The sequence below is a fragment of the Pseudomonas sp. 21615526 genome (assembly GCF_013386245.1).
GTDB lineage: Bacteria > Pseudomonadota > Gammaproteobacteria > Pseudomonadales > Pseudomonadaceae > Aquipseudomonas.
Genome location: NZ_JACAOM010000018.1, coordinates 55,756 through 104,341, shown reverse-complemented (window position 1 = coordinate 104,341; position 48,586 = coordinate 55,756). Strand labels below are relative to the sequence as shown.

Sequence of the window (48,586 nt, the reverse complement as noted above, 5' to 3'; positions counted from 1 at the left end):
GCCCGCTCCCACACTGGATCCTCGCTGTTTGTCAGACCGCCGCAAACCGCTTGTCGAGGTAATCGATGATCACCTTGGAGTCGTACATCCAGGTGGTCTGGCCGTTCTCTTCGATGCGCAGGCATGGCACCTTGATCTTGCCGCCTTGCTCCAGCAGGGTCTGGCGGTCTTGCTCGTTGTTCTTCGCATCCTTCAAGGCCACCGGCACGTTCAGGCGGTGCAGGGTGCGGCGGGTCTTCACGCAGAACGGGCAGGCGTGGAATTGATACAGGGTCAGGTCCTTGGCCGCTGCGTTCACCTGCGCCTGTTGTTCGGCAGGGCGCTGCTTTTTGCGCGGACGAGTCAGGAAGTCGCCGGCGATGATGACGTGGCCGAGGCCCACTCGAAGTGCTTTGACGAACATGGCTGAAACCTCTTGCCCTAGACTTAAGGGGGCGCAGCTTACCTGATTTTTCACAGGCGAAAAAAAACCGGCGATGAACGCCGGTTTTTCCAGGTGCCGCGTATTACTTGATCAGGCTGAGAAACTCGCTGCGGGTCGCCGCGTTTTCGCGGAACTCACCCAGCATCACCGACGTGATCATCGACGAATTCTGCTTCTCCACACCGCGCATCATCATGCACATGTGCTTGGCCTCGATCACCACTGCAACGCCCAGGGCGCCGGTGACCTGCTGGACCGCATCGGCGATCTGGCGGCTGAGGTTTTCCTGGATCTGCAGGCGGCGGGCATACATATCGACGATACGCGCGACCTTCGACAGGCCCAGCACTTTGCCGCTCGGGATATACGCGACGTGAGCCTTGCCGATGAACGGCAGCAGGTGGTGTTCGCACAGCGAGTACAACTCGATGTCCTTGACCAGCACCATTTCGCTGTTGTCAGAGCTGAACAAGGCACCGTTGGTGACTTCTTCGAGGGTCTGTTCATAACCGCGGCAGAGATACTGCATGGCCTTGGCGGCACGTTTTGGCGTGTCGAGCAGGCCCTCGCGGGAAACGTCCTCGCCGAGCTGGCCGAGGATCGCGGTGTAATTCTGTTCCAGGGACATGAAACTACCTAGTGGGATTTTCGCAAAGGGCAAGGGTACGGCGGCCAACACATCGCTGCAAGCCTGACGATGGCACTTGTTACTCGTCGCGGCCTTCCATCATGGTGCGCTTGAGCATCACATACACCGCGCCAGCGCCGCCGTGACGTGGCTGGCACGACGTAAAACCCAGCACCTGGGAGTGCTGGCGCAACCAGGTGTTGACGTGGCTTTTGATCATCGGTCGCTTGCCGTCCAGGCGCACGGCCTTGCCGTGGGTGACGCGCACGCAGCGGATTTCGAATTTGGTGGCTTCGGCGAGGAACGCCCAGAGGGTTTCGCGGGCTTTTTCGACGGTCATGCCGTGCAGGTCGAGGCTGCCCTCGAACGGGATCTGGCCGACCTTGAGCTTGCGCATCTGGCTTTCCTGCACGCCGTCGCGGGCCCACATCAACTCGTCTTCGGGACCTACATCGATAACGAATTGATCCGACAGGCCGTCCACGGTGGTGGCGTCCGTGCGCACGGTCGCGGCCTGGCGCAGCTTGGCGATCTGGGCGCGATCGGTCTTGGGTTTGCCGGTGTCGGCGCGATCATGCTTGATCGGCTTGACGCCGCGCAGCTCGTTCTTGAATAGGGAAAAATCGTCGTCTTGCATGTCAGCCTCCGCGAAGGGCGGGCAGTTTACCTAATCGCGGCGGCTTGATGCGCAACAAACGCTATCTGTACGCCATCAGTCGTGCTTTTTCATCAGGTGCGAAGCGATGTTCAGTGACAGCGGTTGGCGCATGCGCCGACGGCAACGGCGCCACAGCCATACGCCGAACCACAGCACCAGCAGGCCGATGACCAAGAGTATTGCAGAACCGCCAGGGCTGGCATTCAGCTCGCCCAGGGCCGGTGAGTGTCCAACCAAACCAGCGCCGCCAGCAATTGCCAGTAGTACGCCACCTATCGCCAACAGCGCGGCAAAGCCGGCGCCGATGCGCAGACGCCAGTTGCTCGGGCCCTTGGGGCGCAAGCGACGAGCATCAAAACCATCGGATATCTTCATTCCGACCTTTCCTCCAGGGTATCGGCCCTTCGACCGGAAGATACACAGGTTGTTCCGGGTACAGAGGCAATTGCAGCAAATGACAGGTATTTGCGGATGAGCGGGCGGCTACCCGCTCATCGAAGGTCGATCAGATCAGATCTTTGGTCAAGGCGAGGGTGGCGAAGTTGTCAGCCATGATGGCCATTTCAGTCTGCTGCACGTGGTCGGCGCTGAGGATGCCGCCCTTGTAAGGCAGGTCGCGGGTGGCGCAGGCGTCTTCCACCAGGGTGCAGCGAAAGCCCAGGTTTTTTGCCGCACGCACCGTGGTGCTGACGCTGGAGTGGCTCATGAAGCCGCAGACGATCAGGTCCAGGGAACCGAGGTCTTGCAGGTGTTTCTCCAGGCCGGTGCCGTGGAAGGCGCTGGGCAGCAGCTTGCCGATGATGGTTTCGTCGGCCTGTGGCTCAAGGCCAGGAATGAACTCACCGCGCTCGCCCTGAGGGTCAAACAACCCGCCGACAGTGCCCAGGTGGCGCACATGCACGATCGGGCGCCCGGCGTTGCGCGCGGCAGCCGCCAGTTGCTTGATATTTTCGACAGCAGCGTCCATGCCCGAGAGGGCGAGGGGACCACTGAGGTATTCCTTCTGGGCGTCGATGATCACGAGGGTCGCATGGTTCAGGTTCGCCGCTGCGTAACCACGACCGCTGAGTTGAAACATCGTCTTTGGAACGGACATTCTGGGGCTCCTGTGAGTGGGGCTTTTGTGACATTGTCCTCTGGCTGAGCGCTTCTGTGAATCGCTACCATCGTAAGGTACGCCGTTGTTGGCGTGCAGCGATGTCAATAGGGCACTACGTTTAGGCAAAAACCACGTTTAAGATGAAATCCGACGTGCGGCAAAGGGTTTTTTCGTACATCGTCGGTACAGCTTAAGACTGTTAGAATCGCCGGTCGTTTTTTCCAGGAGCTTGCCCCCGTGATCACTTCCCGCCTGCGCACCTTGCGCGACCACATCCGATGGGCCGTCAGCCGTTTCCATGGGGAAGACCTGTTTTTCGGCCATGGCACCGACAATGCCTGGGACGAAGCCCGGCAACTGGTGCTCGGCGCCTTGCACCTGCCATGGGAAATTGCCGACAGTTACCTGGATTGCAACCTGGAAGAAGAGGAAATCTCCCACGTGCAACGGTTGCTGCACCGCCGTATCCACGAGCGTGTGCCGACCGCTTACCTGTTGAAGGAAGCCTGGTTCTGCGGCATGTCGTTTATCGTTGATGAGCGTGTATTGATTCCCCGCTCACCGATTGGCGAACTGATCGAAAACCGCTTCGAACCGTGGCTGGGCACACCGCCGGCACGCATTCTGGACCTGTGCACCGGTTCCGGTTGCATCGGTATTGCCTGCGCCTACGAGTTCCAGGACGCCGAAGTGGTACTGGGCGACCTGTCCTTCGAAGCGCTGGAGGTGGCCAACCAGAACATCGAGCGCCATGGCGTCGATGAGCGCGTGTATACCGTTCAGGGCGACGGCTTTGATGGTTTGCCGGGCCAGCGTTTTGACCTGATCGTGTCCAACCCGCCGTATGTCGACGCCGAAGACTTTGCCGACATGCCGGATGAATACCAACACGAGCCGGAGCTGGGCCTGGCCTGCGGTGACGACGGCTTGAACCTGGTTCGGCGGATGCTGGCCGAGGCGGCAGATCACTTGACCGAGAAGGGCCTGTTGATTGTCGAGGTGGGCAACAGCCAGGTTCACGTCGAGGCGTTGTACCCCGAAGTGGACTTCGCCTGGCTGGAGTTCCAGCGCGGCGGGCATGGCGTGTTCATGTTGACGGCCGAGCAGTGCCGGGCGCATCAGGCGGTGTTTGCCGCCAGGGTTTAACCGCTTCCAAGTGGGTAACGCGGTCAGTGTGGGAGCGGGCTTGCTCGCGAATGCGGTGGCTCAGTCAAGATATCCGGTGACTGACACACCGCATTCGCGAGCAAGCCCGGTCCCACATTTTGATCCGGTTTCAATTGATAAACCGGATTACCGATGCGTCGCAATCCAGATCAACAACCCCGCCTGAAACACGGTAAACGCCACCAGGCACGTAATCGTGAAGCGCAACCCGCTGTCTTCGCGCTTGAACTTGATGACTTTTTCCTCTTCCTTGCGCAGTTTCACTTCCTGTTCCGCCAGGTTCTGCTCGGCCTGTTGCAGCATCTGCGCCGCTTCCAGAATCTCCACGAACTGCAGCTTTTCGGTGTTCCAGCTGTCCAGCACATCGCTGACCTTGCCCGGCTGCACGTTGCCCTTCAAATGCTGGACATCGGCGTACGCAACATCAAAGCCCTGGATACGCAGGAAGTGATCCCGACGCAGGCGCGTGGCTTCGTTGAGGGCGTCCTTGTTGGCCAGGTCGACGCCGTCGACGCGGTAGTGCGACCACTTCTTTTTCGCCCAGGCGGCGCCCTGGGCTACCAGGAAACGGCCGATGCCGCGGTTAGCCGGCTCGATCTCCAGGCTGTTGCCCGGGCCAAAGTGCACCCGATGGGTCGCGTGATCGACCCAGATATCCAAATGGTTCTGTTCCCGGCGCACCCGCTGGCCCGGTAACTGAATGACCATGCGCAGCAGGCTGTGGTCCTTGTTGTTGCGTTCGGCCCAGCCAAACTGCACAAAGCGCAGGGGCCGCACGCCCGTGGCACGGTCGGTGGCCAAAGGGGCCAGGCGCAGCATCTTGAAATGTTCGGCCTGCACCTCCGCCCACGGTAACGCGGCCGATGCGGCGGCCTCGGTGTCAGCCGTGGTGTCGGCGGTAGGTTCGGGTGTTGCTTCGGTGTTCGTCATTCGGCGCGATCCTGTCCAAGCTCTGCGGGCCGACAGGCTTTTGCTGTCGACCCTTGGCTTATCGGCCGTTTTGCTCAGGACTGGAGGGCAATACTCGCTTAACTGGCGCGAAGTCCGTCGATAAAGCGAACCAGGCGGGTGCCCAGTTCAGCCGCCAGCGGCAACTGCGGGTCGTTATAGGACTCCAGTTGCTGCTTCACGTTGTTGGGCACGATGCGCATCACGTGGTTCATGCCTTCGATCACCGTCAGCTCGGCGTCGGGCTTGGCCTTCTGCAATTGTTGCGCATCGGCCACGCCGACCTGCAGGTCATTGGTGCCCTGGACGATCAGCGCCGGCATGGTCAATTTGGCAAAGGCCGCCGAAGGGTCGGCGCGGAACAGGCTGATCAGATAGGGCTGCACGCTGGGGCGGAAAATGCCCTCAAGGGGGGTGGGCACATCGGCGTCCACCTGGCCGGCCTTGAGGTGATCGAGAATCTGGTTGCTGCGCAGTAACAGCGCTGGAGGCATATGGTCGGCCAGTTGCTGGCGGATCACCTGGTCCACCGGGCGCGCACTGCCCGACAGGGAAATCACCCCGGCCGGGTTGAGCTGCGGGGCGGCGAGGGCAGCCACCAGTGCACCTTCGCTGTGGCCCAGCACAATCAGCGGGCCCATACGTGGGTCGGCCTTGAGCAACTTGCCCCAGGCCACGGCGTCGGACACGTAGGCATCCAGGGTCAGGTTGCGTTCATCGGGGGTGGCGGCAAGGCTGGCGGCCACGCCGCGCTTGTCGTAGCGCACGCTGGCGATGTTGTGCCTGGCCAGCACCCAGGCCAGGCGCTTGAGGCTGTCGTTGCGTGCGCCGTCGGCGCTGTTGCCGTTGCGGTCGGTGGGCCCGGAGCCGGCGATGATCAGCACCACCGGCACCGGCTTGTCGGATTTGGGCAACAACAGCGAACCAAACAGCTCGCCACTGCCGGTGTCCAGGCTGATGGGCCGTTGCAGCACGACAGGGGAGGCGGCGAAGCCAAGGCTGGAAAACAGAGTGAGGGTCAAAAGCAGAACTCGCAGCATCATCGCGCCATCATGAGGAAGGTGCCGGTTGGACCAACGTCTACCGGTAAGGTTTCGAGGATGAACTAGTCGGTTAGCCTGCGTATACTGGCCGCCTTAAGTTATTACGGTTGACTTGATTCAACTGATTTCACGGAGCGCCCTGCATGTCCGGCAATACCTACGGCAAGCTGTTCACTGTTACCACCGCGGGCGAAAGCCATGGCCCGGCGTTGGTCGCCATTGTCGACGGCTGCCCGCCGGGCCTCGAGTTGTCCCTGGAAGACCTGCAGCGTGACCTCGACCGCCGCAAGCCCGGCACCAGCCGCCACACCACCCAGCGCCAGGAAGCCGACGAAGTCGAAATCCTCTCGGGCGTGTTCGAGGGCCGCACCACCGGCTGCGCCATCGGCCTGCTGATTCGCAACACCGACCAGAAGTCCAAGGACTACTCGGCGATCAAGGACCTGTTCCGCCCGGCCCACGCCGACTACACCTACCACCACAAATACGGCGAGCGCGACTACCGTGGCGGTGGCCGCAGCTCGGCGCGCGAAACCGCGATGCGCGTGGCGGCCGGGGCGATTGCGAAGAAGTTCCTGGCGACCCAGGGCATCGTGATCCGCGGCTACATGAGCCAGTTGGGCCCGATCGAAATCCCGTTCAAGACCTGGGACAGCGTCGAAGACAACGCCTTTTTCTGCCCAGACCCGGACAAAGTGTCGGAACTGGAAGCCTATATGGACCAGTTGCGCCGCGACCAGGATTCCGTCGGCGCCAAGATCACCGTGGTTGCCGAAGGCGTGATGCCGGGCCTGGGCGAGCCGATCTTCGACCGCCTCGATGCCGAACTGGCCCACGCGCTGATGAGCATCAACGCGGTCAAGGGCGTGGAAATCGGCGCCGGGTTCGATTGTGTGGCCCAGCGTGGCACCGAGCACCGTGACGAGCTGACCCCGGAAGGTTTCCTCAGCAACAACGCCGGCGGCATTCTCGGCGGCATTTCCTCCGGCCAGCCGATCGTTGCGCACCTGGCCCTCAAGCCGACGTCCAGCATCACCACGCCAGGCCGTTCGATCGATGTGCACGGCAACCCGGTGGACGTGATCACCAAGGGCCGTCACGACCCTTGCGTCGGCATCCGCGCCACGCCGATTGCCGAAGCGATGATGGCCATCGTGTTGATGGACCACCTGCTGCGCCATCGTGGGCAAAACGCCGACGTAAAAGTCAGTACTCCGGTATTGGGCCAGCTGTGACCGTGTGTGGCGAGCGAGCTTGCTCGCGCTGGGCTGCGCAGCGGCCCCAAAGCCTGCAACCCGGTAGGACCTGGAGAACTGCGGCGCTTCTAGTGGGGGAGCTTCTCGCCCCAGCGCGAGCAGGCTCGCTCGCCACAAGTCACTTATGCTGACGCAAGCCCTTCCATACTGGCGACTCTCCAGCTTCTACCTGTTCTATTTCGCCCTGCTGGGGGCGACGGCGCCGTTCCTGGCGTTGTACTTCGATCACCTTGGGTTCTCCAGCGCGCGCATCGGCGAGCTGGTGGCCATCCCCATGCTGATGCGCTGCGTGGCACCCAACCTGTGGGGCTGGCTGGGGGACTACACCGGCCGGCGCCTGGCCATCGTGCGCTTTGGCGCGGTGTGCACCCTGGTGAGTTTCTCGTTGATCTTTGTCAGCAAGACTTACGCCTGGCTGGCGCTGGTGATGGCCTTGCACGCGTTCTTCTGGCACGCGGTCCTGCCGCAGTTTGAAGTCATCACCCTCGCGCACCTGCAAGGCCAGACCTCGCGCTACAGCCAGGTGCGGTTGTGGGGCTCCATCGGTTTTATCCTCACCGTGGTGATCATGGGCCGCTTGTTCGACTGGCTGAGCCTGGATATCTACCCGGTGGTGGTCGTGGTGATCATGGCCGGCATCATCGGCGCGAGCCTCTGGGTGCCGAATGCGCAGCCGCCGGCCCAGGGCAACCGCCTGGCCGGTGACGGCTTTTTGCGGCAACTGCGCAGCCCCGGCGTCCTCGCGTTTTATGCCTGCGTGGCGCTGATGCAAATGAGCCACGGCCCGTACTACACCTTCCTCACCCTGCACCTTGAACACCTCGGTTACAGCCGTGGCGTGATCGGCATGTTGTGGGCGCTGGGCGTGGTGGCGGAAGTCTTGATGTTCCTGGCCATGAGCCGGATTCTCACGCGCTTTTCGGTACGCCGGGTATTGATGGCGAGTTTCCTGCTGGCCGCACTGCGCTGGTTGCTGCTGGGCTCGTTTGCCGAATTCTTCTGGGTGCTGTTGCTGGCGCAGGTGATGCACGCGGCGACCTTCGGCAGCTTCCACGCGGCGGCCATCCAGTTCGTGCAACGCAGCTTTGGTGCTCGCCAGCAAGGGCAGGGCCAGGCACTGTATGCGGCACTGGCCGGTACCGGCGGTGCGCTGGGCGCACTCTATTCAGGTTACAGCTGGAACCTGCTGGGGCCGACCCTGACCTTCAGCATTGCCAGCATCGCGGCCCTGGCCGCCGCCCTAATCATTGGCATTCGATTGCAAGAGGAGCGGCCATGAGCGGCTCCCGTGACAGAGGAAGAGTTTGATGAGCTATCTCGCGGTTTACCACGTCTGCACCCCCGACACCCCGAACAAGGTCCTGACTCACCAGGACGATATCGCCTCGACCCTGGCCGAGCTGGGTGTGGGGTTCGATCGCTGGCAGGCGGCTACCCGACTTGAGCCCGGGGCCAGCGAGGTTGAGATTATCGCCGCCTACCAGGCGCCCATCGACAAGCTGATGACCGAGCGCGGCTACACCACCGTTGATGTGCTCCGCGTCAGCAACGATCACCCGCAGAAAGCCCAATTGCGCGCCGAGCGACTCGACGAACACCGCATGGCCCAAGACCACGTGCGTTTTTTCGTAGCGGGTCGTGGGCTGTTTACCTTGCACATCGAAGATTATGTGTACGCGGTGTTCTGCGAGAAAAACGACCTGATCTTGGTGCCGAGCGGCATCCCGCACTGGTTTGATATGGGGGAGAACCCGCACTTTGTGGCGATCCGCCTGTTCAGTGACCCTGAAGGGCTGGCGGTCATGCTGACCGGCGACGCGATCGCCGAGGGTTTTCCCCGGCTTGATGACTAAGTTCGTCCGGCAATGCCTCCTGAACAGGGGGCATTTTTTTAACTTCAATTCCTTCAGGTTGGAAATCGCTGTAGGAATAAACTTGAAAGTTTGTGGGTAACAGCTGTTTATCGTTGACCTTACTTGTTACTTCCACTCTTTGTGTAACTCTCTCTGGTCTCAATATTTATTCGCCTGTCAATAGGAGTAATCCGACTTCGGGCGTTACAAGACCTATATGAAGAGAGAGGCCTGCATGAGCGGTTCGGAGCCACAGGAACAACCGTCCACGCAAACGGACAGCGCGCCGGTTGCCAACCGCAAGGCGCGTGCGATGTTGTCGGGTAAACCCTTGACCCCAAAGGAACGGGAAATCCTGCATTGGGCGGTCGAGGGCAAGACGGTGTGGGAAATCAGCAGGATTCGCTCCATCTCCCAGGCCACGGTGAAGTTTCACCTGCGCAACATCTACGGCAAGTTGCAGGTGACTAACCGGGTCCAGGCCGTGAACGAGGCAGTGAAACAGGGATTGTGCAAATAAAAAAAGGCCGTGGTGCGCAACGGCACCACGACCTGTTCGGGTCCTGCATGACGGTCAAGCCGAATGGTAGGTCGGCAGGGCAAAGCGGTTCTGGCTTTGCAGCATCGAAATCTGTGGCAGGTCGCTGGCTTGTTCAGCCAGGTCGCGGCGAATGGCGCTGATGACCCACGTCAGTTGGTCGGCCGTGTGCAGTTGCTGATAAGAGATCGAACGTTTGATCTGCTTGCCTTCGCTGTTACGCAAGGTCAGCAGGATGCCGCCATCAGGACGCGCCTGGGTGGTGACGTCGAAATTGGAGAACACAGAAGAAAATTTATCTTGGATCAGGCTCATGTCTATCAGCTCCGTTAGCTCATGTTTTGCAGCGTGGAGTGATAGGTGCAGTGATTGTGCCAGTACTGACTATCTTAAAAAATCCTTATAAATCAAATGTTTATAAAATTTTAAGAATTTCAGTTTCGTGCAATTTGCATGAATGGCCATCGTGCATCCTGCATTTTGCGGGGTTTTGCCAAGTGTTTCACCGCTGGCACGCAAGGCACGTCTTCCATAGTGACCACCTGGCGGTGCGCTAAATTCCTTTTCCTTTCGGGATACAAAACTTTTCAAATCCTGCGTGTACAGCCGAAGAACGGCTGGCGTATTTTCCTGCAAGGCATTCGGCGCGGGTCTTACAGTGCGATGGGTGCCTTGAGGGTCATACGAACAATAAGAAAAAGGACGTTCCCGCCATGAACCACCCGCCAAGTGACATGATCACCTGGGGCATGATGCTGCGTAAGGTGCCCACCATTGTCCGTGCGCTGCCGCGCCTGGTGCGCGGAATCCGCGTTGCCAACATCACCGATCCCGACCAGCCGTGCGGCCTGGGCTGGACCTTTGAACAAGCCACCCAACGCAACCCCGACGGCGCCGCGCTGCTGTATGGCGACACGGTGCTGAGCTACCGCCAGGCCAACCAGCAGGCCAACCGCATGGCTCACTACCTGCAGCAGCAGGGGATCGGCAAGGGCGACGTGGTGGCGTTGTTTATCGAGAACCGCCCCGAGTTGTTGCTCAGCGTACTGGCCGTGGCCAAGGTGGGCGGCATTTGCGCGATGCTCAATACCTCGCAAACCCAGTCGGCGCTGGTACATAGCCTCAACCTGGTGGCACCGGCGGCCATCGTGGTGGGAGCCGAGTTGGTAGGGGCCTACGAGGCCGTGCGCAGCCAGGTGGCCATCGAGGCGGATAAAACCTGGTTTATTGCCGATCAGCAGCACAGCCATGTGCCGCCGGATTACGTCGACCTGATGGCTGCCAGCGCCGACTGCCCGGTGGAAAACCCCGCCAGCACCCAGCAGATTTTTTTCAACGACCCTTGCTTCTATATCTACACCTCCGGCACCACCGGCTTGCCCAAGGCCGGCATTTTCAAGCATGGCCGCTGGATGAAGTCCTCGGCCAGTTTCGGCACCATCGCCCTGGATATGGGGCCCGAGGATGTCGTCTATTGCACCTTGCCGCTGTATCACGCCACTGGCCTGTGCGTGTGCTGGGGTTCGGCGATTGCCGGGGCGTCGGGGTTCGCGATTCGCCGCAAGTTCAGCGCCAGCCAGTTCTGGGACGATGTGCGCAAATTCAATGCGACCACCCTGGGTTATGTCGGCGAGCTGTGCCGCTACCTGATCGACCAGCCTGCCCACGGGCGCGACCTGGATAACCGGGTGACGAAGATGATCGGCAACGGCCTGCGCCCTGGGGTTTGGGCTGAGTTCAAGCAGCGCTTTGGCGTTGATCATATCTGCGAGCTGTACGCCGCCAGTGACGGCAACATCGGCTTCACCAATGTGCTGAACTTCGACAACACCATCGGCTTTTCCCTGATGCACTGGGCACTGGTGGACTACGCCCATGACAGCTGTGAGCCGATTCGCGGCGCCGACGGTTTCATGCGCGAAGTGCCCAAGGGGGGCCAGGGGCTGCTGCTGGCCAGGATCGATGACAAGGCACCGTTCGACGGCTACACCGACCCCGAGAAGAACCGCAAGGTGGTGCTCAGCGACGTGTTCGAGAAGGGCGACCGGTATTTCAACACCGGCGACCTGTTGCGCAATATCGGCTTCGGCCACGCCCAATTCGTTGACCGGCTGGGGGACACCTACCGCTGGAAAGGTGAAAACGTCTCCACCACCGAAGTCGAGAACATCTTCCTGCAGCACCCGCAGATTTCCGAAGTGGTGGCCTACGGCGTGGAGATTGAAAACACCAACGGCCGCGCGGGCATGGCGGCCATTACGCCTGCCGAATCCCTGGCTTCCCTGGACATGCGCGAGTTGCTGACCTTCGCCCACGGGCAATTGCCCGCGTATGCGGTGCCGTTGTTCCTGCGGATCAAGGTGAAGATGGAAACCACGGGCACCTTCAAATACCAGAAGGTGAAACTCAAGGAGGAAGCGTTCGACCCGGGCAAGGCCGGTGATGATCCGATCTTTGCCTGGTTGCCTGGGTCGGACAGTTATGTGCCGGTCACCGGGCAACTGTTGGCGGATATCCAGGCGGGCAAGTTCCGTTATTGATTCTGCCTATCGCCGCTTTTGGGAAAAAAGGCATGACAGTGGGGAACTCCATCGCGAGACTGGGCGCCTTATGAAACACCAGACAAGGAGCCCCACATGTCAGACCAAGCCAAACAAATGACCGAAGACGAAGCCGCCGAATTTGCCGAGCAGGTGTTCGACGTGGCGCGCAAGGGCGATGCCGCGATGCTGGCGGCGTTGCTGGCCAAGGGCTTGCCGCCGAACCTGCGCAACCACAATGGCGATACGCTGTTGATGCTGTCGGCCTACCATGGCCATGTGGACGCGGTGAAAGTGCTGCTGGAATTCAAGGCCGACCCCCAGATTGCCAACGACAAGAACCAGCTGCCGATTGCCGGCGCGGCGTTCAAGGGCAACCTGCCGGTGGTCAAGGCATTGATCGAAGGCGGAGCGTTGGTCGAAGGCGCATCCTCTGATGGTCGCACCGCCTTGATGATGGCGGCGATGTTCAACCGTACCGAAATGGTGGACTACCTGATCAGCCAGGGCGCCAATCCCAAGGCCACCGATGCCCAGGGCGTGACCGCGCTGGCAGCGGCCCAGACCATGGGGGCGGTGGATACGGCGGCGCAGTTGCAAAAACTGGTGTAGGCTTTGCGCCCTCAAAATCAGCCCCGCCACAGGACCACCCCATGAAAACCGCACTCGTCGAACTCATCAGCAAAATCAGCTCCGGCTGCATGAGCGAACCCGAGATCGCCAAGGTGGCTGACGAAGCGGCCCAGGCCTACGCCGATCCCGACGCTTTCCTGGTCGCCAACCCCGACATCAACTACGACGACACTTTCCCGATTCCCCTGGGTGAGTGGATCGTCGTCGGCAGCCTGCCTGACACCGTGCTGTTCCAGGCCGACACCTACCTGGACCTGTTCGCCCAGATCGTCGCCTCCTTTGGCCCCGGCGTGGCGTTCAACCTCAAGCCCAAGCAACTGGCCAAGACCGAAGCCCTGACCGCGCTGAACCGCATCCAGATCCAGATGAGTGCCCTCAACCCGGAGAACGGCGGCTACGTGCTGATGAACTTCAGCCAGTTGCTGGACGACGAGATCCAGGCTGTGCTGGTCTACGGCGACGACGTGCCACGGGTGCTGGAGTTGTGTGCTGAAACCGGCATAAAGGGCGAACCATCGCTGGAAGCCCTGCGGGTTGCGGTACACGTCTGAAATAAAACGGAACCCCTGGCCACGGCTGACTATCCTAAGCAGGCAAGCCCTCACTTAGGAGCGACACCATGGGTTCCACTTTTAATGGTCTGATCGGGTTGATCATCCTCGCGCTGGATATCTGGGCGATCATCAACGTGTTCAAAAGCGGCGCGAGTACCGGCGCCAAAGTGTTGTGGATCCTGTTGATCCTGCTGCTGCCGGTACTGGGCTTGATCATCTGGGCGATCGCCGGGCCGCGCGGTAACGTGCGGATCTGATCCAAACAACGCTATCCAGAGCGGGCACAGTAAGTGTGGGAGCGGGCTTGCTCGCGAATACGGTGTAACAGTCACCTGATGTATCGACTGATTTACCGTATTCGCGAGCAAGCCCGCTCCCACATCTGTTTCCGTACGCCCGTTATTGTGTTTCGAGATATTCGCTGCACAGAATTTTCACATTCCATCCAAGACAATTCGCCGGCTATTTTTCCTGTCGGATGCTCTAAGACGAGTCTCAAACACTGGCCGGATTGAGTAATCAATGGCGTTGCCGGCGTTGATCGGGCACCATTTGCGCCATTGCGTTCACCGTCTACCCCAGCCTGCCTGGGCGAGGGCGGGGCGCCGCTGTATTCATTCGCAACTTAAACTTCCAATGGGTCCTAAAACGACATGGCAAACCCGGACGCCCTGAATCAGCAGCGAGCTTCTAATCGCTTGCTGCAACCGACCGTCAAATCCCATCTGGCGTACACGCTGCTTTGTGCCTTGATCATGATGGTGATGTTCTCCCTGCTGCGCCTGGCGCTGCTGGTCTACAACCGCGAGATGATCCTCGACACACCGGCCTCGACTTTCCTTGAAGCGTTCGCCAACGGCCTGCGCCTGGATATCCGCCTGGTGATGTACGTGCTGGTGCCGCTGCTGCTGGCGTTGTTCAGCGTACGGGCCATGGCGGCGCGCGGGTTCTTCCGCTTGTGGCTGACGGTCGCGTCCAGTATCGCGCTGTTCCTGGGCCTGATGGAAATGGACTTCTACCGCGAGTTCCACCAGCGCCTCAACGGCCTGGTCTTCCAGTACGTGAAGGAAGACCCGAAAACCGTGATGAGCATGCTCTGGTACGGTTTCCCGGTGGTGCGCTACCTGCTGGCCTGGGCCGTGGGTACGCTGATCCTGAGCATCGCCTTCAAAGGCGCCGACCGTGCAACGCGCCCACGCGGCCCGTTCAGCGGTGGCAGCATCGGCACTCGCCAGGTAGCGCCGTGGTACACGCGCATCGCGGTGTTCGTGGTCTGCCTGCTGGTCGCCGTGGTCGCCATCCGTGGCACCCTGCGCCAGGGCCCGCCACTGCGTTGGGGCGACGTGTACACCACCGACTCGAACTTCGCCAACCAGTTGGGCCTCAACGGTACCTTGTCGCTGATTGCGGCGGCGAAATCGCGCTTCTCCGAGGAGCGTTCGAACATCTGGAAAGCCACCCTGGAGCAGCCGCTGGCCACCCAGACCGTGCGCGACATGCTGGTATTGCCGACCGAGAAACTGGTCGACACCGACACCGCCGCGGTACGCCGTGACTTCACGCCGCCGGCCGAGAAGACCCTGCCGATCAAGAACGTCGTGGTTATCCTGATGGAAAGCTTCGCCGGTCACTCGGTGGGCGCCCTGGGCCGCCCGGGCAACATCACGCCGTACTTCGACAAACTGTCCAAGGAAGGCCTGCTGTTCGACCGCTTCTTCTCCAACGGCACCCACACCCACCAGGGTATGTTCGCCACCATGGCCTGCTTCCCGAACCTGCCGGGTTTCGAATACCTGATGCAGACCCCGGAAGGCAGCCACAAGCTGTCGGGCCTGCCGCAGTTGCTCAGCCATCGCGATTTCGATGACGTGTACGTCTACAACGGCGACTTCGCCTGGGATAACCAGTCGGGCTTCTTCAGCAACCAGGGCATGACCAACTTCATCGGGCGTAATGACTTCGTCAACCCGGTGTTCTCGGACCCGACCTGGGGCGTGTCCGACCAGGACATGTTCAACCGTGGCCTGGAAGAGTTGAAGGCCCGTGAAGGCGGCAAGCCGTTCTATGCGCTGCTGCAAACCCTGTCCAACCACACGCCGTACGCGTTGCCGACGCCATTGCCGGTCGAGAAGGTCACCGACCGTGGCAGCCTCAACGAGCATTTGACGGCCATGCGCTACTCCGACTGGGCCTTGGGCCAGTTCTTTGAAAAGGCCCGCAAGGAGCCGTACTTCAAGGAAACCCTGTTCGTGATCGTGGGCGACCACGGCTTCGGCAACGAGCAGCAGATCACCGAGATGGACCTGGGCCGCTTCAACGTGCCGATGCTGATGATCGCACCGGGCATGCAGGAGAAGTTCGGCGAGCGTGACCACACCGTGGGCACCCAGATCGACATCGTGCCGACCATTATGGGCCGCCTGGGCGGTGACACCCTGCACCAGTGCTGGGGCCGTGACCTGCTCAACCTGCCGGAAGGTGACAAGGGCTTTGGCGTGATCAAGCCGTCGGGCAGCGACCAGACCGTCGCCTTGCTCACCGGTGACCGCGTGCTGGTACTGCCCAAGGAAATGCCGCCGAAGTTGTGGGAATACGAACTGGGCGCCAACCCGACCGGGAAAGTGATTCCAGAGTCGCCGGACGAGGCTGCGTTGAAGCAGAAGCTCGAATCGTTCCTGCAGACCGCTACCAAGAGCCTGCTGGACAACACCGCCGGTGTAGTGGACGGCAAGCCGGACTAAATACCCGCGCATAAAAAAAGAGGCCTTTCAAGGCCTCTTTTTTTTGCACGCTGGAACGCGTTATATCTTGCCGAGCAACAACAGAATCAACAGCACTACCAACACAGTACCGAGAATACCCGATGGCCCGTAACCCCAATTGCGTGAGTGAGGGAACACTGGAAGACCGCCGACCAGCAGGAGGATCAGAATAATGATAAGAATGAGGCTCATGTTTTGTTTTCCTTATTGTCTTCTGAAAAGACCTGGTATTTAACGGATAGGCCCGACAACTGATACGGACGCCTTAATAACTCCGACCCATGTGTTTGGCAGAAAATTCCGTGTTTTTTTAAAGCTTTTCGCTAACTTGCTTATTTCCTTTAACCCCGTTGCAAATAACTGTCCTTAGTTCAAATAAATGGAACTTGGCGGGTTTCCCGCTATCCGACCCGGCCCACGGTTTGCCTGGGGCATTCAGCAGTCTGATGGTGCGTGGGTGCGGGAAAAACCTTCGCTACACTGCGGCTCACTTCTTCCGTGAACCACAAGGCTACTTTCCTATGCAAAATCGCATGATGATCACCGGCGCCGGTTCTGGCCTGGGTCGCGAAATCGCTCTGCGCTGGGCCCGCGAGGGTTGGCAACTGGCCTTGTCGGACGTCAGCGAAGCGGGCCTGCAAGAAACCCTCAAGCTTGTACGCCAGGCCGGTGGTGACGGCTTCACCCAGCGTTGCGACGTGCGCGACTACAGCCAGCTCACCGCGTTCGCACAGGCCTGTGAGGTAAAGCTCGGTGGCATCGACGTGATCGTCAACAACGCCGGTGTCGCATCGGGCGGGTTCTTCAGCGAACTGTCCCTGGAAGACTGGGACTGGCAGATCGCGATCAACCTGATGGGCGTGGTCAAGGGCTGCAAAGCCTTCCTACCGCTGCTGGAAAAGAGCAAGGGCCGCATCATCAACATCGCGTCCATGGCCGCCCTGATGCAGGGCCCGGCCATGAGCAACTACAACGTGGCCAAGGCCGGGGTGGTGGCGCTCTCGGAGAGCCTGCTGGTGGAACTCAAGCAACAGGAAGTCGGCGTGCATGTGGTGTGCCCATCCTTCTTCCAGACGAACCTGCTGGACTCGTTCCGCGGGCCGACGCCGGCGATGAAAGCCCAGGTGGGCAAGCTGCTGGAAAGCTCGCCGATCACCGCCGCAGAAATCGCCGACTACATCTACCAGCAAGTGGCGCAAGGGCAATTCATGATCCTGCCCCACGAGCAGGGGCGCATGGCCTGGGCACTGAAACAGAAGAATCCGCAACTGCTGTATGACGAGATGACCGTGATGGCGGACAAGATGCGGGCGAAAGCTCAGTCGCAGGCGGTAAAAGGTTGAATTTCAGGTGAGCACCTGATGTGGCGAGGGCTTGTTGTGGCGAGGGAGCTTGCTCCCGCTGGGGTGCGAAGCAGCCCCAAAACCAGCCGCCCAAGTCTTCCTGAAAGAATGCATTGACCTTATTGGGGGCTGCTTCGCACCCCAGCGGGAGCAAGCTCCCTCGCCACAGAGAGCGCCTGCAAATTTGAACATATCGTTTGGTTCTTGGGTGTAATTCGAGATTGTTCACTGCCTGTCTGTAGGGTAATTTACCCTGATGTGTAAGGCATGCCTGTTTAACCTGAAGGCCATTGATGGTGCCAGGCAGGGAGCGCATGGTCGGGGTTCGGTAACTTAAAAAGGACGAACCCCATGCTGGTATTAAGCCGCGCGGTAGGTGAAATAATTTCGGTGGGTGGCCAGATCACCTTGCGCATTCTGGAAGTGAACGGCACCCAAGTGAAGCTGGGTGTGGAAGCGCCGGTGGGGGTCAATGTGCACCGGGCGGAGGTCTATCAGAAGATCCTCAGTCGCCACGGGCAGCAGGCCAACACCCATCCAGTGCCTGTGCCCAATCCTTGAGTCTCAGTCGAACAGGTGCTTGGGCACATCGTGCTTGAGCATCAACTGGCACTGCTCGCTCTCGGGGTCGAAAACAATCAGCGCCTGGCCCTTGGTCAGCGCCTGGCGTACCCGCAGCACCCGGGTTTCCAGAGGTGTGTCGTCACCATTGTCGGTGCCGTCGCGGGTCACGAAGTCTTCGATGAGGCGTGTCAGGGTGTCGACTTCAAGTGCATCGTAGGGAATCAGCATACAAGCCTCGGCTAGGGAATCCCGGCGATGCTACTGCGCCGGGATCCGAGTTGCCAGTCTCAGGTTTTTTGGCCCACCAGGCTGTCCACCGACGGCACGCGGGTATCACTCTCCATTTGTGTGTCGTGTTCGATCTGGTGACTGAACCGGTCGAGGGAGCCCTTGGCCGGCTGTGCATCGCTGGCGAACACCGGCGGGCTGAGGATGTACGCGCCCAGCAGGCGACTCAGCGCGGCGAGGCTGTCGATGTGCGTGCGCTCATAACCATGGGTGGCATCGCAACCGAATGCCAGCAGTGCGGTGCGAATGTCGTGGCCGGCGGTCACCGCCGAATGCGCGTCGCTGAAGTAGTAGCGAAACAGGTCGCGACGCACCGGTAGCTCATTTTCCGCCGCCAGGCGCAGCAGGTGGCGGGACAGGTGATAGTCATACGGCCCGCCGGAATCCTGCATCGCCACACTCACCGCGTGCTCGCTGGAGTGCTGCTCGTGGGCCACCGGCGCAATGTCGATGCCGACGAACTCACTCACATCCCACGGCAATGCCGCCGCCGCACCACTGCCGGTTTCTTCGGTGATGGTGAACAGCGGATGGCAGTCGATCAGCAGCGGCTGGCCGCTGTCGACAATCGCCTTGAGCGCCGCCAGCAGCGCGGCAACCCCGGCTTTATCGTCCAGGTGGCGGGCGCTGATATGCCCGCTCTCGGTGAACTCCGGCAGCGGGTCGAAGGCGACGAAATCGCCGACGCTGATACCCAGGGAGTCACAGTCGGCGCGGGTGGCGCAGTAGGCATCCAGGCGCAGTTCGATGTGGTCCCAACTGATGGGCATTTCATCCACGGCCGTATTGAACGCGTGACCGGAGGCCATCAACGGCAGCACGCTGCCACGGATCACGCCGTTATCGGTGAACAGGCTGACGCGGCTGCCTTCGGCAAAACGGCTGGACCAGCAGCCGACCGGCGCGAGGGTCAGGCGGCCATTGTCCTTGATCGCCCGCACGGCGGCGCCGATGGTGTCCAGGTGCGCGGAAACGGCGCGGTCAGGGCTGTTTTTCTGGCCCTTGAGGGTGGCGCGGATGGTGCCGCGCCGGGTCATTTCAAACGGAATACCCAGTTCTTCAAGGCGCTCGGCAACGTAGCGCACGATGGTGTCGGTAAACCCGGTGGGGCTGGGAATGGCGAGCATTTCCAGCAGCACTTTTTGCAGGTAAGCGAGATCCGGTTCGGGGATGGTTCGGGTCATAAAGACTCCTGATGAGTTGAGGATGATCGTTCCCACGCTCTGCGTGGGAATGCCTCATGGGACGCTCTGCGTCCTCTCTTGTGACGCGGAGCGTCACGGGCTGCGTTCCCACGCAGAGCGTGGGAACGATCATTCACGCCGTCGGTTGGCTATGCGGGAACAACAGGTCCACGAACTTTTCAGCCGTCGGCTGCGGTTCATGGTTGGCCAGCCCGGCCCGTTCGTTGGCTTCGATAAACACGTAGTCCGGTTGGTCGGCGGCCGGCACCATCAGGTCCAGGCCCACCATGGGAATGTCGAGGGCACGGGCGGCGCGCACGGCGGCGTCCACCAGGGTCGGGTGGAGGATGGCGGTGACGTCTTCCAGGCAACCGCCGGTGTGCAGGTTGGCGGTACGCCGCACCGCCAGGCGTTCGCCACGGGGCAGGATGCTGTTGTAGTCGTAGCCGGCCGCCTGCAGGGTGCGTTGGGTTTCATGGTCCAGGGGGATTTTGCTTTCGCCATCGGTGGCGGCCTGGCGTCGGCGGCTCTGGGCTTCGATCAACGCGCCAATGGAATGCTGGCCATCGCCGGTGACTTCCGCCGGGCGGCGAATGGCGGCGGCGACCACTTCAAAGCCGATCACCAGAATTCGCAGGTCGAGGCCTTCGTGGAAGCTTTCCAGCAGTACACGGGTGTCGAATTGGCGGGCCGCTTCAATGGCTTTTTGCACGTCTTCAATGGTCTGCAAATCCACCGCCACACCCTGGCCTTGTTCGCCATCCAGCGGCTTGACCACAATGCGCTGGTGCTCGTCGAGAAACTCCAGGTTGTCATCGGCACTGCCGGCCAATTGCTGGGCCGGAAGGTTCAGGCCTGCGGCCTTGAACACCTTGTGGGTCAGGCTCTTGTCCTGGCACAACGTCATGCTGATGGCGCTGGTCAGGTCGCTGAGGGATTCGCGGCAGCGCACCCGGCGGCCACCGTGGCTCAGGGTAAACAAGCCGGCATCGGCATCGTCCACCTGCACGTCAATCCCGCGCCGATGGGCTTCCTCGACGATGATCCGCGCATAGGGATTGAACTCCGCCTGTGGGCCAGGGCCGAGGAACAGCGGCTGGTTGATCCCGTTCTTGCGCTTGATGGCGAAGGTGGTCAGCGCGCGAAAGCCAAGCTTGGCGTAGAGACTTTTCGCCTGGCGGTTGTCGTGCAACACCGACAGGTCGAGGTAGCTCAGGCCACGGCTCATGAAGTGTTCGATCAAGTGGCGCACCAGCACTTCACCCACCCCGGGGCGGGTACATTGCGGGTCGACCGCCAGGCACCAGAGGCTGCAGCCGTTCTCCGGATCGTGAAAGGCCTTCTGGTGGTTCAGGCCCATCACGCTGCCGATCACCGCGCCGCTGTCTTCGTCCTCGGCGAGCCAATACACCGGGCCGCCTTGATGGCGTGGCGTCAGCAGTGCCGGGTCCACCGGCAACATGCCGCGCCCCTGGTACAGCTGGTTCACCGCCTGCCAGTCCGCCTCGGTTTGTACCCGGCGAATCCGGAACCCGCGAAACACCCGGGTTGCCGGGCGATAGTCGGTGAACCACAGGCGCAGGGTATCGGACGGGTCGAGAAACAACTGCTGGGGATCAATCCCGAGGATCTGCTGCGGCGCCGCCACATACAGCGCGATATCCCGCTCGCCGGGCTGCTCGTTGAGCAACTCCAGGGCCAGGCTCGCCGGGTCCGGGAAGGTGTGGCCGATCAACAGCCGGCCCCAACCGCAATGCACGGCAATCGGCGTGGGGTCCAGTTCGCTGCCGTCTTCGGCGAAGCGGGCTTGCAGGCGCTCGTAGGAGGGCGCCTGGCCTCGCAGCAAGCGTTGGCTGTAAGCCGTGGCATGAGGTTTCATGAATCAGATTCCTTGTTCGCTGAGCCACAGGTTCAGCGCCGCCAGTTGCCACAGCTTGGAGCCGCGCAACGGGGTCAGTTGGCCTTGGGGATCGGTGAGCAGGCGGTCGAGCATGGCCGGGTTGAACAGGCCGCGGTCCTGGCTTGGGTCCAGCAGCAGCTCACGCACCCAGTTCAAGGTGTCACCCTGCAAATGCTTGAGGCCGGGCACCGGGAAGTAGCCTTTCTTGCGGTCGATGACCTCGCTCGGGATCACCCGGCGCGCCGCTTCCTTGAGCACTTGTTTGCCGCCGTCCGGCAATTTGAATTTGCCCGGCACGCGGGCCGACAGTTCTACCAGGCGATAGTCGAGAAACGGCGTGCGCGCTTCCAGGCCCCAGGCCATGGTCATGTTGTCGACGCGCTTGACCGGGTCATCCACCAGCATCACGGTGCTGTCCAGGCGCAGGGCTTTGTCCACCGCCGCATCGGCGCCGGGCTGGGCGAAATGCTCGCGCACGAAGTCACCGGCGGCGTCATTCGCGGTCAACCATTTCGGCGCGACGGTAGCGGCATAGTCGTCGTAGCTGCGGTCGAAAAATGCGTCGCGGTAGGCCGCGTACGGGTCGCTTGCGCCATCCACCTGCGGGTACCAGTGGTAACCGGCGAACAGTTCATCGGCGCCCTGGCCGCTTTGCACCACCTTGCAATGCTTGGCCACTTCCCGGGACAGCAGGTAGAAGGCAATGCAGTCATGGCTGACCATCGGCTCGCTCATGGCGCGGAACGCCGCCGGCAATTGCTCGATGATTTCGCTTTCAGCGATACGCAGTTGGTGGTGACGCGTGCCGTAATGCTTGGCGATCAAGTCCGAATACTGGAACTCGTCGCCGCGCTCGCCACCCGCGTCTTCAAAACCGATGGAGAAGGTCGACAGGTCCTGCACGCCGACTTCCCGCAACAGACCCACCAGCATGCTGGAATCGACACCGCCGGAAAGCAGCACGCCCACATCCACCGCCGCCCGCTGACGAATCGCCACGGCTTCGCGGGTGCTGTCGAGCACGCGGTCGGTCCAGTCTTCCAGGGTCAGGTTGGCTTCATCGGCGTGGGGGCCGTAGGGCAGGGTCCACCAGGTTTTCTGTTCAGTCTTGCCATCGGCGTCGATGCGCATCCAGGAGGCGGGCGGCAGCTTTTCAATGCCCGCCAGCAGGGTGCGCGGCGCCGGCACCACGGCGTGGAAGTTCAGGTAGTGATTGAGGGCCACCGGATCGAGGATCGGGTTGATATCGCCACCCTTTAGCAGCGCCGGCAAGGCCGAAGCAAAACGCAGGCGCTGGCCGGTGCGCGACAGGTACAGCGGCTTCACGCCGAGGCGGTCACGGGCGATAAACAGGCGCTGGGCATCGCGCTCCCAGATGGCGAAGGCGAACATCCCGTTGAGCTTGGGCAGCAGGGCTTCGCCCCAGGCGTGGTAGCCCTTGAGCAGCACCTCGGTGTCGCCACCGGAATAGAAGGCGTAGCCCAGGGCTTCCAGCTCTTCACGCAATTCCGGGAAGTTATAGATCGCGCCGTTGAACGCCAGGGACAGGCCCAGTTGGGCGTCGACCATCGGTTGGGCGGAGCCATCCGACAGGTCCATGATTTTCAGGCGTCGATGGCCCAGGGCAATCGGCCCCTGGGCATGGAAGCCCCACGCGTCAGGACCGCGTGGTGCCAAGTGATGGGTGATTCGTTCCACCGCTGCCAGGTCGGCAGGTTGGTGATCGAAACGTAACTCTCCAGCTAATCCGCACATAAATTCCTTACCGGTTTTTCCGTTGGGGAGGGATAGAAATGCAGCCTGCCAAAACGGCGGGTACCCAGAGACTGACCCGGGTAAATTGTGGGAGTTTTAGAACAATACGTTATAAGGCAAAGAGCCTTGACGGGTTGCGAGCCCGTCATGGCCCTCAGGATTTGCCTGGGTTACCGCGGATCAGGGCACGCAGCGCGAACCGATTGGGGTGACAGGCTTCGCTGACACTGCGCGGCAGCGGCAGGGGCTCATTGTCGAGCCAGGCGGCCAGCAGCTCTGCGCAGAGTGGCGCGGTGACCAGCCCCCGTGAGCCATGGCCACTGTTGATATACACGCCGTGCAACCACGGGCACGGCGCATCAGGGACCTGCCGGGCGTCTTTGCCGAGGGCGGCGTAGGTGTGATCAAACGCCTCTCGCTGCGCCAGCGGCCCGACGATCGGCAGGTAGTCCGGGCTGGTGCAACGGAAGGCGGCGCGGCCTTCGAGCTGTTCGGGTGCCAGGCTGTCGGCGCCCAGGCGTTGCAGCAAATCGAGGGAGATTTCCCGCAGCATCTGCAGATTGCCCGCGTGCTCGGCCACCGTGGGCGTAAGGTCATCGCTCTTGAAGTCGAAACTGGCACCGAGGGTGTGCTCGCCCAGGCGTGGCGGGGCGACGTAGCCCTCGGCGCACACCACTGTGGCCAACGCCTGGCTTTGCGCCGTTTGCGGCAGGCGAGTGATTTGCCCGCGGATGCGCTTGAGGGGCAAGTCAGCGCTGAAGGAAAACCGCTTGATCTCGGCGGCGCCGGCCAGCACGACCACACTGGCTTGAGCCAGAACCGTATCGCCCTGCAACGCCTGCCACTGACCGTCGACCTGCTTGAGCTCAAGGGCGTCGTGGTGCTGGAGCACTTCGATCAGCGGGTGCCTGGCTTGCCATTCGCACAGCGCCGGCGGGTGAACCCAGCCGCCCTCGGGGAAGAACAAGCCGCCGTGCTCCAGCGCTATCCCGGCGCGCGCCTGTGCCTGCTCTTTATCCAGCAGGTGCAACAGGTCCGGGGCAAAAGCGCCGGCCAGTTGTGCCTGGCGCTCGGCTTCCTTGGCGTTGAAGGCCAGTTGCAGCACGCCGCAGCCATCCCAGTCCACGCCACGTTGCAGGTGTTCCAGCAGGCGCCGCGTGTGGCCGAAACCGCTGAGAATCAACTGCGAAAGTGCCGTGCCATGGGCGGAAAGCTTGAGGTACAACACCCCTTGCGGGTTGCCGGAAGCTTCCTGTGCGAGCGCCGCGTGGCGTTCCAGCAAACTGACGCGCCAGCCGCGTGCCGCCAGGCTGGCCGCCGTGGCGCAACCGGCCAGGCCACCACCGATGACCAGTGCATGGCGTTCACCGGAAACGGCAGGTGGGCGCGCAAACCAGGGTTTTGCCGCGGCAGGCGCAGGCGTTTCAGCGGGCCAGCCGAGAAACTCACCCCGCAGGATTTCCCACTTGTGGCCGATGCCGGGGGTGCGCTTCATCTTGAACCCGGCGGCGTTGATCAACCGCCGTACCCAGCCGGTGCTGGTAAAGGTGCTGATGGTCGAGCCCGGCGCCGCCAGCCGCGCCAGTTCGGCGAACAGCTCGGCAGTCCACATGTCGGGGTTCTTGGCCGGGGCGAAACCGTCGAGGAACCAGGCGTCGACCTGCGCGTCCAGTTGCGGCAATTGCTCCAGGGCGTCGCCGATCAGCAACGTCAGGGTGACTCGACCGTTATCCAGTACCAGCCGCTGGAAGCCTTGGTGAATCGCGATGTATTGCGCCAACAGCTGCTCGGCGAACGGTGCCAGTTCCGGCCAGAGGGCGAGGGCGCGCTGCAGGTCGGCGTGGCTCAGCGGGTACTTTTCCACGCTGACAAAATGCAGGCGTGCGCCCGCCACCGCGTGTTGTTCGAACAACTGCCAGGCGCACAGGAAATTCAAGCCGGTGCCGAAGCCCGTCTCACCGATCACCAAGCGCCCGCCCACCGGCAGCGCCGCAAAACGTTCCTGCAAACGGTTCTGTTCGAGGAATACGTAGCGGGTTTCTTCAAGGCCCGACTTGTCGGAGAAGTACACGTCATCGAAGACCCGCGAGTGCGGGCGACCTTGGTCATCCCAGTCAAGCTGGGCGTGGGATACGGGGTTCATGAGCGGCTCGGCAAAGGCAAGGCGGCCATTCTAGCTGATCAACAGGGTTGTCATTGATCCATGGCAAGCCGCTGCGGAATTTCCTGCCACGTGTTGTTGCCCAATCCGCTAGTCTTGATCACTTCTGGAACGGAGCCGCCCATGTTCGAATCTGCCGAAATCGGTCACGCCATCGACAAAGACACCTACGACGCCGAAGTGCCGGCCCTGCGTGAAGCCTTGCTGGAAGTGCAGTACGAACTGCAACAGCAGAAGCGCTTCCCGGTGATCATCCTGATCAATGGCATCGAAGGTGCGGGCAAGGGTGAAACCGTCAAATTGCTGAATGAATGGATGGACCCGCGCCTGATCGAGGTGCGCACCTTCGACCAGCAGACCGACGAAGAACTGGCCCGCCCACCGGCCTGGCGCTACTGGCGCCAGCTTCCGGCGAAAGGCCGCATGGGGATCTTTTTTGGTAACTGGTACAGCCAGATGCTGCAGAGTCGCGTCCATGGCGAGATCAAGGATGCGCGGCTGGACCAGGCCATCGCCGGGGCCGAGCGGCTGGAAAAGATGCTGTGTGATGAAGGTGCGCTGATCTTCAAGTTCTGGTTCCACCTCTCCAAGAAGCAAATGAAATCCCGGCTCAAAGCCTTGCAGGACGACCCGCTGCACAGCTGGCGCATCAGCCCGCTGGACTGGCAGCAGTCCAAGACCTACGACAAGTTTGTGCATTTTGGTGAGCGGATCCTGCGCCGCACCAGCCGTGACTATGCGCCTTGGTATGTGATCGAGGGTGTCGATGCGCACTACCGCGGGCTGACCGTCGGCAAGATCCTGCTCGAAGGCCTGCAAAACGCCTTGAAAGTGCCCAAGGGTAAAGCCAGCGGCATGAACCCGGCGCCGCTGCCATCGGCGGTTGACCAGATGAGCCTGCTGAACAGCCTGGACATGAGCCTGAGCCTTGAAAAGGACGATTACGAAGAACAACTGATTACCGAGCAGGCACGGTTCTCCGGGCTGATGCGCGACAAACGCATGCGCAAGCACGCGTTGGTGACGGTGTTTGAAGGCAACGACGCGGCGGGCAAGGGCGGGGCCATCCGGCGTGTGGCGGCAGCCCTCGATCCCCGGCAGTACCACATCGTGCCGATTGCCGCGCCCAGTGAAGACGAGCGCGCCCAGCCTTACCTGTGGCGTTTCTGGCAGAAGATTCCGGCGCGGGGCATGTTCACCGTGTTCGACCGCTCCTGGTATGGCCGGGTGTTGGTGGAACGCATCGAAGGCTTCTGCACGCCGACGGACTGGATGCGCGCCTACGGCGAGATCAACGACTTCGAAGAGCAACTGCGCGACGCCGGGGTGATCGTGGTCAAGTTCTGGCTGGCGATCGACAAGCAGACGCAGCTGGAGCGGTTCCAGGCCCGCGAGGAAATCCCGTTCAAACGCTTCAAGATCACCGAGGACGACTGGCGTAACCGCGAGAAGTGGGACGACTACCGGGCGGCGGTGGGTGACATGGTGGACCGCACCAGCACCGAGATTGCGCCGTGGACGCTGGTTGAAGCCAACGACAAGCGCTGGGCGCGGGTGAAGGTACTGCGCACCATCAACCGGGCGCTGGAGGAGGCGTTCGACAAGACAGACAAGCATGACAAGAAGGACAAGAAAAAGTAGCGCCATGCTTTTGCATACGCGGGGTGAATGATTGTCGCGGTTGAAGAGGGCGGGATCTATGCTCGATCCATCTCTCAACAACCACAACAATTGAGGTAGCCCATGCGTGAAGTAGTGATCGTCGACAGCGTGCGAACCGGCCTGGCCAAGTCCTTTCGCGGCAAGTTCAACCAGACCCGTCCCGATGACATGGCTGCCCATTGCGTGAACGCGTTGCTGACCCGCAATGGCATCGACCCGGCCACGGTCGAGGACTGCATCGTCGGCGCCGGTTCCAACGAAGGTGCCCAGGGCTACAACATCGGCCGCAATGTGGCGGTGTTGTCGCAACTGGGTACCGGTACGGCGGGCATGACCCTCAACCGTTTCTGTTCCTCGGGGTTGCAAGCGATTGCGATCGCCGCCAACCAGATTGCTTCCGGTTGCAGCGAGATCATCGTGGCCGGTGGGGTCGAGTCCATCAGCCTGACCATGAAGAGCGTCAACACCGATAACCTGATCAATCCGTTGCTCAAGGAACAGGTGCCGGGCATTTACTTTCCCATGGGGCAGACGGCGGAAATCGTTGCGCGGCGGTATCACGTCAGTCGTGAAGAGCAGGATCTGTATGCGCTGCAAAGCCAGCAGCGTACGGCTCAGGCCCAGGCTGACGGGTTGTTCGATGATGAAATCGTGCCGATGGCGGTGAAGTACAGGGTTGAGGACAAGAACACTGGCGCGGTGCAGGTGTTGGAGGGGGTGGTGGATCGGGATGATTGCAATCGTCCGGATACGACGTTGGCCAGTCTTGCGGGATTGAAGCCGGTGTTTGCGGAGGATGGGTCGGTGACGGCGGGGAATTCGTCGCAGTTGTCTGATGGGGCTTCCATGACACTGGTGATGAGCCTGGAAAAAGCGCTGGAACTGGGGCTTAAGCCCAAGGCGTTTTTTCGCGGGTTTACGGTGGCGGGGTGTGAGCCGGATGAGATGGGGATCGGGCCGGTATTTTCGGTGCCCAAGTTGCTCAAGGCCCGTGGGCTGGCGGTGGCGGATATTGATTTGTGGGAGTTGAATGAGGCGTTTGCCTCGCAGTGCCTTTATGCGCGTAATCGGCTGGAAATTGATAACGCCAAGTACAACGTCAACGGTGGGTCGATTTCCATCGGGCATCCGTTTGGGATGACGGGGTCGCGGCAGGTGGGGCATCTGGTGCGTGAGTTGCAGCGGCGCAAGTTGCGTTACGGCATTGTCACTATGTGTGTGGGCGGCGGCATGGGTGCCACCGGCTTGTTCGAAGCCGTACGCTGACTCAGTGTGGGAGTGGCGGTGCGACGATTCGACTTGCTCGCGAATGCGGCGGGGCAGTCGATGAAAATGTTGGCTGATAGACCGCCTTCGCGAGCAAGCCCGCTCCCACATTTGATCAGCACCGTATCCCAATCCGTTCACATCCCCCTAGAATGCACCTCCTCCACCTCAGGCATTCGGGGCACTCATGCACATCTCATCGGGCCGTTGGGTCTACGGTTTATCCCTGGCCCTGCTGACCGCGCTGCTCTGGGGCATTCTGCCGATCAAACTCAAACAGGTCTTGCAGGTGATGGACCCCGTCACAGTCACCTGGTTTCGCCTGGTCGTCTCCGGCAGTTGTCTGTTTATCTATCTCGCCGCCGTAAGGCGCCTGCCCAGTTGGCGCTCCCTCGGACCAAAAGGTGGCTGGCTGGTAGCAATCGCCGTGTGCGGCCTGATGGGCAACTATGTGCTCTACCTGGTCGGCCTCAAACTGCTGAGCCCCGGCACCGCGCAACTGGTGGTACAGGTGGGCCCGATCTTCCTGATGATCGCCAGCGTCTTCGTGTTCAAGGAACGCTTCAGCCTCGGGCAGGGCATGGGCCTGCTGGTGCTGATCATCGGCTTCGGCCTGTTCTTCAACCAGCGCCTGACCGAGTTGTTGACCTCCCTGGGCAGCTACACCGCCGGGGTGCTGACGATTCTCTTGGCCACCACCATCTGGACCTTCTACGCCCTGGGCCAGAAGCAGTTGCTGACGGTATGGAATTCGTTGCAGGTGATGATGGTGATCTACCTGTCCTGCGCGCTCTTGCTGACGCCATGGGCGCACCCGATGGAAGCGCTGCAACTGAGCCCGCTGCAAGGCTGGCTGCTGCTGGCCTGCTGTTTCAATACGCTGATTGCCTACGGCGCATTCGCTGAAGCCCTGGCCCACTGGGAAGCCTCGCGCGTCAGCGCCACCCTGGCGCTGACGCCATTGGTGACCTTCGTCGCGGTAGCGCTGGCCGCCTGGATGTGGCCCGAGTATGTGCACGCCGAAGACATCAATGCCCTCGGCTACGGCGGGGCCGTGTTGGTGGTGCTGGGGTCCGCGACCGTGGCGTTGGCGCCGTCGCTGTTCGCCGGGCTCAGGGCCCGGCGTGCACGATTGGCGTCTTAATGACCGGCTTCCAGCATGTTTTCCGGACGCACCCACTGGTCGAACTCTTCGTCCGTGAGATAGCCCAGCTTCAGCGCCGCTTCCCGTAGGGTCAGCCCTTCGGCATAGGCCTTCTTGGCAATCTCGGCGGACTTGTCGTAGCCGATGTGCGGGTTCAGCGCCGTCACCAGCATCAGGCCACGCTCAAGGTGCGCGGCCATTTGCTCGGCGTCGGGTTCCAGGCCGGCGATGCAGTGCTCCTGGAAGTTGCTGCAACCGTCGGCCAGCAGGCGGATCGATTCCAGCAGGTTGTGGATGATCACCGGCTTGTACACGTTCAACTGCAAGTGGCCCTGGCTGGCGGCGAAGCCAATGGTCACGTCATTGCCCAGCACCTGGCAAGCCAGCATCGACAGCGCTTCGCACTGGGTCGGGTTGACCTTGCCGGGCATGATCGAGCTGCCCGGTTCATTCGCCGGCAACTTGACTTCCGCCAGCCCGGCACGCGGGCCGGAGCCCAGCAGGCGCAGGTCGTTGGCGATTTTCATCAGGGCCACGGCCAGGGTCTTCAAGGCGCCGTGCAGGGTGGTCAACGGCTCATGGCCCGACAGCGCGGCGAATTTGTTCGGTGCGGTGACAAACGGCAGGCCCGACAGCGCGGCCAATTCCGAGGCAATCGCCTCGCCAAAACCGTGGGGTGAATTGAGCCCGGTGCCGACGGCAGTACCACCCTGGGCCAGTTCACACACGGCGGGCAGGGCGCTGCGGATCGCGCGTTCGGCGTAGTCGAGTTGCGCTATAAAGGCCGAGACTTCCTGGCCGAAGGTGATGGGCGTCGCATCCATCATGTGGGTGCGGCCGGTTTTCACCAGCTTCATGTGGCGCGCCGACAACTCTGCCAAACCACCAGACAGTTCACGGATCGCCGGCAACAGCTTCTCGGTGACCGCCTGCACGGCGGCGATGCTCATGGCGGTGGGGAAGCAGTCGTTGGAGCTCTGGGAACGGTTGACGTGGTCGTTGGGATGCACCGGGCTCTTGCCGCCACGGGGCTTGCCCGCCAGCTCGTTGGCACGGCCGGCGATCACTTCGTTGGCGTTCATGTTGCTCTGGGTGCCGCTGCCGGTCTGCCACACCACCAGGGGAAACTGGTCGTCGTGTTCGCCGGCGAGCACTTCGTCGGCGGCCTGTTCGATCAGCCGGGCAATGTCGGCGGGCAGGTCGCCATTGCGGTCGTTGACCCGGGCCGCAGCCTTCTTGATCAGGGCCAGGGCGTGCAACACAGCCAGGGGCATGCGCTGGTCGCCGATGGCGAAGTTCACCAGCGAGCGTTGGGTCTGCGCGCCCCAGTAAGCGTCATCCGGGACTTGCACTTCTCCCAGGCTGTCGGTTTCGATACGGCTCATCGGGCACACTCCTTCAGGTTCGTTTGCGCAGTTTAGGCCCTGATCGCCCGGTGGGGTTCCCTTAAAAGACTTTTCATCGGATTAAGCCCCGCAAAACCAGGCCCCACAAGGCGTGGGGTTGAGCCGCGGCGTTTTTTAGGCGCAGAATGGGCGCCCTTGGGGTCTTACCTCGCCTGCTAGAAAAGGAAACTCGATGACTCGTCTTCGTGCCATCTGTACCGCGGTTGCTCTGGTATGTGCCAGCGGCCAGGTTTTTGCCGATACCGCCAGCCACAACGCCAGTGCCGAAGCCTTCCTTACCCTGGCCCATGCCGACAAGCTGGGTACCCCGGTGTACATGCAAGTGCAACAAATGTTCGCCCAGCGTTTCGAGCAGACCAAGGCGCCTGCTTCCAAGCAAACCGTCCTGGACACCTACCAGGCCAAGGCCAACACCGCCCTGGACCAGGCCATCGGCTGGAACAAGCTCAAGCCGGACATGATCAAGCTCTACACCGACAACTTCAGCGAATCCGAGCTCAAGGACCTGGTTGCGTTCTACCAGTCGCCACTGGGCAAGAAAGTCCTGGAGAAAATGCCCCAGCTGACCCAGCAATCGGCCCAGATGACCCAGGCCAAGCTGGAAAGCGCAGTACCTGTGGTGAACAAGCTGCTGGAAGACATGACCAACGAGCTGACGCCAAAAGCCCCGGCCCCGGCCAAGAAGAAGTAAACAGGAATGACCATGCAACAGCGTATCGAATCGGCACTCGTCGCCCTGAGCCCGGAACACTTGAGCGTGCTGGATGAAAGCCATATGCACAGCCGTGGGTTGCAGACCCACTTCAAGGCCGTGCTGGTCAGCCAGCAGTTCGAGGGCCTCAACCGCGTCAAGCGCCACCAGAAGGTCTATGCCACGTTGGGTGACCTGATGAGCGAATTCCATGCGTTGGCGCTGCATACCTACACGCCTGAAGAATGGGCGAAAATCGACGCAGCCCCGGCCTCGCCGACCTGCGCCGGCGGTCACTGACACTGTGGCACATCAGCTTGATGTGGCGAGGGAGCTTGCTCCCGCTGGGCTGCGCAGCAGCCCTTCTGCCAATCACCGCGATCTTTCTGAAAGGTTGCAACTGCCTGGTTGGGGCCGCTCCGCAGCCCAGCGGGAGCCAGCTCCCTCGCCACAGTAAGAGGCGGTCCATAATCGTCGCCATTTTTGTTAGAATCCGCAACGCGCCGCTCAGTCGGCGCGTTTTTTTTGCATCCGGTTCACCCTTTACGAGGGTAGCCACCTGGAGAGAACACCCATGACTCAACCGATTGTCGTGGCGGCACTGTATAAGTTCGTCACCCTCGAAGATTACGTCGCCCTGCGCGAGCCACTGCTGCAGGCGATGGTCGACAACGGCATCAAAGGCACCTTGCTGATTGCCGAAGAAGGCATCAACGGCACCGTTTCCGGCAGCCGCGAAGGCATTGATGGCTTGATGGCCTGGCTCAAGAACGACCCGCGCATGGACGACATCGACCATAAAGAGTCGTACTGCGACGAGCAGCCGTTCTACCGCACCAAGGTCAAGCTCAAGAAAGAAATCGTGACCCTGGGCGTCGAAGGCGTCGACCCGAACAAGAAAGTCGGCACCTACGTCGAGCCGCAGGACTGGAATGCGCTGATCAGCGACCCTGAAGTGCTGCTGATCGATACCCGCAACGACTACGAAGTGTCCATCGGCACCTTTGAAGGCGCGATCGACCCGAAGACCACCAGCTTCCGCGAATTTCCCGACTACATCAAAGCCAACTTCGACCCGGCCAAACACAAGAAAGTCGCCATGTTCTGCACCGGCGGCATTCGTTGCGAAAAGGCCTCGAGCTATATGCTCAGCGAGGGTTTCGACGAGGTGTATCACCTCAAGGGCGGCATCCTGAAGTACCTCGAAGAGGTGCCGCAGGAAGAAACCAAGTGGCAGGGCGATTGCTTTGTGTTCGACAATCGCGTGACCGTGCGCCACGACTTGAGCGAAGGCGACTACGATCAATGTCATGCCTGCCGCACACCGGTCAGCGTCGAGGACCGTGCATCCGAACACTATGTAGCTGGCATCAGTTGCCCGCATTGCTGGGATAAGCTTTCAGAGAAGACCCGTCGCAGCGCGATCGACCGGCAAAAGCAGATTGAACTGGCCAAGGCCCGCAATATGCCGCACCCGATTGGCTACAACTACAAGCAATCCCCATCCTCCGAGGCCTGAGCCATGTCCGCACGCCTGCTCTATGTAATGGATCCGATGTGCTCCTGGTGCTGGGGTTTCGCCCCGGTGGCCAAGGCGCTGGTTGAGCAGGCCCAGGCCGCAGGCGTGGAGCTGCACCTGGTGGTGGGCGGCTTGCGCACCGGCAGTGGCGCGGCGCTGGAGCCGACGACCCGGCGCTATATTCTTGAGCATTGGCAGGCCGTGACCGACGCCACCGGCCAGCCGTTCAAGCGTGAAGGTGCACTGCCTGATGGTTTTGTCTACGACACCGAGCCTGCTTGCCGCGCTGTGGTCACTGCCCGCAGCCTGGCGCCGGATTGCGCGTGGAAACTGCTGGGCCTGATCCAGCAGGCGTTCTACGTCGAAGGGCGCGATGTGACTCGCGCCGACGTATTGGTGGAACTGGCCGAGACCGCTGGTGTGCCGCGTATCGAGTTCGCCGAAGCTTTTGACCGCGCCGACCAGCACGCGGCCACCGCGGCGGATTTCACCTGGGTCCAGGACCTGGGCATCGCCGGTTTCCCGACCTTGCTGGCGGAGCGTAATGGGCAACTGGCGCTGCTGACCAACGGCTATCAGCCGCTGTCCGAATTGGCGCCGCTGCTGAGCCGCTGGCTGGAGCGAGCTGCCTGTGCATGATCAGCCCGATCCCGTTGAGCAACCCAAGCGTGTCGACCGGCTGACCTGGGCGGAAGTCCGCCGCCTGGCGCTGCATCACAAGAAATCCCTGTGGATCGCCAATGGCGTCGCCGTGCTGGCAACCTTGTGCAGCGTGCCGATTCCATTGCTGCTGCCGTTGCTGGTGGACGAAGTGCTGCTGGGCCATGGCGATGCGGCACTGAAGGTGATGAACCACGCATTGCCCCTGGGTTGGCAGAAGGCCGCCGGCTATATCGGCCTGATGTTGCTGGTGACGTTGCTGTTGCGTTGCGGCGCCCTGGTGTTCAACGTGCTGCAGGCGCGGTTGTTTGCGCGGCTGGCCAAGGACATCGTCTATCGCATTCGCGTGCGGCTGATCGAGCGCCTCAAGCGCATTTCCCTCAGCGAATACGAAAGCCTGGGCAGCGGCACGGTGACCACGCACCTGGTCACCGACCTGGACACGGTGGACAAATTCGTCGGTGAAACCCTCAGCCGGTTCCTGGTGGCGATGCTCACCCTGGTAGGCACCTCCGGGATCCTGATGTGGATGCACTGGAAGCTGGCACTGTTGATCCTGCTGTTCAACCCGCTGGTGATCTACGCCACGGTGCAGTTGGGCAAGCGGGTCAAGCACCTGAAGAAGCTGGAAAACGACAGCACGTCGCGGTTCACCCAGGCGCTCACCGAAACCCTCGATGCGATCCAGGAAGTGCGTGCCGGCAATCGCCAGGGCTTTTTCCTCGGTCGCCTGGGCCAGCGGGCCCAGGAAGTGCGGGATTTTGCGGTCAATTCCCAGTGGAAAAGCGATGCCTCCAGCCGCGCCAGTGGCTTGCTGTTCCAGTTCGGTATCGACATCTTCCGTGCGGCGGCGATGCTGACGGTGCTGTTTTCCGACCTGTCCATCGGCCAGATGCTCGCGGTGTTCAGTTACCTGTGGTTCATGATCAGCCCGGTGGAACAGTTGCTGAACCTGCAATACGCCTACTACGCGGCGGGCGGGGCGCTGACGCGGATCAACGAACTGCTGGCCCGCGCCGATGAACCGCAATACGCGGGCGGTGCCGATCCGTTTACCGGACGCGAGACCGTCGGCATCGAAGTGCGCGGCCTGAATTTCGGCTACGGCGAGGAACTGGTGCTGGACCAGTTGAACCTGAACATCGCCCCGGGTGAAAAAGTCGCGATTGTCGGCGCCAGCGGCGGCGGCAAAAGTACCCTGGTGCAACTGTTGCTGGGGCTGTATACGCCGCAGGCCGGCAGCATTCGCTTCGGTGGTTCGACCCAGCAGGAAATCGGCCTGGAGACGATTCGCGAGAATGTCTCCGTGGTGCTGCAGCACCCGGCACTGTTCAATGATACGGTGCGCGCCAACTTGACCATGGGCCGCGAGCGCAGCGACCAGGCCTGTTGGCAGGCGCTGGAAATTGCCCAGCTGGACACGACCGTCAAGGCGCTGCCGCTGGGCCTGGACAGCGTGGTCGGACGCTCCGGCGTGCGCTTTTCCGGTGGGCAGCGTCAACGCCTGGCCATTGCCCGGATGGTGCTGGCGGAGCCGAAAGTGGTAATACTCGACGAGGCCACCTCGGCCCTGGATGCGGCAACCGAATACAACCTGCACCAGGCGCTGGCGCGGTTTCTCAGTGGCCGTACCACCTTGATCATCGCCCACAGGCTGTCGGCGGTGAAACAGGCGGATCGGGTATTGGTGTTCGATGGCGGCCATATTGCCGAAGATGGCGACCATCAGCAGTTGATTGCTGATGGTGGCTTGTACGCCAAACTTTACGGACACTTGCAACAAGTGCGGTGATTTAGCCTACGCTGAGCTATCAGGAGCGGTTTTCACTCGCGTGCGTATTTTAGTTGTGCATGTGCAAGGGACCTCATGAAGCAAAAGCAGACTCTCGGAACCCCTCGGTTATTGGGCATTGTGTGGCCTTTTATCGCCGTCGTGCTGTTCCAGGCATTGTTAGGCTGCGTCAGTCTCTACGTACTCTCGGCGGTGCGCGGTTATGTGGCGGGCGAAAGCCTGTGGTCCAAGGGCCAGAAAGACGCGATCTTTTACCTGACGCTCTACGCCGACAGCCGCGACGAAGCCACCTTCCTCAAATACCAGAACGCGATTGCCGTACCCCAGGGCGGGCATGAGCTGCGGCTGGCCCTGGACCGCCCGACGCCGGACCTGCCTGCCGCGCGCCAGGGCATCCTCAAGGGCGGTAACCACCCTGACGACGTTTCCAGCCTGATCTGGCTGTACCTCAACTTCCGCCATTTCAGTTACCTGGAAAAAGCCATTGAACTGTGGACGGTGGGCGATGGCTACCTTGTGCAACTGGACGACCTGGCCCAGGAGATGCACCGAGCGATCATGGCCAATCAGGTCAGCGGCAGCGACGTACACCGCTGGAAGCAGCGGATCTTCGCGATCAACGACGGGGTGACGCCGGCCGCGAAAGCCTTCAGCGATGCCCTGGGTGAAGGCTCGCGGATGATCCTGCGCCTGCTGCTGGTGACCAACCTGGCCACGGCACTCGGCTTGATCGTGCTGGCGCTGTTGCGCACCCACAAGCTGCTGGCCCAGCGGCATGCGTTTGCCGACGCGCTCCAGTTGGAGAAGGAGCGGGCGCAGATCACCCTGGAGTCGATTGGCGACGGAGTGATCACCACCGATGTCGACGGCGCCATTGCGTATATGAACCCGGCCGCCGAAGCCCTGACCCATTGGAAAGCCGCCCAGGCCCAGGGGCTGCCGCTGGCGGCGCTGTTCAACCTGCTGGACGAAAATGCCCAGGCCGACGGCTTTACCCTGATCGAACACATATTGGGCGGCCAGCTCGGTGGGGGCAGCGAGCACTCCAAGCTGATCCAGCGCCTGGACGGCACCACCGTGTCCGTCACCCTGGTGGGCGCGCCGATCCGCAGTGCCGGCAAAGTCGTCGGCGCGGTGCTGGTGTTGCACGACATGACACAGGAACGCCAGTACATCGCCAACCTGTCCTGGCAGGCCACCCACGACGCCTTGACCGGCCTGGCCAACCGCCGCGAGTTCGAGTTCCGCCTGGAGCAGGTGCTGCACAACGTCGGGCGCCAGCAAACCGGGCGCCATGCCTTGATGTTCCTCGACCTGGACCAGTTCAAGCTGGTCAACGACACCTGCGGGCATGCCGCGGGGGATGAACTGTTGCGGCATATCTGCGCGCTCTTGCAGTCCGACCTGCGTGAAGGTGACACCCTGGCCCGGCTGGGGGGCGACGAGTTCGGCATCCTGCTGGAGAACTGCCCGGCGCCGGTGGCGGAAAAAATCGCCGAAAGCCTGCGCCACACCGTGCAGAGCCTGCACTTTGTGTGGAAAGGCAGGCCGTTTGTCACCACCGTGAGCATTGGCCTGGTGCACATCACGCACGCCCCGACCACCCTGGAGACTTCCCTGCGAGCCGCCGACATGGCGTGCTACATGGCCAAGGAAAAGGGCCGCAACCGGGTGCAGGTGTATCACGCCGATGACTCGGAATTGTCCCTGCGCTTTGGCGAGATGGCCTGGGTGCAGCGCCTGCACATGGCGCTGGAAGAGAACCGTTTTTGCCTGTACGCCCAGGAAATCGCGCCCCTTGGGCACACCGAACAGGGGGATGGGCATATCGAAATCCTGCTGCGCCTGCATGACGAGGCGGGGCGGATCATCCTGCCGGACAGTTTTATCCCGGCCGCCGAGCGTTACGGCTTGATGACCTCCCTGGACCGTTGGGTGGTGGAAAACGTGTTCAAGATCATCGCGGGCTGCATGCGTGAGCGCCCGGGCCGGCCCATGGCCATGTGCGCGATCAATCTGTCAGGCACTACCATCGGCGATGAGGACTTTCTTGGGTTCCTGCGTGAGCAATTCATTGCCTATGGCATTCCACCGGAAATGATTTGTTTTGAAATTACAGAAACCAGCGCTATAGCGAATTTGGGTAGTGCGATTCGTTTTATCAACGAGCTCAAAGAGTTAGGGTGCCATTTCTCCCTGGATGACTTCTGCGCCGGGATGTCCTCGTTCGCATATCTTAAACATTTACCTGTAGACTTCTTGAAGATCGATGGAAGTTTCGTAAAGGATATGCTGGACGACCCGATTAACCGCGCTATGGTCGAAGTGATCAATCACATCGGTCATGTCATGGGTAAGCGCACAATTGCCGAATTTGTCGAGACACCCCAGATCGAACAAGCCTTGCTTGAGATCGGGGTCGACTACGCTCAGGGATACCTGATCGAGCGACCGCAGTTGTTTACCTTTGATAGTTTGCAGTGTCGACCTGTGCGACCGCAGCCTCTGTTATTCAAGGCGCCTGGCACGTTCCGATGAAACATTTGCTGGTCTGTACATATCACAAATCAAAAGGAGCCCGACAGTGATCGACACATTCAACAGAACCGGCCCGCTTATGGAAGCCTCAAGTTACCCCGCCTGGGCGCAACAGCTGATCCAGGACTGTAGCGAGAGCAAGCGTCGCGTTGTCGAACACGAACTGTACCAGCGCATGCGCGATAACAAGCTCAGCGCCAAGACCATGCGCCACTACCTGATTGGTGGCTGGCCGGTGGTTGAACAGTTTGCGTTGTACATGGCACAGAACCTCACCAAGACCAAATTTGCCCGCCATCCTGGGGAGGACATGGCGCGCCGCTGGCTGATGCGCAATATTCGCGTGGAACTCAACCACGCCGATTATTGGGTGCATTGGGCCCGCGCCCATGGTGTCAGCCTGGAAGAATTGCAGGCACAGGAAGTGCCGCCGGAGCTGCATGCACTGAGCCACTGGTGCTGGCACACCAGCTCGGCCGATTCGCTGATTGTCGCGATTGCCGCCACCAACTACGCCATCGAGGGGGCCACTGGGGAGTGGTCCGCCGTGGTGTGTTCCACCGGCGTCTATGCCGCGGCTTTCCCTGAGGAAGACCGCAAGCGCGCGATGAAGTGGCTGAAGATGCATGCCCAGTACGATGACGCACATCCCTGGGAAGCCCTGGAAATCATCTGCACCCTGGCCGGCATGAACCCGACCAAGGAACTGCAGGTAGAGCTGCGCCAGGCGGTCTGCAAGAGCTACGACTACATGTACCTGTTCCTGGAACGTTGCATGCAGCTGGAAAAGTCGGTGGCCGCCCCCCGCAAACAACCGGCCCTGGTTGCCAGCGAGGCGTAAACGGGGTGATGGCGGGGTAAATTACCCCGCCATTGCCAGCCGATTGCGGCCTTCACGCTTGGCCACATACAAGGCACTGTCCGCCCGGCGCAACAGGCTCTCGGCGGACTCTCCCGCCAGCAAGGTCGAGCAGCCCAGGCTCACCGTCAATTCGATCCGCTCATCATCCGCCCAATAATCCTGGGCCTGTGCCGCCTGGCGCAGGCGCTCGCCGACCATCGATGCCGCGTCCCGGCCGGTGTTGGACAGCAGGATCAGAAACTCTTCCCCGCCAAACCGGAACACCATGTCCACATTGCGCAGCTGGCTCTTGATCGAGGCGGCGACCGCCTTGAGCACCTTGTCGCCCGTGGCATGGCCGTGGCTGTCGTTGATGTGCTTGAAGTGGTCGATGTCCAGCATCAGCAAGGACAGGGGTTGCAGGTGCCGGCGAGCCATGTCGATTTCCCGTTGCAGGGTCTGGTCCATGGCGATGCGGTTACCGGTTTCGGTCAGTGGGTCGCGCAGGGCACTGCGAGTCGCCGCACGGTAGAGCAGCGCATTGCGCATCGGGTAGAGCAAGGTGGCCAGCAGCGATTCCAGGTTGGCCAGTTCGTCTTCGAGAAAGCGTTGGTTGCGCCGAAACACCAGTTCGCCAAGGTGCTCGCCTTCATGGCTGAGGGCATAGCTCACCGAATGATGGCCGCGGTGACCGTACTCCAGGCGCAGGTCGCTGGCTTCGTGGCGGTATTGCAGGGCGTCCAGCGGCACCAGGCGTTGGATCTCGCGGAAGAACAACGCAAGGATATGCTCCGGCTCCAGGCTGGTTTGCAATTGCATGCCCAGTTGCTGGCGAAGTTGCTCAACCGTCGCGGGGCGTCGTGTAAGAAGGGAAGGCTGACCAAAGCCCAGGCGTTGCAATTTGGCGCTGTCGAAGTCAATTGCGTTGGTCTGGGTCGGTGTTTTCATAAGCGAATGAGCCTCTAAGCACAAAACTGTCTTACAGGCTGGGTGAGAGCGTCGTACTGTTCCTTCAGTTCCGTAGGACTGACGTACAGTCTAGCCCGGTTTGTCTAAGGGTATAACTGCCGCACGTCTTATAGCCGGGGCCGCGTCGCCGCGGGCCCCGGGTTAGGGCTTATTGTTTTTGCGGGTCGAACTGCTTGTCGCGGATAAACAGCGCTGGGATCACGCCGCAGATAAAGTACGCGCCGCCCATGACCAGGAATCCCACGCCAATCGAGCCATGGGACGCCAGGAAACCAATGGCTGCCGGTGCCACCGCCGCGCCGATTCGGCCAATGTTGTAGGCGCCGCCCACTGCCGAGCCGCGAAATTTCGCTTCGAAGCTTTCGGTCATGTAGGTCGCATTCACGCCGTAGGGGATGCCGTACAGGAAACCGAACACAATCAGCATCCACAGGATGTTGTCCGGGCTCTGGAACAGCACGATCACCGGCAGGAAAATCGCCGTGCCCAGCGCGCCGACGGCGAACACCAGGCGCCGGCCCAGGCGGTCTGCCGCGAGCCCGGCGAGGATCTTGCCGAAAATCATCGCCGCGTAGGTGCCGACCATGTAGCTGGTCATCGACTTGAAGTTCATCCCCAGCTCGCCTTCCAGGTACGACGGCATCCAGTTGTTCACGCCGTAGTAGCCGAACTGCAGGAAGCCTGCGGTCAGTGCCCAGAGGATAAACATGCGGCTGGCTTTCGGGTCGCTGAAGATCAGCTTGAACATGCCGTCGGGTTTCTTCGCCGACACGCGCTTGATGCCTTCGGCCTTTTCCCGGGCACGTTCGGCCTGGGCCTTGATCCAGGCTTGCGGCTCCGGCACCAGGCGTTGCATCAGTACGGCGAGGATCACCGGGATGATCGCCACGTAGAACAACCAGCGCCAGCCGTGGTTCGGCAGGATCCAGCCGGCGAGCAGGGTGGCGACGATATAGCCCACCGACCAACCGGCCTGCAAGGTGCCGAGCACGGTGGTGCGATAGCGGGTCGGCACGTATTCGGCCATCAGGGTGTTGCACGCGACATACAGCGCGCCGAGGCCCAGGGACGCGAAGAAACGGGTGCTCGCGAACTGCCAATAGCTGTGGGTCATGCCCAGGATCGCCGTGCCGGCGGAGAACAGCACGATGCTCCAGACCACGGTTTTCACCCGGCCAAAACGGTCACAGGCCCAACCGCCGTAAATCCCGCCGATGGCCATCCCGGCCAGGGTGAAGCTGCCCAGGCTGCCGGCTTCGACGCTGGTCAGGCCGAACTCGGCCTTGAGGCTGCTGAGGCTGTAGGACAGCAGCATCAAGTCGGCACCGTCGATCAGCAGGCCGAGGAAGCAGAAGATGAATACGATGATCCACAGTTTGTTTTGCGCGGGCGACAACGCACCCGCCGAAGCGGCGACTTCCATAGCGATACCTTGTTGTAGTTGTTAGGGCACAAGTTATGGGTGTTGCGGTAATGCGGTTGGAACACGGTCACTGTAGGAGCTGGCTTGCCTGCGATGGCATCGCCGCGGTGTTACTGCCAGACCGAGTTGTCTGCATCGCAGGCAAGCCCGCTCCCACATGGGTTTTGTGTTGTTCCCGGGGTTCAGTGCTTGGCCTCGCGAATCATGTTGCGGGCGATCACCAATTGCTGGATCTGCGTAGTGCCTTCATACAGGCGGAACAAGCGCACATCGCGATAGAACCGCTCGATGGCGTACTCGCTCACATACCCGGCACCGCCGTGAATCTGCACACAACGGTCGGCCACCCGACCGCACATCTCCGTGGCGAACATTTTCGAGCAGGACGCTTCGGTGCCGATGTTCAGGCCTTCGTCACGCTTGCGCGCAGCGTCCACCACCATGCAGCGGGCGGCGTAGATCTCGGCCTTGCTGTCGGCGAGCATCGCCTGGATCAACTGGAACTCGGCGATCGGCTGGCCGAACTGCTTGCGTTCCAGGGCGTAGTTCAGGGCATCGTTGAGCATGCGCTCGGCGGCCCCGACGCTGACGGCGGCAATGTGCAGGCGGCCCTTGTCGAGCACCTTCATTGCGGTCTTGAACCCCACGCCTTCGACGCCACCGATCAGTTGGTCGGCCGGTACGCGCACGTTGTCGAATATCACGTCGCAAGTGTGGGCGCCTTTCTGGCCCATCTTGTGGTCGCGCTTGCCCAGGGACAGGCCGGGGGTGTTGCGCTCGACAATGAATGCACTGATGCCGCCCGCGCCCTTGATGTCCGGGTTGGTACGGGCCATCACCGTGTAGATCCCGGCGTGGGGGGCGTTGGTGATAAAGCGCTTGGTGCCGTTGATGACATAGTGGTCACCGTCGCGCACCGCCGTGGTTTTCAGCGAGGCGGCGTCGGAGCCGGAGTCCGGCTCGGTCAGGCAGAACGAACTGAGCAGTTCACCGCTGGCGAGTTTTGGCAGGTAGTGCTGCTTCTGCGCCTCGGTGCCGTCCAGCAGGATGCCGATGGAGCCGATGCCGTTGTTGGTGCCGAAGTAGGAGCGGAATGCCGGCGAGGTGCGGCCCAGTTCAAAGGCCACGTTGACCTCTTCTTCCATGGTCAGCCCGAGGCCGCCGTAGGCTTCAGGCAAGGTCAGGCCAAACAGGCCCAGCTCGCGGAACTGGCTGACGATATCCGCCGGGACGTCATCGGTCTCGGCCAGTTCGTTTTCCCGGGGGATCAGCGCCTCGTTGACGAACTGCTGCAGGGTTTCCAGCAACAGATGAAGCGTTTCGGGGTCTCGGATCATGTGCATTCCTCAGCGGCCCGTTCGGCGGGCCTGTTGTCGTCAATCTGCCGAGGCCTTGCACCGATCTGTCTAGCGGGCGGCGGCCTCGATGTTGTTCACCATGTGCTTGAGACGGGGCCCGATGTCGTCCTCGAGTTTCTCCCGGGAAAGGTGAAAACTCGGTCCGCCACAGTTGAACGTCAGCAGCCCATGTTGTGCATGCAGCAGCGGTACGGCGATGGCGTTTACATCGCGGTGCCACTCACCGATCGACATGCAGTAGCCGAAGTCGGTGTAATCCCGGAAGGCACGTTCCAGACCCTTCCTGATGCCCGGCCAATCCTCCAGATGACGCTGGCGGATATGGTCGAGGATAAATTCCCGCTCGTTTTCCGGCATCGCTGCCAGGCAGGCGCGGCCTGCGGAACTCAAGTGCAACGGCAACCGTGTGCCGACCTGGCGGCGCATGGTCATGTTGGCTTCACCCTGGACCACGTCCAGGTAAACCATGTCCAGGCGGTCCCGCGTGGCCATCGCCACCGCGGCCTGGGCGTACTTGGCCATCGTCTCCATCAGCGGATGGGCCACGGCCCGCACCGACAGGTTCGACAGCATTGCGTAACCGAACGCCATTACGCCCACATCCAGCTGATACCGGCCTGACTGCGGCAGGTGCTTGAGATAGCCCAAGCGGGTCAGCGTATGGGTCATCCGCGTAATCGTCGGCTTTGGCAGCCCGGTCTTGCGTGCCAGCTCCTGGTTACCCAGCACGCTTTCGCTGGGGGTGAAGCAGCGCAGCAATTCCAGGCCTCGGGCCAGGGCGGTGACGAACTGGCGGTCCTTGTCTTCTTCCTCGTCGGCATTCATCGGATCGATCAGCAAGTGCTCGAAGGCGTGGTTGCCGGCAGGTGTTTCGGGTGTGTTCGGGTCCAGGTTTCGACGGCGCATGTTAGTCTCCCTTTTTTTAGAAAATCAACAAAACAAAATTGTATTCCGCACAGCGAAACTAATCAACTTTGCGTGGCGTTGTCTTTTTGTTTAATAAAACTCGTCTAAACAACGAGTTATAGCCCGATTTATCGGAGGGTCAGGTTTTTACGTTTACATCACGGCGACTCGGTCCTTATGATTATCGCTAAATACGGAATGTTGTTTCGCATAGCGAAACTGGCGACATCCGAACTAACAAGAACATTGCAGCAGGAGAATTTGTGGCCAGCCTCGACCAACCCGTAGTGCACCTCGACGTCCAGGACAATGGCGTCGCCGTGGTACGCATCCATCGTCCCGAAGTGAAAAACGCCTTGAACGCCCAGGTTCGCGAAGAGCTGGCCGAGCACTTTCGTGCCCTGGCCAAACGCCGTGATGTGCGCGCCATCGTGCTCACCGGCGGCGACCAGTTCTTCGTGGCCGGTGCCGACATCAAGGAATTCGCCAGCGCCAGCCCGATCGAGATGTATCGCCGCCACACCGAATACCTGTGGGAAGCCATCAGCCGCAGCCCCAAGCCGGTGATCGCCGCGGTGAACGGGTTTGCCCTGGGCGGCGGTTGTGAGCTGGCCATGCATTGCGACCTGATCGTCGCCGGGGAATCGGCGCGCTTCGCCCAGCCCGAGGTCAAGTTGGGCCTGATGCCGGGCGCCGGCGGCACCCAGCGCCTGGTACGCGCCGTGGGTAAGTTCCAGGCCATGCGCATCGCGTTGACCGGCTGCATGGTCAAGGCCCCGGAAGCCCTGGCCATGGGCATGCTCAGCGAAGTGGTGGCCGATGACCAGACCATCCCCCGCGCCCTGGAACTGGCCGCGCAGATCGCCGCCTTGCCGCCACTGGCGGTGGAACAGATCAAGGAAGTGATGCTGGCCGGCGCCGACCTGCCGCTGGAAAGCGCGCTGGTGTTGGAGCGCAAGGCCTTTCAACTGCTGTTCGATTCGGCAGACCAGAAGGAGGGCGCCGCGGCGTTCTTCGAAAAACGCACCGCGAACTACCTGGGGGAATGACAATGGCTGATTCAATCAAGATCATGGGCCTGGTAGGCACCGGCGTGATGGGCGCCGGGATTGCTCAGATTGCCGCTCAGGCGGGCGTGTTGGTGCGCTTGTTCGATGCCCGCGACGGTGCGGCGCAAACCGCTCGGGATAACCTCGGCGCCACGCTCTCGAAGCTGGCCGCCAAGGGCAAGATCACCCAGGCAGCGGTGGACGCTGCGCTTGCGAACCTGCAAGTCGCCGCCACCATTGAGGCGCTGCACGACTGCGACCTGGTGGTGGAAGCCATTGTCGAAAACCTCGAGGCCAAGCGCGGCCTGTTGCAGCAGCTGGAAGGTGTGGTCAGCGCGGCGTGCATCCTCGCCACCAACACCTCGTCGCTGTCGGTCACGGCCATCGCCACCGGCTGCCAACACCCTGAGCGGGTCGCCGGGCTGCACTTTTTCAACCCGGTACCGTTGATGCGCGTCGTCGAAGTAATCGACGGCCTGGCCACCGCACCGAAGGTCGGCGATGACCTGTTGGCCTTCGTCGCCCGTACCGGCCATCGCGGCGTGCGCGCCAAGGACACTCCGGGTTTCATCGTCAACCACGCCGGCCGTGCGTACGGCACCGAAGCCTTGAAGATGCTCGATGAAGGCATTGCCGAGCGCGGCGACATCGACCGTATCCTGCGTGAAGGCGCAGGCTTTCGCATGGGGCCGCTGGAACTGCTGGACCTCACCGGGCTCGACGTTTCCCACCCGGTGATGGAGTCGATCTACAACCAGTTCTATCAGGACCCGCGCTACAAACCATCGCCCTTGACCCGCCAGATGCTGGTGGGCGGACGCTTCGGGCGCAAGAGCGGGCAGGGCTTCTACCGCTATGAAAATGGCCAGGTGGTGGACGGCCCGCAGCCGCAGCCGGTGCCTTCCATCAAGCAATTCCCGCCGGTATGGATCGCCACCGAAAACGCCGAAGACTACGAGCGCCTCAGCGCCCTGGTGATCGAGTTGGGCGCACACCTTGAAAGCGCGGCGCAGCCTTCGCCTGAAGCGTTGTGCCTGCTGGCGCCCTACGGTCTCGACGCCACCTCGGCCAGCGAGCGCTTCCACACTGACCCGGCACGCACCCTGTGCATCGACCTGCTGACCGACCTGTCGCGCCACCGCACCCTGATGCAAAACCCGCTGACGTCCACCGCCACCCGCGATGCCGCCCACGCGTTGCTCGCCAATGACGGTGTAGGTGTGACAGTGATCAGCGACAGCGTCGGCTTCGTTGCCCAGCGCACCCTGGCGATGGTGGTCAACCTGGCCTGCGATATCGCCCAGCAACGCATCGCCAGCGTCGACGACATTGACCAGGCCGTACAACTCGGCCTGGGTTATCCACAAGGCCCGCTCGCCTGGGGCGATGCCCTCGGGCCACGGCGCATCCTCACGATTTTGCAACGCATGAGCGAACTCACCCACGACCCACGTTATCGCCCCAGCCCCTGGCTGCGGCGGCGTGCCGTGCTGGGGATTTCCCTGCGTCATGAAGAGCCGGCAGTCGGCTGATTTCGATTCATCACAGGACAAGAATAATGGGTGCATTGACAGGTTTGCGGGTGCTGGACTTAAGCCGGGTATTGGCCGGGCCCTGGTGTGGCCAGGTGTTGGCCGACCTGGGCGCGGAAGTGATCAAGATCGAACGGCCACAGAGTGGCGACGATACCCGCGGCTGGGGCCCGCCGTGGATGAAGACCGACACCGGCGAGTCATCCGGGCAGGCGTCTTATTACCAGTCCACCAACCGCGGCAAACTATCCGTGGCCATTGACCTGGCCACCAGCGAAGGCCAGGAACTGGTGCGGGCCCTGGCGGCCAGCTCCGACGTACTGATCGAAAACTACAAGGCCGGTTCCCTGGCGCGTTATGGCCTGGATTACGCGACCCTGGCCGAGATCAATCCACGGTTGGTGTACTGCTCCATCACCGGCTTCGGCCAGACCGGCCCGCGCGCCGAAGAACCCGGCTACGACTTCATCATCCAGGGCATCGGCGGCCTGATGAGCATCACCGGCGAACGCGACGACCTGCCCGGCGGCGGCCCGCAAAAAGTCGGCGTGGCGTTCTCCGACCTGATGACCGGCCTGTATTCCACCGTCGCGATCCAGGCCGCGCTGCTCAGCCGCGAACGCACCGGCGTTGGCCAACACATCGACATGGCGCTGCTGGACGTACAAGTGGCAACCCTGGCCAACCAGAGCATGAACTACCTGGCCTCGGGCAAGGTGCCGCAGCGTTTCGGCAACGCCCACGCCAACATCGTGCCGTACCAGGTATTCCGCGCCGCCGACCGCGACTTCATTATTGCCTGCGGCAACGACAGCCAGTTTGTAGCGCTGTGCCACAGCATCGGTTTGCCGCACCTGCCGGAAGACCCGCGCTTTCGGCGCAATGCCGATCGGGTTGCGCATCGGGCGGAGATTGTCGAACTGTTGTCGGCGCACTTCCTGGGGCGCACGGCGGACGAGTGGGTGGCGAGTATTCACGCCTCGAAAGTACCGGTGGGGGCGATCAACAACATCGCGCAATCCCTGGAAGAGCCGCAGGTGATTGCCCGTGGGTTGATGGTGAAGATCCCGCACCCCAGGAATCCGCAGTTCGAGATGGTCGGCAGCCCGATCAAGATGTCGGGCACGCCGGTAGAGTATGTAAGGCCGGCGCCGATGTTGGGGCAGCATACCGATGAGGTACTGGGCGAGCGCCTCGGGTTGTCGGCAGAGCAGTTGGGGCAGCTCAAGGCAGGAGGGGTGATTGAGCAACTCGACTGAAGGATGGCGGCCCATAAGGCCGCCATCTTTGCGCACGACTTTTTAGCGCGCGACTTCTTTAAGGTAGGCAGTTCGGGCCGCAACGGCAGTCGGCGTGAAATCCGTAAACACACCGTCAACACCGGCGCGGAAAAAGGCCATGTATTCCGCCGCCGGGCTGCCCTTGTAGGCGCCGGCCAGGTATTTGGCTTCGTTGCGGAAGGTGAAAATATGCACGAACAGGCCGGCCTTGTGCGCATCGCTGATCAGGCTGGTGGGCTTGAAGGTATCGACCTCGGGCAAGCCGGGGTTATGCGCTGAAGCGGCGGTCAGCGACATCGCTTGCGGCTTCCATGGCCCGATGCCGTCGGCATAGGTCTTGACCTCGGCCAGCCCGGCCGGGGTCAGCATCGCACCAAAGGCGCGTGGGTCGCCGGCGACGGTCCAGCTGTAGGGGCGGCCGCTGACGAAGGTGTTGGGTTTGTCGGTGATGAAAATGGTCTCGCCGGTCTTGAAGTTCACCCCGTTCCCATCCACCAGTTGAACCGCCCTGGTTTGCAGGCCGATGGAGCGCAGGTATTTCAGGCTGTTCGGGTCGAAGCTCTGCACGAACACCGGCGCGTCTTTGCGATTGAGGTTGTTGTCTTCAAGGGTCTTGAGAAACGCCGCTTCGAACGGATGACTGCCCGGCGAGCCGCAGCCGTTGGCGATGGCCTGGGCATTGTTCCAGATCGGGTTCTTGCTTTCCGGGTAGGTGGTAATCACGCGGCCCGTGATGGCGCTTTTGGCTTTCGCGATGTCGATCACTTCCTGGAAACTCAGGATCGGCAGCTTGCCGTTGAGTTCGGTCGGGCGCTCGTCGCGGGCGTCGTACGTCGTGCCGCCGATCCATTGCTTGAGTTCGGCCAGGGTGAAATCGCTGATTGACCAGTCGTTGGTATGGTCTTCGCCATCCACGATCAAGGACTTCAACACGGATTTTGGATCGTTGGGGTCAGTCAGATCACTCAGGTACTGGGCCGGGCCATTTTCTGCAGTGGCCGGATACCTGACGTTAACCAGTACACCCGGCACCGTGCGCTTGCGGCGTGCAACTTCGGGATTGGTCTTCGCGACGTCGCTGATGTTGGTGTTGTCGCTCAACCAGGGATTGTGCCGGGCCACCAATACACAGTCCTTGGTCATGTGCAGGTCCAGCTCCAGCGAATCCGCACCAGCGTCGGCTGCATGCTCGTAGGAGGCCCGGGTTTCTTCCGGGTACAGTCCTGGCAGGCCGCGATGGCCGATAACCAGC

The 48,586-nt window shown here is 61.5% G+C and carries 45 protein-coding genes (1 of these 45 cut by a window edge); 25 read left to right on the top strand and 20 right to left on the bottom strand.

Going from position 1 to position 48,586, the window contains the following annotated elements; genetic code table 11:
• Positions 1 to 31: 31 nt before the first annotated feature.
• From HX786_RS07835 to HX786_RS07815, 5 genes are all read right to left on the bottom strand, one after another.
• Positions 32 to 403, bottom strand: a complete 372-nt coding sequence (locus HX786_RS07835) for a glutathione S-transferase N-terminal domain-containing protein (protein WP_063031984.1) — start codon at positions 401 to 403, stop codon at positions 32 to 34.
• A 103-nt stretch (positions 404 to 506) separates the two neighbouring features.
• Positions 507 to 1,052 (bottom strand): GTP cyclohydrolase I FolE, encoded by a 546-nt coding sequence (gene folE, locus HX786_RS07830; RefSeq protein ID WP_003204506.1) that lies wholly within the window; start codon positions 1,050 to 1,052, stop codon positions 507 to 509.
• 79 nt (positions 1,053 to 1,131) lie between these two features.
• The gene (locus tag HX786_RS07825; protein ID WP_003213135.1) at positions 1,132 to 1,689 is read right to left on the bottom strand and encodes a Smr/MutS family protein; all 558 of its coding nucleotides are present in this window, start codon (positions 1,687 to 1,689) and stop codon (positions 1,132 to 1,134) included.
• A gap of 75 nt (positions 1,690 to 1,764) precedes the next feature.
• A complete protein-coding gene (locus tag HX786_RS07820) occupies positions 1,765 to 2,085 on the bottom strand; it encodes a hypothetical protein (RefSeq protein WP_003213133.1) in 321 nt (106 codons plus the stop codon).
• Between the two features lie 130 nt (positions 2,086 to 2,215).
• On the bottom strand, positions 2,216 to 2,806 hold the full coding sequence (locus tag HX786_RS07815; RefSeq protein WP_008433198.1) for a cysteine hydrolase family protein: 591 nt from the start codon (positions 2,804 to 2,806) through the stop codon (positions 2,216 to 2,218).
• A 240-nt stretch (positions 2,807 to 3,046) separates the two neighbouring features.
• Here HX786_RS07815 and prmB point away from each other — a divergent pair, with 240 nt between their 5' ends.
• Complete coding sequence (prmB, locus tag HX786_RS07810) at positions 3,047 to 3,955, top strand: 50S ribosomal protein L3 N(5)-glutamine methyltransferase (RefSeq protein WP_003213129.1); 909 nt, start codon at positions 3,047 to 3,049, stop codon at positions 3,953 to 3,955.
• A gap of 147 nt (positions 3,956 to 4,102) precedes the next feature.
• Here the strand turns inward: prmB and HX786_RS07805 are convergent, their stop codons facing one another.
• Together HX786_RS07805 and HX786_RS07800 are read right to left on the bottom strand one after the other, a co-directional pair.
• On the bottom strand, positions 4,103 to 4,906 hold the full coding sequence (locus tag HX786_RS07805; protein ID WP_177040528.1) for a hypothetical protein: 804 nt from the start codon (positions 4,904 to 4,906) through the stop codon (positions 4,103 to 4,105).
• 98 nt (positions 4,907 to 5,004) lie between these two features.
• Positions 5,005 to 5,967 (bottom strand): alpha/beta hydrolase, encoded by a 963-nt coding sequence (locus tag HX786_RS07800; protein WP_003213124.1) that lies wholly within the window; start codon positions 5,965 to 5,967, stop codon positions 5,005 to 5,007.
• Between the two features lie 143 nt (positions 5,968 to 6,110).
• On the opposite strand from HX786_RS07800, the gene aroC reads away from it, so the two are divergent.
• The 4 genes from aroC (at position 6,111) to HX786_RS07780 (ending at position 9,596) form a co-directional block, all read left to right on the top strand.
• The gene (gene aroC, locus HX786_RS07795) at positions 6,111 to 7,202 is read left to right on the top strand and encodes a chorismate synthase (RefSeq protein WP_178911908.1); all 1,092 of its coding nucleotides are present in this window, start codon (positions 6,111 to 6,113) and stop codon (positions 7,200 to 7,202) included.
• Between the two features lie 148 nt (positions 7,203 to 7,350).
• Positions 7,351 to 8,502 (top strand): MFS transporter, encoded by a 1,152-nt coding sequence (locus HX786_RS07790; RefSeq protein WP_177009504.1) that lies wholly within the window; start codon positions 7,351 to 7,353, stop codon positions 8,500 to 8,502.
• Positions 8,503 to 8,530: 28 nt separating this feature from the next.
• The gene (locus tag HX786_RS07785) at positions 8,531 to 9,076 is read left to right on the top strand and encodes an acireductone dioxygenase (protein WP_003216782.1); all 546 of its coding nucleotides are present in this window, start codon (positions 8,531 to 8,533) and stop codon (positions 9,074 to 9,076) included.
• Positions 9,077 to 9,311: 235 nt separating this feature from the next.
• Entirely contained in the window at positions 9,312 to 9,596 is a 285-nt protein-coding gene (locus HX786_RS07780) for a response regulator transcription factor (protein ID WP_003216779.1), read from the top strand.
• Between the two features lie 54 nt (positions 9,597 to 9,650).
• On the opposite strand, the gene HX786_RS07775 is transcribed toward HX786_RS07780, so the two are convergent.
• A complete protein-coding gene (locus HX786_RS07775; protein ID WP_003216777.1) occupies positions 9,651 to 9,929 on the bottom strand; it encodes a DUF3509 domain-containing protein in 279 nt (92 codons plus the stop codon).
• A 398-nt stretch (positions 9,930 to 10,327) separates the two neighbouring features.
• Between HX786_RS07775 and HX786_RS07770 the strand changes: the two genes are divergently transcribed.
• From HX786_RS07770 to HX786_RS07750, 5 genes are all read left to right on the top strand, one after another.
• Positions 10,328 to 12,154 carry a long-chain-acyl-CoA synthetase gene (locus tag HX786_RS07770; RefSeq protein WP_102605281.1) on the top strand — a complete coding sequence of 609 codons (1,827 nt, stop codon included), beginning with the start codon at positions 10,328 to 10,330 and terminating at the stop codon, positions 12,152 to 12,154.
• A 96-nt stretch (positions 12,155 to 12,250) separates the two neighbouring features.
• Complete coding sequence (locus HX786_RS07765; RefSeq protein WP_010176046.1) at positions 12,251 to 12,766, top strand: ankyrin repeat domain-containing protein; 516 nt, start codon at positions 12,251 to 12,253, stop codon at positions 12,764 to 12,766.
• Between the two features lie 41 nt (positions 12,767 to 12,807).
• Positions 12,808 to 13,338, top strand: a complete 531-nt coding sequence (locus tag HX786_RS07760) for a hypothetical protein (RefSeq protein WP_178911907.1) — start codon at positions 12,808 to 12,810, stop codon at positions 13,336 to 13,338.
• Between the two features lie 68 nt (positions 13,339 to 13,406).
• A complete protein-coding gene (locus tag HX786_RS07755) occupies positions 13,407 to 13,598 on the top strand; it encodes a PLDc N-terminal domain-containing protein (RefSeq protein ID WP_003172956.1) in 192 nt (63 codons plus the stop codon).
• A 396-nt stretch (positions 13,599 to 13,994) separates the two neighbouring features.
• Positions 13,995 to 16,082, top strand: coding sequence for an LTA synthase family protein (locus HX786_RS07750; protein ID WP_134326018.1), 2,088 nt, complete (start codon positions 13,995 to 13,997; stop codon positions 16,080 to 16,082).
• A 60-nt stretch (positions 16,083 to 16,142) separates the two neighbouring features.
• Here HX786_RS07750 and HX786_RS07745 read toward each other — a convergent pair whose 3' ends face one another.
• Complete coding sequence (locus HX786_RS07745; RefSeq protein WP_003216767.1) at positions 16,143 to 16,295, bottom strand: DUF3309 family protein; 153 nt, start codon at positions 16,293 to 16,295, stop codon at positions 16,143 to 16,145.
• 329 nt (positions 16,296 to 16,624) lie between these two features.
• Between HX786_RS07745 and HX786_RS07740 the strand changes: the two genes are divergently transcribed.
• Together HX786_RS07740 and csrA are read left to right on the top strand one after the other, a co-directional pair.
• Positions 16,625 to 17,446: an SDR family oxidoreductase gene (locus HX786_RS07740; RefSeq protein WP_178911906.1), complete on the top strand. Its 822-nt coding sequence runs from the start codon at positions 16,625 to 16,627 to the stop codon at positions 17,444 to 17,446.
• A 351-nt stretch (positions 17,447 to 17,797) separates the two neighbouring features.
• Complete coding sequence (csrA, locus tag HX786_RS07735; RefSeq protein WP_178911905.1) at positions 17,798 to 18,007, top strand: carbon storage regulator CsrA; 210 nt, start codon at positions 17,798 to 17,800, stop codon at positions 18,005 to 18,007.
• 3 nt (positions 18,008 to 18,010) lie between these two features.
• On the opposite strand, the gene HX786_RS07730 is transcribed toward csrA, so the two are convergent.
• The 5 genes from HX786_RS07730 to mnmC form a co-directional block, all read right to left on the bottom strand.
• The gene (locus tag HX786_RS07730; RefSeq protein WP_003192759.1) at positions 18,011 to 18,238 is read right to left on the bottom strand and encodes a YheU family protein; all 228 of its coding nucleotides are present in this window, start codon (positions 18,236 to 18,238) and stop codon (positions 18,011 to 18,013) included.
• A 59-nt stretch (positions 18,239 to 18,297) separates the two neighbouring features.
• The gene (locus HX786_RS07725; RefSeq protein WP_003216760.1) at positions 18,298 to 19,482 is read right to left on the bottom strand and encodes an osmoprotectant NAGGN system M42 family peptidase; all 1,185 of its coding nucleotides are present in this window, start codon (positions 19,480 to 19,482) and stop codon (positions 18,298 to 18,300) included.
• 133 nt (positions 19,483 to 19,615) lie between these two features.
• Positions 19,616 to 21,361 (bottom strand): N-acetylglutaminylglutamine synthetase, encoded by a 1,746-nt coding sequence (gene ngg / locus HX786_RS07720; protein WP_134326020.1) that lies wholly within the window; start codon positions 21,359 to 21,361, stop codon positions 19,616 to 19,618.
• Positions 21,362 to 21,364: 3 nt separating this feature from the next.
• Entirely contained in the window at positions 21,365 to 23,137 is a 1,773-nt protein-coding gene (locus tag HX786_RS07715) for an N-acetylglutaminylglutamine amidotransferase (RefSeq protein ID WP_003216754.1), read from the bottom strand.
• Positions 23,138 to 23,291: 154 nt separating this feature from the next.
• On the bottom strand, positions 23,292 to 25,280 hold the full coding sequence (mnmC, locus tag HX786_RS07710; RefSeq protein ID WP_178911904.1) for a bifunctional tRNA (5-methylaminomethyl-2-thiouridine)(34)-methyltransferase MnmD/FAD-dependent 5-carboxymethylaminomethyl-2-thiouridine(34) oxidoreductase MnmC: 1,989 nt from the start codon (positions 25,278 to 25,280) through the stop codon (positions 23,292 to 23,294).
• Positions 25,281 to 25,421: 141 nt separating this feature from the next.
• Here mnmC and pap point away from each other — a divergent pair, with 141 nt between their 5' ends.
• From pap to HX786_RS07695, 3 genes are all read left to right on the top strand, one after another.
• On the top strand, positions 25,422 to 26,939 hold the full coding sequence (gene pap, locus HX786_RS07705) for a polyphosphate:AMP phosphotransferase (protein WP_177009485.1): 1,518 nt from the start codon (positions 25,422 to 25,424) through the stop codon (positions 26,937 to 26,939).
• A gap of 102 nt (positions 26,940 to 27,041) precedes the next feature.
• A complete protein-coding gene (locus tag HX786_RS07700; protein ID WP_102368466.1) occupies positions 27,042 to 28,226 on the top strand; it encodes a thiolase family protein in 1,185 nt (394 codons plus the stop codon).
• 187 nt (positions 28,227 to 28,413) lie between these two features.
• On the top strand, positions 28,414 to 29,370 hold the full coding sequence (locus HX786_RS07695; protein WP_003216745.1) for a DMT family transporter: 957 nt from the start codon (positions 28,414 to 28,416) through the stop codon (positions 29,368 to 29,370).
• Here HX786_RS07695 and HX786_RS07690 read toward each other — a convergent pair.
• Positions 29,367 to 30,755: a class II fumarate hydratase gene (locus HX786_RS07690; protein ID WP_003216744.1), complete on the bottom strand. Its 1,389-nt coding sequence runs from the start codon at positions 30,753 to 30,755 to the stop codon at positions 29,367 to 29,369. The two genes, HX786_RS07695 and HX786_RS07690, sit on opposite strands and share 4 nt — an antisense overlap.
• A 193-nt stretch (positions 30,756 to 30,948) precedes the next feature.
• Here HX786_RS07690 and HX786_RS07685 point away from each other — a divergent pair, with 193 nt between their 5' ends.
• From HX786_RS07685 to HX786_RS07655, 7 genes are all read left to right on the top strand, one after another.
• The gene (locus HX786_RS07685) at positions 30,949 to 31,467 is read left to right on the top strand and encodes a DUF2059 domain-containing protein (RefSeq protein ID WP_003216742.1); all 519 of its coding nucleotides are present in this window, start codon (positions 30,949 to 30,951) and stop codon (positions 31,465 to 31,467) included.
• A 6-nt stretch (positions 31,468 to 31,473) separates the two neighbouring features.
• Positions 31,474 to 31,767 (top strand): BolA family transcriptional regulator, encoded by a 294-nt coding sequence (locus HX786_RS07680; RefSeq protein WP_003216739.1) that lies wholly within the window; start codon positions 31,474 to 31,476, stop codon positions 31,765 to 31,767.
• A 274-nt stretch (positions 31,768 to 32,041) separates the two neighbouring features.
• Positions 32,042 to 32,986 carry a rhodanese-related sulfurtransferase gene (locus tag HX786_RS07675; protein ID WP_003216738.1) on the top strand — a complete coding sequence of 315 codons (945 nt, stop codon included), beginning with the start codon at positions 32,042 to 32,044 and terminating at the stop codon, positions 32,984 to 32,986.
• 3 nt (positions 32,987 to 32,989) lie between these two features.
• Positions 32,990 to 33,625, top strand: coding sequence for a DsbA family protein (locus HX786_RS07670; protein WP_008433236.1), 636 nt, complete (start codon positions 32,990 to 32,992; stop codon positions 33,623 to 33,625).
• Complete coding sequence (locus HX786_RS07665) at positions 33,618 to 35,438, top strand: ABC transporter ATP-binding protein (protein ID WP_177047103.1); 1,821 nt, start codon at positions 33,618 to 33,620, stop codon at positions 35,436 to 35,438. Before HX786_RS07670 ends, HX786_RS07665 begins: the two co-directional genes overlap by 8 nt.
• 75 nt (positions 35,439 to 35,513) lie before the next feature.
• Positions 35,514 to 37,976 carry an EAL domain-containing protein gene (locus HX786_RS07660; RefSeq protein ID WP_177022150.1) on the top strand — a complete coding sequence of 821 codons (2,463 nt, stop codon included), beginning with the start codon at positions 35,514 to 35,516 and terminating at the stop codon, positions 37,974 to 37,976.
• 79 nt (positions 37,977 to 38,055) lie between these two features.
• Entirely contained in the window at positions 38,056 to 38,817 is a 762-nt protein-coding gene (locus tag HX786_RS07655; protein WP_218166164.1) for a TenA family transcriptional regulator, read from the top strand.
• Between the two features lie 21 nt (positions 38,818 to 38,838).
• Here the strand turns inward: HX786_RS07655 and HX786_RS07650 are convergent, their stop codons facing one another.
• The 4 genes from HX786_RS07650 to HX786_RS07635 all read right to left on the bottom strand — a co-directional run bounded on the left by HX786_RS07650 (position 38,839) and on the right by HX786_RS07635 (position 43,473).
• On the bottom strand, positions 38,839 to 39,765 hold the full coding sequence (locus HX786_RS07650) for a GGDEF domain-containing protein (protein ID WP_003216729.1): 927 nt from the start codon (positions 39,763 to 39,765) through the stop codon (positions 38,839 to 38,841).
• 169 nt (positions 39,766 to 39,934) lie between these two features.
• Complete coding sequence (locus HX786_RS07645) at positions 39,935 to 41,209, bottom strand: MFS transporter (RefSeq protein WP_003216727.1); 1,275 nt, start codon at positions 41,207 to 41,209, stop codon at positions 39,935 to 39,937.
• Between the two features lie 182 nt (positions 41,210 to 41,391).
• Positions 41,392 to 42,546 carry an acyl-CoA dehydrogenase family protein gene (locus HX786_RS07640; protein ID WP_003216725.1) on the bottom strand — a complete coding sequence of 385 codons (1,155 nt, stop codon included), beginning with the start codon at positions 42,544 to 42,546 and terminating at the stop codon, positions 41,392 to 41,394.
• 69 nt (positions 42,547 to 42,615) lie between these two features.
• Positions 42,616 to 43,473, bottom strand: a complete 858-nt coding sequence (locus HX786_RS07635) for an IclR family transcriptional regulator (protein WP_008433245.1) — start codon at positions 43,471 to 43,473, stop codon at positions 42,616 to 42,618.
• 263 nt (positions 43,474 to 43,736) lie between these two features.
• On the opposite strand from HX786_RS07635, the gene HX786_RS07630 reads away from it, so the two are divergent.
• From HX786_RS07630 to HX786_RS07620, 3 genes are read left to right on the top strand one after another with little or no spacing between them, the layout of a single operon-like run.
• The gene (locus HX786_RS07630; protein WP_178911903.1) at positions 43,737 to 44,522 is read left to right on the top strand and encodes an enoyl-CoA hydratase; all 786 of its coding nucleotides are present in this window, start codon (positions 43,737 to 43,739) and stop codon (positions 44,520 to 44,522) included.
• 2 nt (positions 44,523 to 44,524) lie between these two features.
• Entirely contained in the window at positions 44,525 to 46,054 is a 1,530-nt protein-coding gene (locus HX786_RS07625) for a 3-hydroxyacyl-CoA dehydrogenase (RefSeq protein WP_178911902.1), read from the top strand.
• Between the two features lie 26 nt (positions 46,055 to 46,080).
• The gene (locus tag HX786_RS07620; protein WP_003216714.1) at positions 46,081 to 47,313 is read left to right on the top strand and encodes a CaiB/BaiF CoA-transferase family protein; all 1,233 of its coding nucleotides are present in this window, start codon (positions 46,081 to 46,083) and stop codon (positions 47,311 to 47,313) included.
• Between the two features lie 42 nt (positions 47,314 to 47,355).
• Here HX786_RS07620 and HX786_RS07615 read toward each other — a convergent pair whose 3' ends face one another.
• A protein-coding gene (locus tag HX786_RS07615; protein ID WP_178911901.1) for a glycerophosphodiester phosphodiesterase family protein crosses the window boundary here: on the bottom strand, positions 47,356 to 48,586 show its 3' portion. 152 nt of this gene lie beyond the right edge of the window; the window shows 1,231 of its 1,383 coding nt (coding positions 153-1,383); its start codon lies off the right edge, out of view; its stop codon occupies positions 47,356 to 47,358.

Bases quoted from the DNA above. Each gene is read 5' to 3' on its own strand.
- HX786_RS07835 (WP_063031984.1), bottom strand. From the start codon at position 403: ATGTTCGTCAAAGCACTTCGAGTGGGCCTCGGCCACGTCATCATCGCC.
- folE (WP_003204506.1), bottom strand. From the start codon at position 1,052: ATGTCCCTGGAACAGAATTACACCGCGATCCTCGGCCAGCTCGGCGAG.
- HX786_RS07825 (WP_003213135.1), bottom strand. From the start codon at position 1,689: ATGCAAGACGACGATTTTTCCCTATTCAAGAACGAGCTGCGCGGCGTC.
- HX786_RS07820 (WP_003213133.1), bottom strand. From the start codon at position 2,085: ATGAAGATATCCGATGGTTTTGATGCTCGTCGCTTGCGCCCCAAGGGC.
- HX786_RS07815 (WP_008433198.1), bottom strand. From the start codon at position 2,806: ATGTCCGTTCCAAAGACGATGTTTCAACTCAGCGGTCGTGGTTACGCA.
- HX786_RS07805 (WP_177040528.1), bottom strand. From the start codon at position 4,906: ATGACGAACACCGAAGCAACACCCGAACCTACCGCCGACACCACGGCT.
- HX786_RS07800 (WP_003213124.1), bottom strand. From the start codon at position 5,967: ATGATGCTGCGAGTTCTGCTTTTGACCCTCACTCTGTTTTCCAGCCTT.
- aroC (WP_178911908.1), top strand. From the start codon at position 6,111: ATGTCCGGCAATACCTACGGCAAGCTGTTCACTGTTACCACCGCGGGC.
- HX786_RS07785 (WP_003216782.1), top strand. From the start codon at position 8,531: ATGAGCTATCTCGCGGTTTACCACGTCTGCACCCCCGACACCCCGAAC.
- HX786_RS07780 (WP_003216779.1), top strand. From the start codon at position 9,312: ATGAGCGGTTCGGAGCCACAGGAACAACCGTCCACGCAAACGGACAGC.
- HX786_RS07775 (WP_003216777.1), bottom strand. From the start codon at position 9,929: ATGAGCCTGATCCAAGATAAATTTTCTTCTGTGTTCTCCAATTTCGAC.
- HX786_RS07770 (WP_102605281.1), top strand. From the start codon at position 10,328: ATGAACCACCCGCCAAGTGACATGATCACCTGGGGCATGATGCTGCGT.
- HX786_RS07765 (WP_010176046.1), top strand. From the start codon at position 12,251: ATGTCAGACCAAGCCAAACAAATGACCGAAGACGAAGCCGCCGAATTT.
- HX786_RS07760 (WP_178911907.1), top strand. From the start codon at position 12,808: ATGAAAACCGCACTCGTCGAACTCATCAGCAAAATCAGCTCCGGCTGC.
- HX786_RS07755 (WP_003172956.1), top strand. From the start codon at position 13,407: ATGGGTTCCACTTTTAATGGTCTGATCGGGTTGATCATCCTCGCGCTG.
- HX786_RS07750 (WP_134326018.1), top strand. From the start codon at position 13,995: ATGGCAAACCCGGACGCCCTGAATCAGCAGCGAGCTTCTAATCGCTTG.
- HX786_RS07745 (WP_003216767.1), bottom strand. From the start codon at position 16,295: ATGAGCCTCATTCTTATCATTATTCTGATCCTCCTGCTGGTCGGCGGT.
- HX786_RS07740 (WP_178911906.1), top strand. From the start codon at position 16,625: ATGCAAAATCGCATGATGATCACCGGCGCCGGTTCTGGCCTGGGTCGC.
- csrA (WP_178911905.1), top strand. From the start codon at position 17,798: ATGCTGGTATTAAGCCGCGCGGTAGGTGAAATAATTTCGGTGGGTGGC.
- HX786_RS07730 (WP_003192759.1), bottom strand. From the start codon at position 18,238: ATGCTGATTCCCTACGATGCACTTGAAGTCGACACCCTGACACGCCTC.
- HX786_RS07725 (WP_003216760.1), bottom strand. From the start codon at position 19,482: ATGACCCGAACCATCCCCGAACCGGATCTCGCTTACCTGCAAAAAGTG.
- ngg (WP_134326020.1), bottom strand. From the start codon at position 21,361: ATGAAACCTCATGCCACGGCTTACAGCCAACGCTTGCTGCGAGGCCAG.
- HX786_RS07715 (WP_003216754.1), bottom strand. From the start codon at position 23,137: ATGTGCGGATTAGCTGGAGAGTTACGTTTCGATCACCAACCTGCCGAC.
- mnmC (WP_178911904.1), bottom strand. From the start codon at position 25,280: ATGAACCCCGTATCCCACGCCCAGCTTGACTGGGATGACCAAGGTCGC.
- pap (WP_177009485.1), top strand. From the start codon at position 25,422: ATGTTCGAATCTGCCGAAATCGGTCACGCCATCGACAAAGACACCTAC.
- HX786_RS07700 (WP_102368466.1), top strand. From the start codon at position 27,042: ATGCGTGAAGTAGTGATCGTCGACAGCGTGCGAACCGGCCTGGCCAAG.
- HX786_RS07695 (WP_003216745.1), top strand. From the start codon at position 28,414: ATGCACATCTCATCGGGCCGTTGGGTCTACGGTTTATCCCTGGCCCTG.
- HX786_RS07690 (WP_003216744.1), bottom strand. From the start codon at position 30,755: ATGAGCCGTATCGAAACCGACAGCCTGGGAGAAGTGCAAGTCCCGGAT.
- HX786_RS07685 (WP_003216742.1), top strand. From the start codon at position 30,949: ATGACTCGTCTTCGTGCCATCTGTACCGCGGTTGCTCTGGTATGTGCC.
- HX786_RS07680 (WP_003216739.1), top strand. From the start codon at position 31,474: ATGACCATGCAACAGCGTATCGAATCGGCACTCGTCGCCCTGAGCCCG.
- HX786_RS07675 (WP_003216738.1), top strand. From the start codon at position 32,042: ATGACTCAACCGATTGTCGTGGCGGCACTGTATAAGTTCGTCACCCTC.
- HX786_RS07670 (WP_008433236.1), top strand. From the start codon at position 32,990: ATGTCCGCACGCCTGCTCTATGTAATGGATCCGATGTGCTCCTGGTGC.
- HX786_RS07660 (WP_177022150.1), top strand. From the start codon at position 35,514: ATGAAGCAAAAGCAGACTCTCGGAACCCCTCGGTTATTGGGCATTGTG.
- HX786_RS07655 (WP_218166164.1), top strand. From the start codon at position 38,056: ATGGAAGCCTCAAGTTACCCCGCCTGGGCGCAACAGCTGATCCAGGAC.
- HX786_RS07650 (WP_003216729.1), bottom strand. From the start codon at position 39,765: ATGAAAACACCGACCCAGACCAACGCAATTGACTTCGACAGCGCCAAA.
- HX786_RS07645 (WP_003216727.1), bottom strand. From the start codon at position 41,209: ATGGAAGTCGCCGCTTCGGCGGGTGCGTTGTCGCCCGCGCAAAACAAA.
- HX786_RS07640 (WP_003216725.1), bottom strand. From the start codon at position 42,546: ATGATCCGAGACCCCGAAACGCTTCATCTGTTGCTGGAAACCCTGCAG.
- HX786_RS07635 (WP_008433245.1), bottom strand. From the start codon at position 43,473: ATGCGCCGTCGAAACCTGGACCCGAACACACCCGAAACACCTGCCGGC.
- HX786_RS07625 (WP_178911902.1), top strand. From the start codon at position 44,525: ATGGCTGATTCAATCAAGATCATGGGCCTGGTAGGCACCGGCGTGATG.
- HX786_RS07620 (WP_003216714.1), top strand. From the start codon at position 46,081: ATGGGTGCATTGACAGGTTTGCGGGTGCTGGACTTAAGCCGGGTATTG.